We start from the raw sequence: 57,671 nt of genomic DNA, 5'->3' as shown, positions 1-57,671 counted from the left end.
CGCAGCAGTTGGCTTAAAGCAGTTATCGCCGACAGCACCGGCATAGTGCCTAATCATCTCGCGATAACGGACTGGTTTGAGAGCCCCCATCTAGATGTACCCAGCTTCCGAGTGGAGGTCCAAACGCCGAACGGGGACAGGAACGATTATCTGATAAAGCTATACAGCAGCGGCAAGAGGGTATTGGCTGCTCAAGAAGCCGCATTGCTTTCATCAGGGGTCGCGCAGCTTCCAGCGCTCCCGCTGATTGGCACGCAGCGGATTGGCGACGTGGACTGCCACCTTTTCAAGCACCCGCCGTCAAGGCCAATCCAACCGCGGGAATTCGGGGAGAAGTCGACGCAATTTCTGCAGGCGTGCTGGACCGTCGAACCTCCAGCAGAACTCGCCCACCGGTATCGACGTTCACACCAGCTTCTATATCAGCGTCTGTCGCCGGAAATTGGAAAACGCCTGCTGTGTGTTGCTCTAACCCCGGAGAACAGCACCATAGTAAAAAGGTTTATCGACGAAATCGATTCGATCACAGCCCTCCTAGAGGAGACTCCCCATTTCGTGCACAGCAATGTTATCAGTATGGCTACGCTCTTCGCGCTAGAGGATGAGAGGATACTTGGCTCGGATTGGGGGCGCTGGTCGCTTGAGCCAATAGGTGCGGGCTTACCCACAGATAGTGCCACACTGCAATCGGTTGATTCTTGGCTTCAGGAAGCGGTGCAGCAGCGCCCCGCTATGCAAGCGGTTTCCGCTGATCAGGTGCGCATAGGCGCCATTGCCTTCGCATTTGAACGCTCCTACACAGGACAGCGCTACGCTTCTGCTATACGCCTGCTACCACAAATGCTGGCTTGCCTCGATGCTGCTGCTGAAGATGCTAGGGCACGGCTGACTGCGCCAGAGCAACTATTATCGAACACTACAATGACGGGAAGCTGAGCGTGAATCGCATTTCCATGATCGTATGGAACGACTTCCAGAACGATGCGCGTGTGCGGAAGGAAGCTGAAACCCTGCAGGCAGCGGGACATGTCGTCACCGTCTTCGCACTCCACACCCCCGGTTCGACGAGCCGGAAAGAGACGTTGCGCTCCGGAGTCAAAGTCGTTCGGGTTAACCGCAGTCCACTATGGCATCTGCGCCGGAAGCGCTCCGGAAGGGAGTCGTCCACCGCGAATTCCGTTCCTATTCCGAAAAAGCTGGGCCTGTTAGGTCAGGCTGTGCGGTTGGCTACGAGATCCTGGACGCATATAATCCTTCTGGCTCGGATTATCGCTTCGCGGCCCGATGTCGTACATAGCCATGACGTAAATACGCTTCCCACGGCCTGGCTAGCGGCGATCTCCTCTCGTGCCCCTCTCATCTACGATGCTCACGAAATAAGTACGGACCGGGAAGGCTATGCCGGCTTTCGTAGAGCAGTCGCTTTCGTCGAGCGGCACTTAATGCCCCGAGCAGCGGGGTCAATCACGACGACAGAAATGCGTGCCAAATTCTTTGCCCGCGCTTATGGCGTCGCCCGGCCGCTTGTCTTGCAGAACCGTCCTCGCTTCTCCGAAGTCCTCCGTAGTGATCGGATAAGGAGCGATCTTGGGCTAGCACTACCTTGGCCAATCGTGCTCTACCAGGGGGGGCTGCAGCAGGGCCGCGGACTGGAACGGCTCATCGACGCTGCTACAATATGCCCGGAAGCGTATTTCGTTTTCATTGGAGGAGGCCGCCTCGCTGATGCTCTACGCACTCGAGTGAGTACCCTTGGGCTTGAAGGGCGAGTCCACTTCATTCCCACAGTCGGCCTTGAGGATCTGGCGAGCTACACGGCGTCAGCAGACATAGGCGTCCAGCCATTGGAAAACACCTGCCTCAATCACTACACAACCGACTCCAACAAGCTTTTTGAATACATGATGGGCGGACTTGCGGTAGTAGCCTCAGACATGCCGGAGATCCGGCGTATTTTGCAAGCTCGTTCGTTCGGCATCACTTTTCCACCGGGTGACACAGGAGCAATGGCAGACGCCATTTCAACTTTGGTGCAGAATAGGAAGCTGCGTCAGACCTATAGGGAGAATGCCCGTCACGCAGCACTGATCTATAATTGGGAAGAGCAGGAAGATAAGCTCCTTCATTTGTATGACCACATCATCGGGCGTGGCAAAGGCACACCCCATAACTCCGACAGGAGTAACCTGCTGGATGCCCAGCAATGACAACGCCCCTACTATTTGACAAACCTTCAGGGGAGCGCACCGAGGGTAGAGTTCGGCCAAATCACGTCTGGATTATAAATCACTATGCCGAAGAGCCGGGAGGCGCTGGTGGAACGCGGCACTTCTCGCTGGCTAAACATTTGCGATCGTTCGGGTGGAGTGCTTCCATAATTGGTGCCAGCACGGAGCACCTGACCGGACGTCAACGACTTGGCCGCGGAGAAAAGACACGACTCGAGTGCCACGACGGGATCCCATTCTTGTGGCTAAAGGCACCAGCCTACAACGGCAACGGAATAGACCGCATCCGAAATATACTCGTCTTCACTTGGCGCGTTTGGCCTTCGAACAACCTCTCCTTGCTATACCCACCGGACATCGTTGTTGGGTCCAGCGTACACCCTTTCGCAGCATGGGCAGCGTTGCGACTAGCACGCAAACACCGCGTGCCGTTTGTATTCGAAGTGAGGGATCTATGGCCGCAAGCTCTCATTGACATGGGGCGCATCAACGCCAATAGCATTGCGGCGATTGCAATGCGAATGATGGAGAAGCATCTGTATCGCGCTGCATCCAAGATTGTTGTTTGCTGGCCCAACGCAGGTGACTACATCCATGATTTAGGCATACCGCGCGATAAGGTCGTCTGGATATCGAATGGTGTAGATTTAGGCGAATGGCAGGACCGAGCGCCGGCATCCGACGGCAGCTTATTTACTCTAATGTATTTTGGTGCTCATGGCGGCGCGAACGGTTTAGAAAATGTCATCCGCGCTATGAGGCTCGTAGAAGCGCATCCCAAGGGTGAAAACATCTGGTTGAGGCTAATCGGCAACGGCCCTCAGAAACCTGCACTGCGCAGACTGGCAGAAGAGCTTGGGCTGGCGAAAGTAAGCTTCGAAGACCCCGTTCCGAAGCAGGCCATTCCAGCGCTCGCTGCACAGGCAGACGCTTTCATATTCAACCTGATCGATGCGCCCATGTTTAAATATGGAATAAGCCCTCGTAAGCTCTTTGACTTCATGGCGGCGCGCCGTCCCGTGATTTTCTGTTGCAGGGCTGCAAACAATCCGATCGACGAGTGTGCAGGAGGAGTGACTGTAGCGCCAGACGACCCCGAAGCGCTAGCTCATGCAATCCTCGCGATTTCCGCGCTTCCACCTTCTGAACGGGCAGAAATGGGTTTGGCTGCTCGGCAACACGTAGAAGCAAGTTATTCTTATGGTGTGCTGGCGCAGAAGCTTGCTGAAACGTTGAATAAAGCCCTGCACAGACATTCGTCATTAAATTGAAGAAATAGACTCGTCCTATTCCTAGCGTAATAGTTCCGAAATAGTAGCGTGGATCATGTCGAGCATGCGCCTTCGCGGATTAGGAGCATCGATGGTCGAGGGATCAACAAGAAGGAAATCTGTAGCGCGAAACGCTAAGGAGAATCCGCTGGGGGCGGGGGAACAGGCCATGCTGCGCCTGAAGCTGCTCGGCGCACGCGCTGAGCGAATGCGTCTAATGATCCGCTGAAGCCAAAGCCCTGCAGCGCCCGCTCACGGATGCTGACCTCGTGGAAGTCTCCGCTCCAGAAGCGGCTGCATAAGGGTGGCCGTGTCGAAAACAGTGTTTGCGATCAGAACCTCTGTAAAATCGTTACCACTGCAAACGACGTTTAAGGGAGTAACGGGGGGAGAAGGATCTGAAGTACGTGACGTCGTTTGCAGCGGCCCTCGGCTCTACAGCCAGCAGTCGACCACCAATCCAGAAGAGACAACGCTAGACCTTATCATCCTCGCCGTCCGGAGATCCTTCTTCTTCTTCTTCTGCCTTCCACTTCTCTTGCAGAATATGCGTGCGATGCCGCGGCTGCCAGCCCTGCTCATGCCGATCGATGATCTCTTCGATCACCTGCTCCGTCTTCCGCTTGTCGAAGCCCTGAGCCACCAGTTCGCGCGTCACAATGGCCATGGCACGGTCCAATTTCTCGTAAGAGCCGCCTTTCACTGACTCCCTGACGATCACGTGCAGCAGCATCCGGGCGATGTCATCCCGATGGGGAGAGCGCTCACGCCGCTTGCGCTCGCGCAGTGCCTTCTGCCGCAGCCGCTGCTCCTCCAGCCGCTGCTCATAACTCTTGGCCATCAACCCCTCCCCTGCTTGACCGCCCGGCCCCCAATCCACAAACGTTGTTTGCAGGAGTAACGCCTTTTAGGGATTAAGAATCGGTTCTCCGGCACTTGAATCGTGTTCTTCAGAAGCAGAATCCGAACATCTCAATTTTTTCAGATTGCAGGCAACCTGCCTCACTTTGCTCGCATCGTATGGAAGACGCCGGCACACCGCCACCGCAACCGAAGGCAAGTCGTGAGTGAACTGGGTCCTCGTTCACTACGATGATGATGTCAAATCAGCAGCGCTTGGAGAGACCGTCCACTGAAGCAGAGTCTTCTGTGCAAGTGCAAAGGTAAGCGCCACTGGCTCCAGCTCTTTCCGTACGCAGGATGTTCGTACGCCCCCCGGCGCGTCTAGCCGAAGGAACGCCTCCATATCCGGCTCTTTGGCGCCGATTCTCTCACTAAGAATAACGTAAGATAAAGTTTTTTCCATGGCCTCAAATCGCCTCTCTCTCATAGACTTCATAGTATTTTTCTAAGTAATTTCAGTCATTTTTGCGAAAGCCCCCTCTGAACCTCTTTTGCAAATCTTCCTGATCTATGCTAGGATTGGTTTTGTTCTTCCTTGATTGCAACCTACTCTTCGGATGAACAAAATCAACTTGGACGCGCGAGAACCGCGCATGCGCGAAAGGCAAAGTGAATGAAAGCAGACGCAAAGATTGTTCCGGACACGACACTCGCAACCACACCGGACGGCCAGAAAATTGAAGTCGATTTCCGACAGCTGATCGGGCAGCACAGCACATGCATTGCTCAAAGTGGCGGCGGAAAGAGCGTGCTCGTACGTAAGGTGCTCGAACTGGCTCTCGCCTCTGCATTGCCCGTCGTTGTGTTCGACGTGGCAGGCGAGTTCCTGGATCTATCGAAGGCCAGCCCCAATGGAATGTTGATCGTTGGCGGCGAAAAGGGGCATCCGGAAGTGACCTATAAGGCTGCAGTTCGACAACTCGAGCCGATTGCCAAAGGTCGCGCATCTGTCATCTTTGATATCAGCACACTCTCCGACGGCGAGGGCTCAGCCGTGGTGCGCGATGTATTCAATGGCCTTATGCGGTTGCCAGACCAGTACCCGATGCTGATCGTATTGGATGAGGTCCATCGTTTCGCTCCAGAGCGTGGCACATCGCCATCCCGTGATTCTGTAGTCTGGATGGCAAAGGAAGGACGGAAAAAAGGCTACAGCCTGCTGATGGCAACACAGCGACTGCCGGATGTAGCGAAGGCAGTAGTGTCCCAAACTCGCAACAAGTTCTTCGGCCGATCCACGGATAGCAAGGATATCGAGCGCGCTGCCAAAGAGCTCGGCAGGTCGGCGCGTGAACTCGGGTGCCTTGCCTCTCTGGAAGCGGGAGAGTTCGTGATCCAGGGCGCAGCCTTTGGCGGCTATCACCCAAGGGCCCGGATCCTCGTACCTATGACAGGCAGATTGGACAACACCCACGTCACGGAAAAGCTTTCAGTCCCTCCTGTACCGATCGACAGGGTGGTTGAAGATATCCTCGCAAATGGGAGCAACAAACTTCCTCCTGCGCCTGATGAACCGCAACCGAGGGCCTGCGTTATCGCTCCCCATCTCTATGCGGAAGCTTCCACCTCCGACGCTGCCGGATATGAGGATCTCGTTCTTCAACTTCTACAGGCCTCGCCCGGCGGCCTTAATGCCAAGCTTCTGGCGCTGCTCTGCGGTGCAACCCCCAGAGATCGCGCACACGATGCTACGATCTCGCAGTTGATAGAACGGGGGATGATCGCGAAGGACGGCACTGACAGACTGCGGTTCGCAGACGCAGAAGCGTCCTCGTTGCCGGGGGCTCGAAGCACTCTGCTCCTGCAGCATCAGCTTGATCGGCTGATCCGACAGCTGCCAACCGCGGAGCGGAGAGTTATACGGGCGTTCCAAGCCACTGGTGGCGGCAGTCTGAAGCTGCATGAGCTGCGAAATCTGACAAGAATGTCGCGTTTTCGGTCAGCGACGCTTCAGCTTCATCGCCGCGGCTGGCTTGTTAAGCGGAAGGACGTGTATCGCATCCGCCCGGACCTGACCAAACTGCTGGGCTAGTGCCCACTCAATCTGAGCACCAACAGGCCCAACCCCGGGCCTGTTGCGCTGCCGCCTGAACGTTTTCAGGTTCTCGTCCCGGAGGAGAGGAGCGGTCACCCCTTTTCTACGCAGCCAAATCATTCCTTCCAGAAGATGGCGTGGACTGAGATGAAAAGTCTGGCCCACGCGGTCCCAGCAGGAACCGCGCTACTACAGGTGCTCAAGCACCGCTGAAGGATGCGATCACGTCTTCGACATCCTGCACACGGCAGTAGCCGCCAAATGCGCGCAGACCTGTCGCATGGCGATCCTCGGTGTAGGCGGCGCAAGCGTCCTGGGCGCAGACCATGTAGTAGCCGCGATCAGCACCGTCGCGTATCGCCATATCCACACACTGGTCGGTCACGAAGCCAACGACAATGACATTTTCAATGCCCAGATTACGCAGGACGTAATCGATATTGGTGGAGTTGAAAACGCCTGACGAGGTCTTGGGCAGGACGATCTCGTCACCAACCGGGGCGACATCGTCGATGACCGCTGCGAGCTTCGACCCCTTTGGCACGTGGATATTCGAAAGCTTGTGATCCAGCGAACGGTCGCGACCATCCTTGGTGAGCGACTCGATCACCGTGTAGAGGACCTCAACACCCTTCGATCGGCCCGCCTCGATGAGCTTTTTCATTGCAGGCAGAGCACGGGTTTTCAGGGCACTGGCAAACTCGGGGTGAGCCTCCAGAATGGCTGGATCCAGCTCCGCGTTCTGTGCATCCACGACGAGGATGGCCGTCTTCTCAGGCACCAGATCGCGATCGCGCCCCTCATATCGTGCCAATGTGCCGCCGCTGCTGTCATTCATTTCTTGCTTGCTCCCAAACGGCCCTCAAGGCCAGTACCAAAAAGAAGCAGGGCCGAAGCCCTGCTTGCATGTGTTCTCGAACCTTTGGCTCAGTTCATTTCTGGCTTCCAGATCTCTTCGACCTCGAATTTTCCGCCCTGAACGCTGATGATGGAAACAGGCTTCGGCGGCACCATGGTCTCACGCGTATAGCTGATTTCACCCGTGACACCCTTGAACCCGCGGGTTTCGGCCAGCGCATCCTTGATCGCAGCAGGCTCCGCGGAGTCCGCACGGCGAATTGCATCTGCGACAAGCATGATCGCGTCATAGCCAAGAGGCGCAAAGGCGTTCTCAGGCTCGATGCCATACTCGGCCTTGTAGTCTTCGATGAACTTCGTCACTTCCGGCCGATCATCAGCACGGTAGGTGTGCGTGGAGAAATAGACATCGTTGGCCAGCTCCGGTCCGGGAACGGTCGCGACCAGTTCGGTGTCAAAACCATCGCCGGAGACGATCGGCATGGTGATGCCCTGCTCACGGATCTGCTTCACGGAGAGACCAGCTTCAGACGGAATCGCGGAAATGAACACCGCATCCGGCTGAGGGTCCATGGAAGCAAGACGCGCAATCTGTGCGGAGAAGTCGGTGTCGCCCATCATGAAGGAATCGGTACCGATGATCTCGCCACCCTTCTCCTCGAAGCGCTCGATGAAGAACTTGCTCAGTGCCTTGGTGAAGTCCATGGAGTTGTCGGTCCAGACGGCAACCTTGCGCGCGCCGAGATCCTCATAGGCGTAATCAGCAATAGCGTAGGACTGGTCGTCATCCCCGAATGGGGTCATGAACATGTAGTCACCAACCCACTGCGGAAGCTCCGGGTGCGTTGCGCCCGAGGTGACGAATGGCACGCCTTCTTCCTGGAAGAGAGGTGCGCCCGCCATGACAAATGTCGTGTCCGACTGGCCGATACCAGCGACGACACCTTCAGACAGAACGCGCTGCGCCGCCTTGGCGGTTTCCTGCTGATCCGTCTTGCCGTCCGGCGCAATCAGCTCGATCTGCTTGCCAAGCAGGCCACCATCCGCGTTGAGCTGCTTTACAGCCAGCTGTGCGCCTTTCAGCGACGGACCATCAAGTGAGGACATGCCGCCCGTCACGTTATAGAGCGCACCAATCTTGATATTCTCCTGCGCTTGCGCAGCGCCGAGTGTCGTGGCGACAGCCACCGATGCGGCGATCAATCGTAACATCACAGTCTCCGTTTTCTTCTTGTGTTCACCCTCTGGCGCACGAGGCATGCCCCAGTGCTACAAACAGCATGACTCTGGAAATGGGAGGCGTCAATCGAATGATACATTTTTTCTTTATCTTGGACATTTTGTCTGATTTCATACACGCGATTAGGGACGAAAGCCTGAGGGGCATCAGTCGATGAGTGTGCTGGAAAAGCTGCGGAGGATACTGCCCGAGCTGAGCACGCGTGAAGCGCGTGCGGCGCGCCACTTGATGTCGAACTATCCGATGGCGGGACTTACGACGGTCGCGGAATTCGCAAAGCAGAGCGAAGTCAGCACGGCCACTGTCCTGCGCCTCGTGAAGCGCCTCGGTTTCCCCGTCTATTCCGAGTTTCAGAACGCGCTGCGCTCGCATATCGAGGAGACGCTGCAATCACCGCTGATGCGGCTCGGCGAGCGGCAGACCCGTGACAGCCAGACAAGTGACACCTTCTTTGCGCGCACCTGCGCCAGAATGGCGGGGCACTTCCAGACGCTTCCCGAGGTGCTACCCGAAGAGGAGTTCAATCGCGCAGCCAAATTGCTGTCTGACCGCAAGCGTGATGTGCATCTTCTAGGCGGGCGGTACTCCTCCAACATCGCGCACTATATGGGCGACCTGCTGACTGCTGTGCGCGGTCGAGTCCAGGTCATCTCAGGTCAGACGCAAAGCTGGCCGCAGCATATTCTGGACATGGGGCGCAGTAGCATACTCGTCGTCTTCGACGTGCGCCGCTACCAGGAGGACGTTGTAGCCTTCACCCATGCGGCAGCGAAACGCGGCGCAACGGTCATCCTCCTCACCGATATCTGGCAATCTCCCGCTGCACGATCAGCCAGTGTGGTGCTGCCTTTCCAGGTCGATGCACCATCCATTTTCGACGTGCTGACGGTCGGGTTGGGTGTTGCAGAAGGACTGGTGGGTGCGGTTGCCAGCATGGCTGACGAGCACGGCCAAAAGCGCATCGAAGCACTGGAGACGGCGCGAGCACAGCTCACCGAAGGCTACGGGACAAGCCGTGGCGAAGAACAATGACCAATAGGGGAACTTATGGATTCTGAAGAAATCATCATGATCTGCACATCGGATCTGGCAGGTCAGGTTCGAGGCAAAGGCTTCCCGGCAAGCGATCTGGAAAGCCGCCTTGTCAAAGGGATCGGCTGGACCCCGACCAACAGCATGATCACAGCCCATGGTCCGATCGCTCCGTCCCCTTGGGGGCCATTTGGTGACACGGTTCTGAAGCCAGACCCGGACACGCGCGTGCGGGTGGATTTCGGGCCTGACGCTGCGGCCATGCACTACATGATGGCTGATATCGAGAATCTGGACGGCACGGCATGGAATGTCTGCCCGCGCAGCTTCTTGAAGCGCATGCTGGGTCAGCTTGAGGAGCGCCATGGGCTGAAGATCAAGGCGGCGTTCGAGCATGAGTTCATGCTGGAATCCGTCGAAGAGCGCCCCAATGGCAGCTATGCACTGGACGCGTTTCGCAGGCAGGGAAAGTTTGCTGAAACCTATCTGGCTGCACTGAAAGAGGCCGGGCTCGAGCTTGATACCTTCATGCCCGAATTCGGACCAAAGCAGTATGAGGTCACGGTTGGACCCGCTACAGGCGTGACAGCTGCCGACCAGGCCATCGCCGTGCGTGAGATCGCACGCGCGGTTGCGCAGCATTTCGGCTCCCGCGCCTGCTTCACACCGATCTCACGCCCGGATGCGGTGGGAAACGGTGTGCATATGCATTTCAGCCTGATGGATGCGAAAGACGGTTCCCCCGTCAATTACGATGCGGACAACAAGGATGGCCTTTCAGGCACGGCCGCATCCTTCCTGGCGGGCGTGTTGTCACTGATGCCCGCCTTCACCGCACTCACCGCAGCGGGAACCGTGTCCTATCTGCGCCTCACGCCAAACCGCTGGAGTGCGGCCTACAACAATCTGGGCGCACGGGATCGCGAAGCTGGCTTGCGCATCTGCCCGATCTTTCCGGGCGCTGGCGCGGCAGTGGAAAAGCAGTTCCACTTCGAGTACCGGGCAGCGGATGCGACCGCGAGCCCCTATCTCGTTCTTGGCGCGCTGGTGGCTGCGGGACTGTATGGCCTGGACAGCAAGCTGCCCGCCCCTGCCGTCTGCCCCGGCCCGCCGCAGGATCTGCCGGAAGAGGAGCTTGCGAAACTTAAGGTGCGGAAGCTCCCGGGGTCACTCAACGAGGCTCTGGACCTGCTTGAGGGCAACGAGGTCATGCGGGCCAGCATGGGCGCTGAAATGCTCAGCGCTTATGTCGCGCACAAGCGCTTCGAAAACCAGATGATGAGTGAGCTCTCACCTGAGGAACAGTGCGAACGGTACAGACAGGCCTATTGATCGCCGATCAGCAGCCAGAGCCAAGGCAGGCACTGGCTGCTCAATTGACGGCAGAGAAGTGTGGAAGCGTCCCGCTCTATTTGCAGCCTGATAGCGCTTCAACAAGAGCTGCAGTTGTCTCGCTGCGGCAATAACCCTTGAACGCGTTCAGGGCTGCCTCGTGGCGCGCATTCGTGTCCGTTGCGCAAGCGTCCGTCGCGCAGATCATGTGGAAGCCCCGATCAGCGCCGTCCCGGATCGTGTGGTCCACGCATTGATCGGTCAGAAAGCCCGTCACGATGATCGTATCGAGGCCGATATTGCGGACGAGGTATTCGAAATTCGTGGAATTGAAGAGGCTCGAGGAGGTCTTCGGAATGACCATCTCGTCCCTTTGCGGAGTGAGCTCATCAATGACCTTCGCATCCCATGATCCTTTGGGGATGAAGAAGTTTGAAAGCTTGTAGTCCAGGCTCCTGTCACGTCCGTCTTCGGTGAAGTTTTCCATCACCGTGTAGATGACTTCAACGCCAGCCTCGCGCGAGGCATCTGCCAGACGCGCCATGTTCGGGATGGCTGTTGTTCTCGCTGCCTCATAGAATTCAGGTCGGGGCTGGCGGTTTTCCTCATCCATCACCCAGTTCTGCGCATCAATGATCAGCAGCCCTGTGCGCTGAGCCACCAGTGGCTGCGCGCGCGTCTCGAAGATGTCCTGCGGCCGTGGCTTCATGGTCATACCCGCTGTCCAAACAGTTTGCGCAGTGATCTCGGCTCATTGCTGCCAAAGAGGCCCGAGGGCTTGAGATAAAGAACGATGATCAGGCAGAGCGCGACGATGACCTGACTCATGCCGTATAGACCGATGCTTTCCTCAACGGGTCGAAGCGACTCCGACAGGATCGTGATGGCAGTGGCGGCCACGATCGCTCCGAAGATGCTGCCCGAGCCACCAATGACCACCATCACAACGATGTTGAAGGCGAGCAGCACGGAATATGTCTTCGGCGTTACCACGCTGATCAGATGCGACAGCAGCGCCCCTGCCATGGCAGCCATGATCGCACCGATGACGAATGCAAGGATCTTCAGGCGGGAGGCGTTGATGCCACTGCATTCTGCAGCCAGCTCGTTCTCACGCACGGCCATCATTGCGCGGCCCAGGGATGAGAACTTGATCCGCCAAGTAACGAACACCACAGCCACCAGAAAGGCAAAAGCCCACCAGATATCCACATGGCGCGGCAGGCCACTGATGCCCGAGCCACCGCGTGTGATCCCGTCCCAGTTTGTCGCAAGACCCTGCACGACGATGATGAGTCCGAGCGTCGCCACCGCCAGATAATGCCCCTTGAGGCGGAGCACGGCACCACCAACGGCCAGCGCCACCAGGCCGCCAGCGATACCTGCAATGAGCAGCGCGGGAAGCATGGAAAGTTCTGTCGTGGCGAGCCATTCCGGCAATGCGGGCAGCATGGAGCCTTTACGTCTGGCGGAGAAAGTCAGGATTGCCGCCACATAGGCACCGATGGTCATGAAAGCCGGATGGCCTAGCGAAAACAGACCCGTCAGTCCGTTTGTCAGGGTCAGCGACACAGCCAGCGCTGCATTGATGAACAGCAGCGCCAGCAGCGTAATGACGTAGCTGCTGAGCCCCTGCCCCGCGAAAAAAACCATCACAGCGCCAAGCGCGATCACCCCGACAACCGCGATCGGCCCCTGCATATTCATCTTGCCGTCCGTCGAATGAGGCTGCATCTGCTCTGTCTTCACATCACTCATTCAAGCACGCTCCCCTGACTGGCGGACAAACAGACCTGAGGGGCGAACCAGCAGGATGACGATGAGAAGCAGGAAGACGAAAGTATCCCGGTAGCCGGAATATTCCTGGGGCAACAGTCCGACAAAGAGGACTTCGGCAAGGCCGAGAATATAGCCGCCCATCATGGCTCCACCGATCGACCCCACGCCACCGATGACGCAGGCAACAAAGGCCTTGAGGCCCGGCACGAAACCGAGCAGCGGGTCGATCTGACCGAACTTCCCGCCCCAGAAGAGGCCCGAAACTGCGGCAAGTGCACTGCCAATGGCGAAAGCGGCAAGGATCGTGCGGTTGACCGCGACACCCATGAGCCGGGCCGCAGTCAGGTTCTCAGCCGTGGCACGCATCGCTGTGCCGAGGCGCGTGCGATAAACGATGAGGAACAGGCCTGCGATCAGCAGAAGTGTGAGAACGATGATGATGATGTCCGTCAGCGAGGCGCTAACGCCGCCGAGCTCAAGCCGCTGGCGCATATAGGCGGGAAACAGGAAGTTGCGTGGCTGTCCTGTCAGGACCATCAAAGCACTGTTCTGGATGGCGATGGAGACCGCCAGTGTCGCGATGAAGCCCGTCACCTGGCTGGAACCACGCATCGGACGGAAGACGACCGTCTCGATCATCATGCCAGCCATGGCACCCACCGCTAGCACGAACAACAGGATCAACGGCCAGGGTATCCCTGCAGCAACCAGTGCCAGGGTGGAAAAGGAGCCGATCATCACCAGATCGCCATGGGCGAAATTGATCAGGCGGACAATGCCGTAGATCATCGAGAAGCCGATGGCGACCAGCGCATAAAGGCTGCCCAGTGCCAGGCCGTTGATGATCTGCTGGAAGAGATACTGAGTCATGCTGCGCCTCCGAGATAGGATTGACGCACCCGGTCATTGGCGGCCAGTTCCGCGCCACTGCCCGACAGCACGATCCGGCCGTTTTCCAGCACATGGGCCTGATCAGCGATATCGAGCGCCATGGCCGCATTCTGTTCGATGAGCAAAATCGTCACGCCCGTTTCTTTAAGCTGTTCAATTACGTCGAAGATCGTTTCCACGATTTGCGGGGCCAGGCCCAAGGACGGTTCGTCCAGCAGCAGCATCTTTGGCTTGGCGAGCAGCGCGCGGCCGATGGCAAGCATCATCTGCTCTCCGCCGGACATCGAGCCTGCGGGGATGTCCGAACGTTCCGCCAGAATGGGGAAGAGTGTCAGGACACGCTCCATGTCCTTCTTCACCTGCCCCGGATCCTTGCGGGTATAGGCCCCCATCTCGAGATTTTCAGCGACGGTAAGTGACTGGAAAATCTGCCGACCTTCGGGGCAGTGAATGAGGCCGTGGCGTACGATCTTCTCGGATGAGGCGCGGGCGAGGTCGAGTTCACTGCCGTCCGCCGTAAAGCGTATTTCACCCGATTTTGGGCGCAGCAGACCAGACAGGGTGAGCAGCGTCGTCGACTTGCCCGCGCCATTTGCGCCGATCAAAGCCGTCAGCTCTCCCTCACGCACCGTAAGGGAGACGTCCTTCAGCACATGCGTTGCACCGCGGACGACATTGAGGTTCCTGACCTCAAGCATGGGCTTTCCCCTTCCGCCGCGTGCCGAGATAGGCTTCGATCACAGCATCATTCTTCTGGATTTCTTTCGGTGTGCCCTCGGCAATGAGCTGGCCACGGTTGAGCACCTGGACGCGCTCGCAAAGCCCCATCACCAGATGCATGTCATGTTCCACGACCAGGACGGCGATGCCAAATTCCTTGTTGATCTCGCGGATGAAGCTCACCAGCTCCGTCGTCTCGGACGGGTTCAGTCCAGCTGCTGGCTCGTCCAGCAGAAGAGCCTTCGGACCTCCTGCAAGAGCCCGACCAATTTCCACTCGTCGCTGATCACCATAAGAGAGGTCACCTGCTCTTGATGATGCGAATTTTCCAAGGCCAATCCGCTCGAGAATATCCTCGCTGACCTGCCTGAGCTGGTCTTCTGCGCGCCAGAACGAGGGCAACTGCAGAAGGGTCGAGAATGTGGACGCGCTATAGCGCTCATGACCGCCACACATCACGTTCTCAAGCACACTCAAATCATCGAACAGACGGATGTTCTGGAAGGTTCGGGCAATCCCCTTGCGGGCCATCTCATGCGGAGCGGCACCCGTCATGTCACGGCCATTGATGGCGATGGTGCCGGAGCTGCAAGGCAAGACACCCGTCAGCAAATTGAACGCGGTTGTTTTCCCCGCACCATTGGGTCCAATCAGCCCGACAAGATCACCGCTGTTCAGCGTCAGGCTGTAGCCATCCACCGCCAGCAGCCCCCCAAATCTCTTCGAAAGCGACCGCGCTTCTATAACTGCTTTTTCATTCACGTTTTTGCGGCTCCCCTTTGCTGCCAAAGCTAACTGCGGGCGAATGTCCACGTCAACAAAAAGATACATATTGCATGAAGCGTACGATTTTGTATCATTTGGTACAAACGTTGGGAGGGATCGCCTTGACTGATTGGAACCAGACATCTCAGGAGACGAAACGCGTGCTGGCACCCCACGAGCCGCCGCCTCTTGAGGTCGTCAATGCTCAAGGTAATTCCGAGTTTTTCCTCATCTGCGAGCACGCAGGAAACAGGATCCCCGAATCGCTTGGCGACATGGGTCTGTCAGAGGAAGACCGTCACCGCCACATCGCGTGGGACATTGGCGCACGAGCCGTAGCGCTCGAATTGTCAAAGATGCTGGACGCACCGCTCTACATGCAGCGCTATTCGCGGCTGGTTTGCGACTGCAACCGCCGTCCGGATGTGCCGAGTTTCACGCCAGAAAAAAGCGAAGCGACCATCGTCCCGGCCAATCAGAATTTGAGCGCGACTGACCGCGAGGCGCGCGCAAAGGAGATCTTCTGGCCGTTCCACAATGCGGTGACAGAAGCACTTGATGCCCGCGATGCAGCAGGTCGAGCAACCAGGCTGGTAACGGTCCATTCCTTCACGCCTGTCTTCCATGGCGAGAAGCGCCCTTGGGAGATCGGTGTCCTCTTCAATCGTGACCGCGACTTCGCACCGCGCATCTATGAATGGCTCACCACCAACACCGACCGCGTTATCGGCTCAAACGAGCCTTATGCCGTTGGCGATGATTCCGACTACGCGATCCCGGTCCATGGCGAAAAGCGCGGCATCCCGTGTGTGGAGTTCGAAATCCGCAACGATCTGATTGCCGATCCTGCCAATGCCGGACGCTGGGCAGGATATCTGAGGGATGCGGTGACGGGGGTTTAGCCCCACGGCAACAAGCGAAAAATTGCGCCCGGATCCACCTCACGTCGGGCGCGGCAGGTGTGCTGCCCGTCATGAGCATGAGCCTCTCCCTTCGGCTCCTGCTCCGCATGGCAGAGAACTGCCCTGCTGCTCGGCTCATTGTCCTTCGCGAAAACTGGTGTGGAAGCAGCGTCTCTTCGTCACTGGTCATCTGGGGGAGCATTGCCTCCTGCGGATCTCAAAATGATCCGCTCTGGGCCCCTTGACTGCATCACAAATGTGATCCACAAAACTGCTACACAGAGTGCCGATCGGCGCTGCCAACCCCTTGGTCTTCCAAGAGGGCAGTGGGTCACGTGCGTATACTGGCTTAGAATCCAGGTTCTCGACCCAGTGAGCTTTGGTCAATGGGCGGGCCACCTTTATCGGCTCGGGTACAAGTTCTGTAGGGCACCCGCAGTTTTGCCCATCCCACTCCCCTAGTGCATCTGCCTTTCTTCTCCCTTATAAGCGTGCCTCTGATCGACATTCAGCGGGAGGTCGCCGGGTGGGGCGTGAGCGGGTTGAGGGGAATGAGCAGGGTCGCCGCAAGGCGACGCGGGATCCTGAGCGGACGCAAGGGTTGATCCTGGAGGCGGCTACGGCGGAGTTTGCCGAGAAAGGCATTGCGGGTGCGCGGGTCGACACGATTGCCGAACGTGCGGGCACCAACAAGCGCATGCTCTACCATTATTTCGGCGACAAGACAGGGCTTTATGTTGCGGTTCTCGAGGCGGCCTATGCGTCCATCCGCTCGGCCGAACGGGAACTGGATATCGCGCACAAGCCGCCAGTTGCCGCACTCTCAGAACTTACCCGTTTCACCTGGCATTATTTTCTCGAGCATCCGGAATTCATCAGCCTTCTGAACACGGAAAATCTATGCAAGGCCGAGCACCTCAAAGGCTCGCAGCGCATTACGGACATGCATTCGCATTTCGTCAGCGAGCTGGAGGATGTCTTGAAGCGTGGCCGGGAGGAAGGCATTTTCCGACCCGGCATCGACCCGGTTCATGTCTATCTGACCATTGCGGGCCTTGGATATTTCTACCTCTCCAACCGGCATACCTTGTCGGCCATATTCGGTCGGGAACTCTCACGGGAAGGTGAACTGGCCCAGTGGGAAACGCGCATGGTCGAAACGGTGCTTGCCAGTGTCAGGCTCTGATCCGCAGATGGTCCAGTACCATCTCCACCGCATGGTCTTCGCGAAGCTTCACTTCCCGGTCATGAGCCAGATCCTTCTCGAAGATGACGGACAGGGTCGCATTGTTCGAAAAATAGAAATAGCCAAGCGCGGCGATCGAGATATAGAGCTGAACCGGGTCGACATCATCGCGAAACACGCGCGTGCGCGCTCCGCGTTGAACCAGTTTGCGAAGCTGGTCCACCAGGGGTGAATGCAGTCCGTGCATTTCCGGCAGGGTGCGCAGATAACGCGCCTGCAGCAGGTTTTCGTTGGTCAGGATAGCGATGAACCAGGGGCATTGGCGAAAATGGCGTAGGGTGAAACGGACCAGACGTTCCACCGCCTCAACGGGTTCATATTGGTCGAGCTCCAATGCCCGCTCGCCCTCACGGATCTCGCGATAGGCCTCCGAGAGCACCGCGCAGTAGAGCGCGTCCTTGTTGCCGAAGTAATGATAGAGCATGCGCTTGTTGGTCTCGGCACGATCGGCGATCGCGTCAATGCGCGCGCCTTCCAGGCCCTTCTCGGCAAATTCTGCCCGCGCAGCGGCCAGAATGCTGCTTTGGGTGCGCGCGGCGTCGCGTACCCTCGCCCGGGGCTTGCGCCGCCTTTCAGTTAGCGCCGTTCGGGCTGAAGCGCTTGAAGACATTTGCCACTCCCCGGTTGATCGCCGGCATGCTCATCAGAACGGTGATCAGGATCACGGCAAAAAGCACGGCGCTGATGGGGCGGGTGAAGAAGGGCGTGACATCGCCATCGGAAATCAGCAGTCCCCGGCGCAGATTGACGTCCAGCAGATCGCCCAGAATGATGCCCAGAACCAGCGGCGCCATGGGATAGCGCATCTGGCGCAATACAAAGCCGATCAGGCCGAATGCCACCATCACATAGACGTCGAACATGCGTTGGGTGATGGCGAAGGAACCTACGACACACAGCACATAGACCACCGGCATCAGCTTCTCACGAGGCACCAGAAGCACGCGAACGAGCAGCTTCGTCAGCGACAGGCCATAGATGGTGATGGCAATCGTGGACAGAAGCAGAATGCCGACGATCTGGTAGAGAAATTGCGGGTTTTCCTGCATCAGCATCGGGCCCGGCCTGATGCCGTGGATGAACATGGCGGCAATCAGAACCGCAGCGGATGCCGAACCGGGAAGCGCCAATGTGAGGGTCGGGATCATCGCGCCGGGAATGACCGCGGAATTGCCCGTTTCGGCTGCGACAAGTCCCTCCACGGAGCCCTTGCCGAACTGGTCGGCTTCCTTGCTCTTGCGCCGTGCGGCGGCATAGGAAGCCCAGGAGCCAATGTCTTCGCCGACGCCTGGAATGATGCCGGCGATGGTGCCGATGATGCCGGAGCGGATCGTGGTGCGCCAATAGCGCGTAAGGTCGCTCAGGCGCGGAAGCACGCGATCATCGCTGGTGACCAGCTTCGGTGTGATGCGATCCTTCATCACGCCAAGTATCTCGGCAAATCCGAAGGCGCCGACCATGGCCGGGATCAGGTCAACACCGCTGCCAAGACTGGAGATGCCGAAGGTAAAGCGCTGATAGGCGTGCAGGCCCTCCATGCCGATCATGGCGACAAGCAGCCCCAGCAGGCCTGCAACATATCCTTTCAAGGGATCATCAATGGCGGTAAGGCGACCGGAGATCAGCACACCGAACAGGGCCAGCCAGAAGAACTCATAGGAACCGAAGCGCAGGGCAAACTCCGCCAGAAGCGGGGCGATGAGGGACAGGAACGCAATGCCCACCAGCGTGCCGAGTGCGGACGACGTTGTGGCAATACCCATCGCCATGCCGGCCTTGCCCGCACGGGCAAGCGGAAAGCCGTCCAGCGTGGTGGCGGCACTTGCGGGCGTGCCGGGAATGGCCAGGAGTATTGCGGATCGACTGCCGCCATAGATTGCGCCCACATAAAGTGCCATCAGGCACAGGATCGCCTGATCGGGCGGCATCTTGTAGGTAAGCGTGACGAGGAGCGCGACCCCCATGGTCGCTGTGAGGCCCGGAAGCGCGCCGATCACCACGCCAAGCAGACTTGCCCAGGCGAGATTGAACAGTCCCTCGGGCGTCATGAAATGCGCGATACCGGCGCCGAGCAGTGTGAAACCTTCAAACATGTACAATTGCTCCGGCTATGGCAGGCGAACAAGGAAGCCGTCTTCGAAAACGACCGTCACAAGACCGGCCACGATCACGGCCTGCACCAGCGCCCACAATGCAGCACGCGCCAGAGGCTTGGGCGTGGGTGATGCCCAGGTCTCAAAGATGAATATGAAGCTGAAGACGAAGAGTGCCGTTGCCAGCCAGAAGGGAATGAGACCGACAAGGACCAGCGCGTAGATCAGCGCAAGCGTCACCACAATGGCAAATCGCCCTGTCTCGGGCTGATTGAAAAGCGCAAAGAACTCCGTGAAGCGCGCATCCCGCCCTTGTGCCCCTGCGCGCCATGCCAGCACGATACCGCAGCCTGCCAGTGCAGCCCCCAGCAGCCCTGGCACAAGGCCCGGGACAGTCGCTGGATGGATGCCACGCACTTCCAGCCGGGGCATGACCCAAGACCAGTATGCGATGGCCAGACCAAGCACGGTAAACACAATGCCTGTCAGGAGATCGGCGCGGTTCATGCGACGCTCGACCAGTTCTTCTTCCGGTGTAACTTCGCTCATGACGTGTCCCTCCCCGGACACAGAAGCCGACATCTGCTGCGAGATGCCGGCTTCTTTTCGCATGCAGGCTGCAAGCCTTACATTTCGCTCTTGGTCTCGCAATCGATGCCGATGGTCGACGGGTCATTGACCATGGTGCCTCGCTCTTCTGCCGAGCAGGCCTCTTCTATGACCACTGGCATGGCCAGCTTGCGTGCTTCTTCGCCATAGGAGGGTGCAAAGACCGCGCCGTTCTTCTCGGCGTATTCACGCAAAGCGTCGGAATTCATCACCTTTTCTTCCCAGATGCGGTTCATGGTCGTGACCACCTCCTCGGGCACCTCGCGCGGAATGAAGATGCCGAAATAATCTGCCGCGATGGGGAAATCGGGCATGAACTCGGTAATGGGGGGAATGGGATCCGCACCCTCAATCGTCAGCGGCTTGTCGGAAAGTACCGCAAGTGCACGCAGGCGACCGCCGCGGATCAGCTCGGCCTGTTCGACCGCAAGCTGGGTGGTGACCATGGCCTCGCCGGAAGCAGTGGCGATTGCAGCAGGTCCGCCGCCATCATAGGCAACCATGCGATATTCGAAGTCGCCCTCGTGACCCAGGCCGGCAATCGCCATGCCGCCCGAAGATGTCACGCCTGCGGTGCCGACGGTGATCTCCGTGCCGCGCTCCTTGAAGGCCGCCAGCAGCTCGTTAAAGTCCTTGTACTCACTGTCGGCAGGAACGGACACGACGGGCACATTGGCTACCGACAGATAGATGTGCCAGTCGTCGATATTCGTGTCCGGGATGAGGCCGGTCACGGTGTAGGTGGCATTGTTGGCGATGGCATTGGCCGTCCAGGTGTAGCCATCCTTCGGTGCGTTCAGCACTTCCTGCGTGCCAACTGCGCCGGACGCGCCGGGCTGGTTGACGACCACGATCGGCTGGCCGAGCGCCTCGGAAATGATCGGTGCGGTGACGCGGGTCACCTGATCGGTCGAACCACCAGCGCCCCACGGTACTATGATGTTGATCGGACGGTCCGGCTGCCACTCCTGGGCAAGCGCCGGTGCAGCGGAAATTGCATAAGCAGATACAGCCGCAGCAAGCGCGGCTTTGGTCACGAGACCCATGTCTTCCTCCCTGAAGATAACTCTCCCCGAAGCCCCTCCTTCAGGCCCCGGTGATGCATCAACTGTGCGACCAGTCGGCGCGACTGTCAAGTAAGTAACTGGTTAGTTCTTTTTACTCCAATTGTGCCAGAGCATCCAGAACACCCCGCACATAACCGATGGAACGCGCAGCCGATGCGCGCCCGTCGGGGTGGTATTCAAAGGGTTCCATCGCCAACGCACCGCTATAGCCTCCGGCCTTCAAAACCTTCAGAAACGGGGGGATTGCGTCGCGCTTCATGGGATCATTCGACTGGCCCGGCCCCTGCCGGTTGATCGCGTTGAGCTGCACGTGAGCGAGCTTGTCTTGCGCCAGAAGCCGTTCGGCCACCGCGCACAGCCCTTCGGGCTCTTCCTGGGCAGCGTGGCTTACATCGAGCATCAGTTTCAGCGCCGTACTGCCGGCCTCGTCGATGATGGATTGCGCGTCCTCGATCCGATTGATGAAGTTGCATTCCCTGCTGTTAATCGCCTCGACGCAATAGGCGATCCCTGCTTTCTCGGCATGCTCGCCCGCAGCCTGAAAGTGCTGAACGGCCTGCGCGCGCTGCGCTGCGGAATCGCCATCAATGCGGCGCTGTTGGGGTGAGCCGTGGACCATCACTTTCGCCCCGAGTGCCTCAGCCAGATCGACAAGACGCAGCAGCGCGTCGCGCGTGAATGCCACCGTGGGCTGGTCCAGCGCGGTGATGTTGATGCCTGATGGGGCAAGGGTTATGTAGTGCAGACTTGTGACTTCCAGCCCCTCCCCTTCCACGGTTCTGCGGATTTCGCGCAGCTCGTTTGGCGTCAGTGTCAACGGGTTGGCGGCCAGGGTCATTGGCGCGATCTCAAGCCCGTCATATCCCAATGCGCTCGCAAAGGCGCATTGTTCAGCCAGCGGCATCGGCTGCAGCACTTCGTTGCACAGTGAAAGCTTCATCATTTCTCCTCATGTCCGATTTTGCTGCCGCCTCATTCGCGCAATCAAGAAAGATCACCGCTTGACAGGGAGCACAAGCATCAAATAAGTAACTGGTTAGTTACATACTGCCAAGGGAGGAAACATTGGCCACTCGTCGTATAGGCATCATCATGCACGGCATTACCGGGCGGATGGGCTACAACCAGCATCTGGTGCGTTCGGTGCTCGCGATTCGCGATCAGGGCGGTGTCCAGCTCTCCAATGGCGACATGCTTCAGGTCGACCCGATCCTTGTCGGGCGCAATCTGGAAAAGGTGAAGGCAGTAGCCGAAAAGCATGGTGTTGCCCGCTATTCCGACGATCTTGATGCGGCGCTGGCCAACCCCGACGACGAGATCTTCTTCGATGCGGGTGCCACGAAGATCCGCGCTGTCCTGCTTGAGAAGGCCTTGGCTGCGGGCAAGCATGTCTATTGCGAAAAGCCAACTTCCGATGATCTGGAAATCGCTATCGACATTGCCAAGAAAGCGCGCGCTTCCGGTCTCAAGCACGGTGTCGTGCAGGACAAGCTTTATCTGCCGGGCCTTATGAAGCTTAAGATGCTGCGCGACAGCGGGTTCTTCGGCGAAATCCTCTCGGTGCGCGGCGAATTCGGCTACTGGGTCTTCGAAGGAGACTGGCAGAAGGCGCAGCGTCCGTCCTGGAACTACCGCAAGGACGATGGCGGCGGCATCATCATCGATATGCTGTGCCACTGGCGTTATGTGCTCGACCACACTTTCGCACCGGTCAAATCCGTTTCCTGCCTTGGAGCGACGCATATCCCGACGCGCGTTGACGAAAACGGGAAGACCTACAAGGCCGATGCCGACGATGCGGCCTATGCAACCTTCGAGCTCGAAGGCGGCATCATCGCGCAGGTCAATTCAAGCTGGGCAGTGCGGGTGCGCCGTGACGATCTCGTCACCTTCCAGGTGGACGGCACCCATGGCTCCGCCGTTGCCGGTCTGCACAAATGCTGGACCCAGCACCGCGTGAACACGCCAAAGCCGGTCTGGAACCCCGACCAGCCACAGACCATGGACTTCTTCAACGATTGGGAGGAAGTGCCGGACAACTGGCCTGCCGACAACGGCTTCAAGGTTCAGTGGGAGGAGTTCCTGCGCCATGTTGCAGAGGACGCGCCCTGGGAGTTCGGTCTGGAAGCGGGCGCGCGTGGCGTCCAGCTTGCCGAACTCGGTCTCAAATCCTGGGAGGAGCGCCGCTGGCTCGATGTTCCCGAACTGAAATTCTGAGGGAGCGGCGATACATGCTGAACCTTCCCAATCCCGACGGCAGTGTTTCGGCCTACAGGCTGAAAAACACACCGGTTCAACTGGAAAAGCGTGATGCGGCTGGTTTCAGCCGCATCGCCTATGCCGCTGCCCACGTGGTGGCCGACCCACTTGCCGACAACGACCCCTGGGTGAACCCGGCAATCGACTGGGAGCGGACGCTGGCCTTCCGCCACCACCTCTGGGACCTTGGCCTGGGCGTTGCCGAGGCCATGGACACCGCCCAACGGGGCATGGGCCTTGGCTGGCCGGAAGCACGCGAGCTTATTGAGCGAGCACTCAAGGAAGCCAGGTCACGTCCCGGCGCAGTGATCGCCTGCGGTGCGGGCACTGACCATCTCGCACCCGGCCCCGATGTAGCAATCGACCAGATCATCGCCGCCTATGAGGAACAGATCGAGGCGGTGGAAGCCCATGGCGGGCGCATCATCCTCATGGCCAGCCGCGCGCTTGCTGCTGCTGCAAAGGGCCCGGACGATTATGCCCGCGTCTATGACCGCATTCTGTCCCAGGTGAAGGAGCCGGTCATCATCCACTGGCTGGGCGAAATGTTCGATCCGGCCTTGGAAGGTTATTGGGGCAAGGACGACCATATGGCGGCCATGGATGTGGCTCTTGGCGTGATCGCGGTCAATGAGGCGAAGGTGGACGGCATCAAGATTTCGCTTCTTTCCAAGGAGAAGGAAATCACCATGCGCCGCAAGCTGCCCAAATCGGTGCGCATGTATACCGGCGATGACTTCAACTATGCGGAACTGATCGCGGGCGACGCGGAAGGCCATTCCGATGCGCTTCTGGGCATTTTCGATGCGATCGCGCCCGTCGCATCCTCCGCTTTGGAAGCACTTGGAAAGGGCGAGGAGAAGAAATTCTTCGACTTGCTTGACCCGACGGTGCCGCTATCGCGTCACATCTTCAAGGCCCCTACCCGCTTCTACAAGACGGGCGTGGTGTTCCTTGCCTGGCTGAACGGCCTGCAGGACCACTTCACCATGATCGGCGGCCAGGAATCGACGCGGTCCACGCAGCATCTGGCAGAGTTGTTCCGCCTTGCCGATGATGCGCGTGTCCTGCTTCAACCCGACCTTGCGGTCGAACGCATGAAAAGCCTCATGGCTGTACGCGGCGTCGAACAGGCTTAACACCCTGATGCCAAGAAAGCCTCTCTGCAGCTTGCTGCGGAGGGGCAATGCGGGAGGAGATTTCAATGTCGGACGCACCACGGATAAAGCTCGTCGAGGCGCAGGCTTTCGAGCGGGACATTCCGTTTCGCTTCGCCTTCCGCTTTGGCGTGGCCGAGGTGCGCACTGCGCGTCAGGTCTTTTTGCGCGTCCAAATCGCGGATGAGAGCGGGCGCACGGCACGCGGCTGGTCCGCGGAAATGATGATGCCGAAATGGTTCGACAAGAACCCGGACCTCACGCCGCAAGATAACACGAACCAGCTGCGCAGATCGCTTCATCTTGCCATGGATGCGATGGCGAATGCGGGCAGCGGAACGGCATTCGGGCTTCACGCCGCGATCGAAGCGGATCACCACCGCGCCTGCGCCCAGGAGGGCTTGCCCGGCCTGATCGCCTCCTTCGGGCTGGCGCTGGTTGATCGCGCCATGCTCGATGCCTTGGCGCGGCTCTGCAAGCTGCCTGTCGAAAGACTGATCCAGCGCAATCTCGCGGGCATCACCGCGCAGACCGCGCCGGATTTGCAGGGCTTCAACCTCAATACATTTTTGGCGCGCAGGCGCATCGCATCCGACATAGCGGTGCGCCATACGGTAGGCCTGGGGGATGCATTGGTGGAGGAAGATGTCTCTGCGCCACTCGATGACGGTCTTCCGCAGACGCTCGAAGAGGTGATCGCCGCCTATGGGCATCGCTATTTCAAACTGAAGATCGGCGGCGATGTCAGCGCAGATATTGCACGTCTCGAACGCATCACGTCAGTCCTCGAACGCCTGCAGCCCGACTACCGCGCGACGGTGGATGGCAATGAGCAGTATCGGGACGAGGATCATGTTCTGCAGTTTCTGGAGGCGCTGGAGAGCAATCGGAAACTTGCGCCACTGCGAGACAAACTTCTCTTTCTGGAGCAACCAATCGCGCGTGCCGCTGCACTTGAGGCGCCGATGGGACGCATCAGCGAACGAGTGCGGCTTGAAGTGGACGAGTCGGATGCCTCGATGGACGCTTTCGTCCAAGCACGTGACCTTGGCTATTCCGGCATTTCATCCAAATCCTGCAAGGGCTTCTACCGTGCCTTGCTGAACCGCGCACGGATCGAAAACTGGAATACGCAAAATGGGCGCAAACGGTTTTTCATGTCGGCGGAGGATCTGACGACACAGGCGGGCGTGGGGCTGCAACAGGATCTCGTTCAGGCAGGACTGGTCGGTGCTGAACATGTAGAGCGTAACGGCCATCATTTCGTGCGCGGCATGGCTGGTGCTCCTGAAACGGAACTTCGCCAGTGGAGCCAGCTCCACGGTGATCTCTACCGCCCGCTCGACGGCAGTCTTCAGCTTGAAATCCGGGGTGGACGCATATCGCTCAAAAGCGTTGCTGCGGCGACGGGCCTCGGCGTGTCGGTCGAACCCTGCTGGGCGGCCATGGAACCAATGAAACGGGAGGAAACTGCATCATGAGCCTGAAAAGCCGCCTTTCCATCAATCTGGCCACGACGCGCGGAAGCTGGGGCTTCAAGGACGCCGTTGAAGGATGTCTGCGCCATGACATCACCGCGATCGCGCCCTGGCGCGATCAGATCGCGGAGATCGGTCTGTCAGAGGCCGCGCGGATCGTGAAGGAAAATGACCTGCAGGTAACCGGCCTTTGCCGCGGGGGCATGTTTCCCGCCGAGAACAAGGCCGGGCTGCAAGCCAATATCGACGACAACAAGCGCGCAATTGATGAAGCGGTGGCGCTCAATGCCGACTGCCTCGTTCTCGTCGTTGGCGGTCTGCCCGGCTTCTCGAAGGACATTGTCGAGGCGCGCAAGATGGTAACGGACGGCATTGCAGCCATTCTGCCCCATGCGCGCGAAAACAACATGCCGCTCGCCATCGAACCGCTGCACCCGATGTATGCTGCCGATCGCGCCTGCGTGAATACGCTGGGTCAGGCGCTGGACATCTGCGTTGAGCTGGGGTCAGGCGTAGGCGTGGCCATCGATGTCTATCACGTCTGGTGGGACCCGCAGCTTGAGGAGCAGATTGCGCGTGCAGGCCAGATGGACGCGATCCTCGCCCATCACATCTGCGACTGGCTGGTGCCGACGCAGGACATGCTTCTCGACCGTGGCATGATGGGGGACGGGGTCATCGACCTGCCGGCCATTCGCCAGATGATCGAAAGAGCTGGCTTCCAGGGCCCGCAGGAGGTGGAAATCTTTTCCCGCGACAATTGGTGGAAGAAGCCCGGCGACGAGGTTCTTCAGACCTGCGTGGAACGGTTCGAAACCGTTTGCTAGCCAAAGACGGTGTGTCGCTTCCTCAGGCGACGCGCCTTGTCCATGTGCGGTTGCCAAAGAGCCGCAACATTTCCATTTCCGGAACCGGCTTGCTGAAGAAGTAGCCTTGCGCCTCATCACAGCCGCTCTCTCCAACGAGCTTGAGCTGGTCGGCCGTCTCGACACCTTCCGTCACCGAAACAACTCCAAGCGCATCCGTCAGACTGATGATCGCGTCGATGATGGCGCGGTGGGCGGCGTTGGTTTCCATGTCTGCCAGGAAGGACCGGTCGATCTTGATCTTGTCGAAGGTGAACTTGCGCAGATAGGCGAGCGATGAATAGCCTGTGCCGAAATCGTCGAGCGAGATGCGGATGCCAAGCGCCCTCAGCTTGCGCAGGGCGCGGTGGACATCGGAATTCTCCTCAAGAAGCAGAGTCTCGGTGACTTCCAATTCGAGCCGACTTGGCTCAAGCCCCGTTTCATGGAGAACGGTTGTGACCGTCTCGACAATGTCGGATCGTTGAAACTGAACTGCCGAGACATTGACGGCAATGTTTACCGTGCTTGGCAGAAGCGTTGCAGTCGAACACGCCTTTCTCAGAAGCCACGCACCAAGCGGGACGATGACACCGCTTTGCTCGGCCAAAGGAATGAATTCGTCCGGCGGAACATTGCCCAGGGGCGTGTTGGGCCAGCGCAGCAGCACTTCCATGGTCGTTATCTTGCCGGAGCGCAGATTGACAATCGGCTGGTAGTGCAGCGCGAAATCTTCCTCGTAATCTGCCGTGCGCAGGGCGAGTTCGAGCAGGCGCTTGCGCTGCAGGCGCACATCCATCTCCGGCTCGAAGAAGCGGAAGCTTCCGCGTCCGGCGGCCTTTGCACTGTAGAGAGCGGAGTCCGCGCTGCTTAGAAGAGCATCCCAGTCGACCTCATTGCCATGGGTCTGGGCAATGCCGACGCTGACGCCGATGACGACATCATGCTCATCAATCTGGTAGGGCTGACTGATGGAATCGATCAGGTTCTGCGCCAGCTCGGAGGATTGATCGACATTCATATCCTTGATCACGACTATGAATTCGTCACCGCCAAGGCGTGCAATGATGCCTCTATCGGCGACCGCCGCCTTAATGCGCGCAGCCACTTCCTGCAGAAGCGCGTCGCCGACCGGATGGCCGAGCGTATCGTTGACATGTTTGAAGTCGTCGAGGTCGAGACAAAGAACCGTTGTGTCCTCTACAACGCGCTTGCCATTGATCACACCGTCTTCCAGAAATTCGCGCAGCAGCCTGCGGTTTGGCAGCCCGGTCAGAAGATCGTGGCGGGCCATATGGGCAAGGTCGGTCGCCGCGCGCTTCAGATCCCTGTTGGCGTTCTTCAGTCGCGACTGGGTGCGGGCAAGGGTTCGGTTTTGCACTGCAAGAAGCCCCGCCAGCGCCAGTCCGCACAGGATGAAGCCCAATGCGGTCGCCATGAAGGTGCGGTGAACACCCAGCAGATCCTGCTCGTATTCTGTTATTTTAACACTGGTGAAGTAGGCAGCCTCCGACGACATCCTAACAAGGTCTGCCTCCAACGGCTGCATGATGTCGAAAATGGCTTCTGCGCTTCCCGGCTCCTCGATATTCGCAACATAAGGCTCCATCTGCTTTACGGCTGCAGAAGCACGCGCGATCACCTGCTGGCGAAAACTCTCCTGTGCTGCAAATTCAGCAAAAAAGCCGCGGCCGAAGACTTGTGTACGTCCCTTGAGGATCTCGTAGCGAAGCTTCAATTCGTCACGCGCTTCAGGCGTGGGATTGCTTCTATAGGCAGTCACACGCTGGAACAGGCGGATGAACTCGTTGAACCCCTGACTAGCGCTCCATGCCACATCATAGCGAGAGACGTGGCTGAGCGGTTTCTGCTGCTCGAAGATGATCAGCGAGAGGTAGCCCGCAGCAATCGCAAAGGCCAGCGTGGTCGCGATGAGCACGGCCTTGAGATAGCGGAACACCGCGGAGATGCGGCTATGGGAGAGGCTGGGGCTCCTCATCAAAGGTGCCTTCAGCGAACGACCAGACGCGCGACTTGCCAGGCTGAACGGGCGTAATAAAGCTGACTGTGCAGGTTCTCGCCATCATAGGGATAGATGATGAACAGCGGTCCTTTGTCGCTGATCGGCATATATTCGCCGTCGCGCTTCAGCGCGAGGATGACGCCATGCTCATAGAAATCGGTGATGGGAATGACGGTGCTGTAGTCATTCAGAGCCATGGCCACGACTTCCTTACCTTCTGCACCCAGAAGCTCCAGAAGGTCTTCGACCGGGACGCCTTCAAATGCCACGGTGCCGTCATGCCAGGGCGTGGTGGTCTTGACCGTCTCCGTTCCCAACGCCTCGAGCATTGCGCGGTCGAACACCGCGGCATCCTCGGCATTGGTAACGTTGATTTTGCCCTCTACGCGCAGGATCACATCGCCTTCAGGGCTGTCCAACTGCGTATCCTGAGCAGAAGCTCCAAAGCTCAACACAGATGAAACGGCCAAGGCGGCCATGACTGGAGTAAATCGGCCCTTCAGCCAAGACATCTTCATCTTCAACGCTCCCGCAACGCGTTCTGTGCAGCGTGAAAATCGCTGCATCCCCGCTCAGCGTCGCACGGGAGGGTTCACATAATGTTACCGGCAGACGGTTGAGGCTTTTAATTCGGCTTTCATGGTCGATTGCCGTTCGAATATGCCCGCCAACAGGTCAGAAATGCTGTATTCTGTCGGAATCAGCAGCCTGAGATTGTACATTGCGTAGGGGGAAGTCGGGGGTGACGCTCACAGTTCATGGCGTAAAGGTTCCGATCGAAGCGACAGAAGTATCTCCGGTGGTCTGGGAGGCACTGGCTTCAGGAACATATGAGGCCAAGGAAGCCCGATGGATCACCAAATGCGTGCGCCCCGGAGACCGGGTGCTAGAGCTTGGCAGCGGGATTGGCGTCGTTACCACTCTGATTGCAGCTATTCCCGACGTGCGGGTTTGGGCCTATGAGGCCAATCCGCTCACCGTCGCGCTAGCGCGCCGCGTTCTGGAGGCGAATGCGATTGCCAATGTCACGCTCAGGCAAGGAGTCCTCACCGCAGGCGCTTCGAAAGATCTGCCCTTCTATATCCGTGCGGATCTGTGGATGTCCTCCATGGACGAGAAGCAGGGCCCGTATCTGAAGGTCGTGCAACTTGCCTCATCAGATATCGACGCCTTTGTCTCGCGCAACGAGATTGATGTACTGGTCATGGATATCGAAGGTGCCGAGCGTGACCTTCTGCAAAATGCGGAATTGCCGGGCGTGGACAGGATCTTTCTGGAGCTCCATGACCATCTCTACGGCCTTGCCGGCATTCGCGACATCACTCAGGCGCTGGCTGAAAAAGGCTTTGGTTACGACCCACGCGGGTCCAGCGGCCCCTGTGTCCTGTTTTCTCGCGATGATGCACCACGGGCATATCAGGAAGAAGCGGAGTGGGCCTGACGCTCCGCTTCTAACGCAGAATTTCAGCCGTCAGCATCAGGCTGCTGCTTCTCCTTCCAGCGCCTTCAGCACTGCATCACGCATTGGCATCGGTGCCACCGCACCGAAGCCCTGCGTGGAGAGGGCTGCAGCGGCATTGGCATATCGTGCGGCCTTGAACGGGTCCTGCGTGCGGAGATATTCGGCGAGGAAGTTGCCGTCGAACGTGTCGCCCGCCCCCGTTGCATCCACGGCATTGACGCGGATACCGGGCACCTTGCGGCGCTCATCCTGTGTCGCGATCAGGCAGCCTTCGGCTCCAAGCGTAAGCGCAACCACCTTTGCGCCGTCCTTCAGGTAGTGGTCGGCAATCGCGTCAGGATCGCTCAGCCCTGTCAGCTGTTCGGCATCTTCAAGGCCCGGCAATGCGATGTCGGTCATTGCCATGGCGGCACCGATCATCGCCCGCGCACGCTCCAGCGGCCATAGCTTCAGACGCAGATTGGTGTCGAACGAAACCAGCGTGTCGTTTTCGCGTGCAACGGAAATGGCTTCCAGAACCGCGTCTGCGGCGCTTGAACTGATAGCCATGGAGATGCCGGACATATGCAGGATGTCGGCCTTGGCGATGTAATCGCGCGGCAGGTCTGCGGGCGTAACCCGGCTCGCAGCCGATCCTTCGCGCAAATAGGAGAACACGTGTCCCTTCTCGCCGTGGCTCACGAAATAGACACCCGTATGGGCTTCGGCCTTGCGCAACACACGTGATGCATCGACGTTGTTCTCCGCCCAGAGCCTGGCAATGCTGTCGCCGAACTCATCTTCACCGAGCGCGGTGAAATAGCCGACCTCGGCACCTGCACGTGCAGCCGCAATCGCGCAGTTGGAGGTATCGCCGCCATGGCCGAAGAGATAGCGCCCGGAATCGTCAACCTGGTTGAACTCGATGAGCGGCTCGCCCATGCACACGATACGCGGACTTGTCATTCCCTTCTCCCTCACGGCCTGGCGGAACTTTACCGCCCATGAAATCCGGCCTCTTTGAAGTCGATTTCACGGTGAACGGCAAGCGCTTGCGGCCCTCAAACCGTCATTTGCGTACGAAAAGCTGTGGCTGCAGGGGTGTTCAGCCCGACTTCTAGATGAACATCGTGCCCATGCCGACACCTGTGCCCGGCGGCGGGCTTGCAAGATCGAAGAGTTCCGACAGCCTGCTGCCGGGATAGAATGCGGCGTGATAGGATGCGCGGCGGCGCACCCGACGGAACCAGTCGCGTGCGGCTTCAAGGCCGGTATCATCCAGCAAATCAAGCCCCAGATCTTCGGCCCGATCCAGAACGGGGGCGACGAAGAGGTCTGCCAGAGTGATCTGGCCACCCATGATCCAGTCGCGGCCATCTTCAAGCGCAAGATTGAGCTGGGCTGCCGCTTCGCGCAACTCTGCTATCGCCACATTCAGCTCTTCCTCCCGCACATGGCGGCCACGCATGCGCGCCATATAGGTGGCACGGGTGGGTTGCAGCCTGCCACGCAAGGTTGCCGATGCGTCCGGCGCGGCTGCCGGCGCGTTAAAGACGCGTTGTGCAGATGGATATTGAACCGCCGGCATGACCATGTTTTCTACAAAGCGCAACCAGCTGCGCATTTCCGCGCGCGCATCGGGGCGCCAAGGCACCAGCGGCGGCTCGGGAAAGACCTCATCCAGATATTCGGCGATGGAGGAAGAACCGATTATCTGGTTCGAGCCGTGCAGCAAAGTGGGGACCATGCGAGGAACCGGCGGCGTGGTATGCCGCGGCTGTGGAAGCGTCACGCGGTCGTTCCCGATCTGCACATCACGGAAGTCGAGGCCTTTTTCCGCCAGAACAAGACGCACCTTCTGGCTGCAGGTAGAGTGGGCACTGTTATAAAGAACGAGTTCCATTTTCTCTTCTCCTGGCACACCTGTTCCAAGGGTTGCCGATCTGGCTTCATCTTCAACAGGGACAGGCCCTGCCGAGATGATCTGGTTCCTATCCTTTCCTTGGCGCCGCGGCTTCGCGGAAACCGCCCAGCAGGAAGGCCTTCAATTGCTGCATCATGTGATCAACATTGTCGGGCGAAACATGCTCACGCGTCACATACTGGATGCGACCGACGCCGCCGGAATCCGACACCCCGAGCAGGACAGCACCGATCATGAAAAAGTAGCGCCAGGCCAGATCCGCCTCTGTGAGATGCGGGACCACGGTTTTCAGGACCTGGACAACACGTGCGGCGAAGGGGTTGAAGTGCTTCGACAGCAACTGGTTCGTCACTTCATTGGGTGCGGTGCGGCTGTTGAGGATCAGCTTGAGCAACAGGCGACCATAATTGCGCGTGCCGGGAAAGGCATAGGGCTCGATGAAGATGTCAATGACCTCTTCGAGTGTGATCTGAGCACCGCCGCCCGCAGCGCGCTCTTCGGCCTGGTCCAGCAATTTATGACGGCGGTCATTGATGCGCTCCGCCATCCGGTCGAGTACTGCAAAGACGAGTTGCTCCTTGGAGCCATAATAGTAGTTCACCGCAGCGACATTAACGCCAGCCAATGTCGTGATCTGACGCAGCGAGGCCTGCTCGATGCCCTGATCGGCGAATACGCGCTCTGCCGCGTCAAGAATGCGGTCGCGCGGGGTGGGTTGGTCGGCGCCTTCGGCGCTATCAGAAACAAAACTCATGATTGAAACAGTCGTTTCAAATTCCCGTATTGTCAAGGGCAGGAGAAGGGTCGATGTGTATGCATATAGTATTTTATGGGGGAGCGTACCGCAAACCCGATCAGTGATTTGCGCAATGACCTCGCTTCTGCAAAAAGCGCGTCACCAAGTCGTCATTTTCCAAAGCTGTAGCAATCATGAAGAACTTCGACATCACCCTTTCGTGCGAAGACCGCCCCGGCATCGTGGCCGCAGTAACGGCGCGGCTGGCGGGTCTGGGTGCGAATATCGCGGAGTCGAACCAGTTCTGGGACCGGCAGACCAACCGGTTCTTCATGCGCATCTCGTTCACGGCGCCTGCAGAAAGCACCAGTGGCGAAATCGAACAGGCTCTGGCGTCGGTGGTAGCCGAGTTCGGCATGGAAACAGCGCTGATCGACCGGAGCCGCAAGCCGAAAATCATCGCGATGGTTTCCCGCTTTGACCACGCGCTCTTGCATCTGCTCTACCAGATCCGGGTCGGCTGGCTTGATGCGGAGGTCGTGGCCATCGTTTCAAACCATGAAGATTCTCGGCGCACGGCCGAGATTGAAGGCATCCCCTATCACTACTGGCCGGTGACGAAGGCGAACAAGGCGGAGCAAGAAGCCAAGCTTCTTGATCTGGTGGAAGAAACCGGTGCCGATCTCGTCGTGCTCGCACGCTACATGCAGGTGCTCTCCGACAATCTCTCAAACAGGCTGTTCGGGCGCGTCATCAACATCCACCACTCCTTCCTGCCAAGCTTCAAGGGCGCGCGTCCCTATCAGCAGGCATTCGAACGTGGTGTGAAAGTGATTGGCGCAACCGCGCATTACGTGACGGCCGATCTCGACGAAGGCCCGATCATCGAGCAGGAGACCGAGCGCGTGACCCATGCGATGAGCGTGGAAGACCTCGTTCACACGGGCCGCGACATCGAATCACGCGTGCTGGCCCGTGCGGTGAAACTGCATCTGGAAAGCCGCGTCATGCTCAATGGCCGCAAGACGGTGGTCTTTGCCAAGGGCTGAGCGTGCTCCTCAAGCGATCTCGATCTCGCACCAGTGGCGATAGGGCGCGTCCGGGGTCACGATCGTGTTCGGGAAATGCGGATTGTTCACCGCATCAGGGAATTTCTGATCCTCGAGGCAAAGCCCGGCGTGACGCCCGTATCGCACGCCATTCAGGCCCGGCACCGGCACGTCGAGCTTCGATCCGTTATAAAGCTGCAGGCCCGGCTGATCGGTGAACAGCTTCAGGGTGAGGCTGTCGTCCGGAGCGACGAGGATGACCGCGGGATCTTCTGCCGTGCGGCCGGTATCAAGCACGAGATTGTGGTCGAATTCCTGCGGTATTCCAGCCGCGTCACGCATCACGCGCGAATTGCGGAAATCGAACTGGGTCCCGGATACGGGAATGATCTCGCCCGTAGGAATGAGCGTCTCATCCACCGGCGTATAGGCGTTCGCGCGCAGGAAGAGGCGATGGTCGAGCACGTCGCCCTCGCCCATCAGATTGAAATAGTTGTGCTGCACGAGATTGACCGGGGTCGCTTCGCTCGCCATCGCCTCGAATTCGATCCGCAACCGGTTCCCGTCGAGCCGATATTCCACGGCGATATCAAGACTGCCGGGATAGCCCATCTCGCCATCGAGGCTCGTATAGTTGAGGCGAACGCCGTTTTCGGCCAGCGGCTCCATAAGCCAGATCTGCTTGCCGATACCGGCACTCCCGCCATGCAGATGATTATCGCCCTGGTTCTGATCGAGCTGGTATTCGCGTCCATTGAGCGTGAAACGGCCACCGGCGATGCGGTTGGCGACACGCCCGGCGATGGCACCGAAATAGCGGCTATGGGCAGGGTAATGCTCGAATTCTTCAAAGCCGAGAACGACAGAGCGCAGTCCACCTGCAACGCGCACCTGCCAGTCGCGGATGAGTGCGCCATAGCTGAGGACGCAGATGCGCGTGCCACTTTCGCTCTCGATGACGGCCTGAAGCACGTCCTTGCCTTCATGTTCCGCGAAGCGTGAAATCTCGACTGCCACTGCCATCCCCTCTAAATGTGGAAAGGAGATGTGCGGCAGAGCGGCGGCGGCGTCAAGCGCCGCCGCCCGTCATACCAGACCTCAAAGACTGTTCAGTCGCGTCCAGGCGGCGTCAGCCTGTGAAGACTTCACGCATGCCTCAACGAAGCGCAGCCCGTCCACGCCGTCGGATACATCCGGCAGATGCAGCCCTTCCGGCCTGCTGCCGCCACCGCGCATCGCACGAATAGCGCCTGCGGCTTCCGTGTAGAGCGTGGCAAATGCTTCGAGATAACCTTCTGGATGGCCCGGCGGGATGCGGGTCACGCTTGCAGCAGCCTCTCCGGTTCCCGGTCCGCCGCGCGTGAGGATGCGCGTTGGCTCGCCAAATGGTGTGTAGCGGAGATAGTTCGGGTTCTCCTGCTCCCATTCGAGCCCGCCCTTCGTGCCATAGATGCGCAGCTTCAGCCCGTTTTCATTGCCTGGCGCGACCTGACTGACCCAGATCATGCCCTTGGCGCGACGGCCATTCCTTTCCCCGTAACGCAGCATGACATGGGCGTTATCGTCGAGCTTGCGACCGTCCACAAAGTGATCGAGGTCGGCGGCCACGCTTTCGGCCTTGAGGCCGGAGACAAAAGAGCCCAGCTGATAGGCATGGGTGCCGATATCACCAATGGCACCGCCTGCGCCCGACTGCTTGGGGTCGGTGCGCCAGGAGGCCTGCTTCTGTCCTTCCGCCTCAATCGGTTCGGTCAGCCAGTCCTGCGGATATTCCGCCTGTATCAGCGTGATCTCGCCGAGCACGCCATCCACCACCATCTGGCGCGCCTGCCGGATCAGCGGATAGCCGGAATAGTTGTGCGTGAGCACGAACAGGCGCCCGCTCTTTTCCGCGATCTCGGCCAGCTTCTTCGCATCATCCAGATTGGAAGTCATCGGCTTGTCGCAGATGACATGGATGCCTGCTTCAAGAAAGGTTTTGGCTGCGGGAAAATGCATGTGGTTTGGCGTGACGATGGAAACCGCCTCGATACCATCTTCCCGCGCGCTTTCCGCCTCAGCCATTTCCTCGAAACTGCCATAGGAGCGGTCGGGTGAAAGGCCGAGTTCAGCGGCGGAAGCCCTGGCCCTCTCCGGATTGGAAGAGAGCGCGCCGGCGACCAGTTGGTAATGCCCGTCCAGCCTTGAGGCCATGCGGTGCACGCCGCCGATGAAGGCACCCTGCCCGCCACCGACCATGCCAAGCCGGATGGGTGCGTTCCTGTCGTCCTGTTTTCCTGCAGAGACCATGTCAGCCCTCCCCGATGCCAAGCATGGCGCGCAGCTTTGCCCGGTCGGTGGACCCACCGGCGAAGTCGTCGAATGCCTTCTCAGTCACGCGGATGATGTGGTTTTCGATGAAGGGCGCGCCTTCTGCCGCACCATCTTCGGGGTGCTTCAGGCAGCACTCCCATTCGAGCACGGCCCAGCCGTCATAGTCATACTGCGCGAGCTTGGAGAAGATGCCGGTGAAATCCACCTGACCGTCGCCGAGAGAGCGGAAGCGGCCGGCCCGGTTCATCCAGCCCTGATAGCCGGAATAGACCCCCTGACGACCATCGGGATTGAACTCCGCATCCTTCACATGGAAGGCCTTGATGCGCTCGTGATAGATGTCGATGAACGCCAGATAATCGAGCTGTTGCAGCAGGAAATGCGAGGGGTCGTAGTTGATCGTGCAGCGCTTGTGGCCATCAAGCTTTTCGAGAAACATCTCGAATGTGGCGCCATCGAAAACGTCTTCACCCGGATGCAGCTCATAGGCGACATCAACGCCTTCATTCTCATAAGCGTCGAGAATGGGCTTCCAGCGTTTTGCAAGTTCGGTGAAGGCCTCGTCAATCAAGCCTTCGGGGCGCTGTGGCCATGGGTAGAGATAGGGGAAAGCAAGCGCGCCGGTGAAAGACACGGACACGTCCAGCCCCATGTTTCGTGAGGCCTTGGCGGCGTGCAGCATCTGCTGAACCGCCCATTCCTGCCGGGCCTTCGGATTGTTGTGCACCTTCTCCGGTGCAAAACCATCAAATGGCACATCATAGGCCGGGTGAACGGCAACAAGCTGGCCAAGCAGATGTGTCGAAAGCTCCGTCACTTCCACACCTGCCTCGGCGCAAATGCCCTTCACCTCGTCGCAGTAATCCTTGGAACTGGCCGCCTTTTCCAGATCAAACAACCGCCCGTCCCAGGCCGGGATCTGGATGCCGCCATAGCCGTGGCCTGCGGCCCATTTGGCAATGGATGGCAATGTATTGAACGGCGCTTCATCGCCCGCAAACTGGGCCAGGAAGATGCCTGCCCCCTTCATGGTGCTAGCCATGATCTCCTCCTTGTTTCAATCATGTCCGCGCGTAGCGGACATAGGCGATACTTCCCGAATCAGGTGACCAGCACGGCACATTGATCGTGCCCTGCCCGCCAAAAAGAGAGATGAGTGTGCGCGGCGCGCCTCCTTCAGCCGGCATCAGCCGCAGCTCGACCTCCCGGTCTGCGGGATGGCCTTCGGTGCCTTCCTCATAGGCAAGGTAGAGAACATGCTTCCCATCCGGCGAGGGATGGGGAAACCAGTTCACGCGCTCATCATCGGTCATTTTTTGCAGGTCCGAGCCATCGGGGCGCACGCGCCAAAGCTGCATGCCGCCCTCGCGGTCGGAGTTGAACCATATCCATTTGCCGTCGGGCGTATAATCAGGCCCGTCATAGTGCCCGCCCCCGCCGACCACCTGTATTTCGTCTCCGCCATCGACCGCACATGTGCAGATCATGAAGGTGCCGTCACGGACCGCCGTATAGGCATGGTTCATTCCATCCGGCGACCAGCCATGCCACCAGGATGGCACTTCTTCGGTTACCCGCTGCGGCGTTCCGCCCTCAATTGGCAGCGTGTAGATGCAGGATTTGCCCGTCTCGGTCTTGTCGGAGATGACGAGTAGCGATCCGTCCGGCGAGATGCCGTGATCATTGTTACAACCCGTGGCGAATCCGGTGTCGATACACTGCGGCTGCGCGCCCTCGGACAAATCGAGCCGGTAGATCAGGCCTGAGCCATTGAATACCAGAAAGCTGCCATCGGGCGCCCAGTTGGGCGCTTCCACATGATCCGGTGTCTGCCAGACCATGCGGCTTGCCTGCGTTCCGAAGTCGTAGATCTCGAGGAAACTCTTCATGCCCCCTCTCCGGGTGCATAGGAGAAATGGATGAAATCGGCGGGAATGGCGCTGCCGCTCGTATCGAAGGCAGCCATGCCGATGAAGGCGCCGGTGAAGGACGCATGCTCGCCCCGCCCGCCTTCGTCGGAAATCACGCTGGCATCAAGGGCGGGGCCAATTGCCTGCCAGTCCTCATCGCCGCTGCGGAAGTAAAACTGAAGCTCGGCCTCATTGACTTCAGCGGCCAGTTCAACCGGACCATCGGGCAGTTGCACCGGCTCTGCCAGCGGAAATGACAGGCGCCCGTCCGGCCATTCGCCGGGGCAGCTCAGGATCGTCAGAACACGGCCCTTTTTTGCATCGTGAGTCACGCCGAGAAAATGAAATTTGTGGCGGTTATAGTAGTGCGTGATGCCGGCCATCTGCTGGTAATTGACCGGCTCGAATTCCAGCCGCGTTTCGGCACGGAAGGAGAAATGCTCCTGCCTGCGCGCCACCAGTGCCTGTTCGAACCAGCTGCCGATGGATTCGCGTGCATGGAGGCGAAGCGCGCTGCCGGTCAGCGTGAAGATGCGGCCGGGTTCTGGCGTACGCAGCCACTGGAAATCGCGCGGTAGCGTGGTGTCGGTGAAGTCGTAGCGAATGGGCTCGGGCCGTTGAGGCTCCGCCGCACCTTCCGGTGCTGGCACTTCGACCGAGGGCACGACCCCGCCTTGCTCCAGGTAAAGCCAGCCATCATCCTTCCAGACGCATTTCTGGATCGCCGTCTCCCGCCCCAGAGGCGAGCGGCGGGTGCCCGGCAGCGGGCGCGAGCACAAATGCGTGTGATAGACCTCGCCCGAAGGCGTTTCCACGATCTGGCCGTGGCCTGCGCGCTGCAATGGTGCTCCGGGATCATCCTTCGAGGAGATCAGATGCGTGTCGGGATGAAGCTCATATGGCCCGTCGATCTGGCGCGAGCGCGCCATGGTAACCGCATGGTCGTAACCGGTGCCGCCTTCCGCAACGGTCAGATAATACCAGCCATCGCGCTTGAAGAGGTGCGGACCTTCGGTCAGACCGTGCGCGCTGCCTGCGAAGATGTTCTTCACCTCTCCCACCAGCTTTCCGGCCTTGGCATCATACTCTTGCAGCAGGATACCGCCAAAGGCCGGGTGTTTCGGATTGCCGCCAACGGAATCCGTCAGATGGTTCCAGACCAGATTGACGAACCATTTGCGCCCGTCATCATCATGAAAAAGCGACGGGTCAAAGCCGGAAGAATTCACATAGACCGGATCGGACCACGGGCCTTCGATCGTTGGCGAGGTAACGATGTAATTGTGCGCATCCTTGAAGTTGCCGTCGATGCGCTTCACATCCGTGTAGACTAACCAGAACAACCCGTCTGCATAAGACAGGCACGGCGCCCAGATGCCACCGGAATCGGGATTGCCGCGCATGTCGAGTTGCGACTTGCGCGCCAGCGGACGCTTGACCAGCCGCCAGTTTACAAGATCCTTCGAGTGGTGGATCTGGACGCCCGGATACCACTCGAAGGTTGATGTCGCGATATAGTAGTCGTCCCCCACCCTGCAGATGGACGGATCAGGATTGAAGCCGGGCAGGATGGGGTTGACGATCATTTGCGTTTTGGACCCTTTCGTTCGGCCGATGCGGCCCACAGATTGATGTCGGCATCGCGGGCAAAGGTGTCGATTTCCGCCAGCTCCGCATCTGTGAATTCGAGATTGCCGAGTGCACCGACGCAGTCTTCCACCTGTGAAGGCTTGGATGCACCGATAAGCGCCGTGGTCACGCGGCCACCGCGAAGAACCCAGGCCAGCGCCATCTGCGCCAGCGTCTGACCGCGCTTCTTCGCGATCTCGTTCAGGCCGCGGATATTGTTGATGTTGCGCTCGTTCAGGAACTCGTTGCGAAGCGACTTGCCCTGTGCTGCACGGCTCTCTTCGGGAATGCCATTCAGATATTTGTCGGTCAGCATGCCCTGCGCCAGCGGCGAAAAGACGATGGAGCCGATGCCAAGATCATCAAGCGCATCGAGAAGCCCGTCATCCTCGACCCAGCGATTGATCATGGAATAGCTCGGCTGATGGATCAGGCACGGCGTGCCAAGCTCCTTCAGGATGGCCGCTGCCTCGCGCGTGCGCTGGGCATTGTAGGACGAGATGCCGACATAGAGCGCGCGGCCGGAACGCACGATATGGTCGAGCGCCATCATCGTCTCTTCAAGCGGCGTTTCCGGATCGAAGCGGTGGGAGTAGAAGATGTCGACATAGTCGAGGCCCATGCGCTTCAGGCTCTGGTCGCAGCTTGCGATCAGATATTTGCGGCTGCCCCACTCGCCGTAAGGCCCCGGCCACATGTCGTAGCCGGCCTTTGACGAGATGATGAGCTGGTCGCGATAACCTGCAAAGTCAGTCCGCAGGATCTCGCCGAAAGCCACCTCCGCGGAACCGGGAGGCGGGCCGTAATTGTTCGCCAGATCGAAATGGGTGATGCCCAGATCGAATGCCTTGCGGCAGATGGCGCGCTTGTTGGCGTGGGTCGCGTCTTCTCCGAAATTGTGCCACAGGCCCAGCGAAATCGCCGGCAGCTTGAGGCCCGAACGGCCACAGCGGCGATAGACCATGTTGTCGTAGCGGTTTTCGGCGGGTTGCCAGGTCATGCAAGTTCCTTTTCTGCGAGCAGGTCTCCAGCCGCATCCACGCCGAGCGCCGCGGGGCGTTCGCATGTGGTCTGCAGCGTGACGAAGCTGCCCGTTTCACCTGATTTGAGGATGGACGTCATCACGTCGATGGCGTGAAGCGACATTTCCAGTGAACAGCGATGTGGCCGGCCTTCCATAATGGCTTGCGCCATGTCGGCCAAACCGGCAGCGCGATAATTGGCCAGCGGACGCCCTTCTTCAAGCCCTTGATTGGGCACTGCGAAGGGGTGCGGCCAATCCGGCAGTTCATCCAGAACATTTCCTTCCTCGGTCACGGCGAGATCGCCGCCGAAGAAATTCGGGTCGGGCACATGCAGCGAGCCCTTCTCGCCATAAAGCTCCATGTTGGAGTGCTTGTGGTGCCAGACATCCCAGCTCGCGCCGAGCGTGATGATCGCGCCGCTTTCGAACTCCATGACCGCATGAATGGTCGTGGGTGTCTCGACCGGGATCTTTTCGCCCTTGCGTGGCTCGGAAAGAATGGTGCGCTCCTTCGCCGGGATCGAAGACAGCGCTCCCACCCGCTTCACCGGACCGATGAGCTGGATGAGGTTGGTGACGTAATAGGGCCCGACATCCAGCACGGGACCGGCGCCGGGAAGGAAGAAGAAGTCCGGATTTGGATGCCAGTGCTCCATGCCGTGGCTCATCACATGGCAGGTGCCGCTGACGATCTTGCCAATCTGGCCGCTGTCGACGATGTGGCGGGCAAGCTGGTGCGCGCCGCCAAGGAACGTGTCGGGTGCCGAACCAACGCGAACGCCCTTCTCCTCGGCAGCCTTTGCAAGCGCCTGCCCCTCCTCCACCGAAAGCACGAAGGGCTTTTCGGAGTAGACATGCTTGCCCGCTTCGATAGCGCGGCGCGAAATCTCGTAATGTGCGGAGGGGATGGTGAGATTGACGATGATATCGATATCATCGGATGCCAAAAGCCCGTCCACCGTCTCCTGACGCAGCTTGAACTCTTCTGCGCGCACCTTGGCAGCTTCCGGGTTCACGTCTGCGCAGGCGCGCACTTCGATACCGCGAAAAAGCGGCGAGAGCTTCATATAGGCCGCCGAAATATTGCCGCATCCGATGATTCCGACGCCGAGTGTCTTCGTCATGATCGGCTCCTCAATATTGCTTGGCGTTTTCGATCGAGCGGCGCGCAAAGCGCTCGTGATCATTCGGCTTGTCATGCTCCATGACGAAGAAGCGGGTGTTGGTGCGCGTGCGCACGGCATCCATGATGGCTTTCCAGTCCATAGTGCCGGTGCCGACATCGGCCCAGCCGTCTTCATCCTCGCACTCACCTTCAGGCGCTATATCCTTCACGTGAATGGCGATGATGCGATCACCGTGCTTCTCGATCCACTCGAGCGGATCGCCACCGCCGCGCACGATCCAGGCAATATCGGCTTCCCAGGGCAGATCCGGCCCGCCGCGGAAAATCTCTTCCTGTGGGATGGAGCCATCGGGCAGCGCGCGAAACTCGAAATCGTGATTGTGCCAGCCAAAGGAGAGACCGCCTTCCTTCAGCCTTTCGCCTGCCTTTTGCAGCCGCTCACCAAAGCGGGCATAGCCTGCGGCGTCTTCCGGGCGCTGATCGGGCACCAGGAACGGGCAGAAGACGGCTTCCATGCCAACGGTATTGGCAATCTCCAGCACCTTTTCCGGCTCCCCCTCGATCATGTCGAGTCCGAAATGGCCGGTGGACATTTTCAGACCCGTCTCGTCAAGCGCGGCCTTGAGCGCGGGGAGATCGGAATAGACGCCGCCATAGCCCTCAACCTGACCATAGCCCAGCGATTTCAGCAGCTTCAGCGTGTCTGCAAGCGGCGGGAACTCACGGGAAGAGTAAAGCTGGTAGGAAAAATCAATCATTGTCCACTCCGCACAGAGGCGGCCTCTGAGGGCACGCCAGTTGGTTCAACAGGATTGTCTGGAAGGCGCTAGAGCCGCGCCTCCGTATTTGCGTCAAAGAGCGAGGCGCGTGCAGGATCGAAACCGATCGGCACCACCTCGCCCTTGGAGAGGGAGGTCTGGCCGTCCACCCGGAAGCGCAATTCGTGGCCGTGAAGCCGTGACCAGACGAGCGTATCCGCGCCCATGGGCTCAATCACCTCGACGGTGGTTTCCGCTTGATAGGGTAGACCTTCGGCTGCGCGGCCCATGAAGACATGTTCGGGGCGGATACCGAAGCTTGCCCTGCCGCCCTCGGGGCCATTTCCGGCAAACTCGTAGCGTTCCAGCGGCACTTCGAAGCCACCGGCCTTGAAATAGGGCACGCCGTTGGGATGCACTTCGCCCTCGACGAAATTGATGCTGGGCGAGCCGATGAAACCGGCGACATATTTGTTCACCGGCTTGTTGTAGATGGTCGCGGGATCACCCAGCTGCTGAATGGCGCCGCCACGCATGATGGCGATGCGATCGGCCAGCGTCATGGCTTCGATCTGGTCGTGGGTGACATAGATCATGGTCGTGTTCTCAAGCTGCTGATGGAGCCGCTTGATTTCCACGCGCAGTTCCGCACGCAGCTTGGCATCCAGATTGGACAGCGGTTCGTCGAAGAGGAAGACATCCACATCACGCACCAATGCCCGCCCGATGGCCACACGCTGGCGCTGGCCGCCGGAAAGCTGGGCGGGCTTGCGCTTCAACAGCGGCTCGATATGCAGGATTTCGGCCGCGCGTGCGATGCGCTTGGCAATCTCGTCCTTGGGCAGGCCCGCATTCTTCAGGCCGAAGGCGAGGTTTCCCTCCACCGTCATCTGCGGATAGAGCGCATAGGACTGGAACACCATGCCAATGCCGCGATCCTTGGGCTGCTCCCAGGTGACGTTGCGGCCATTGATGAAGATCTGCCCGTCGGTGATGTCGAGCAATCCGGCAATGCAATTGAGCAAGGTGGACTTGCCGCAGCCGGACGAACCGAGAAGCACCAGGAACTCGCCCTTGCCGATTTCCAGATCGAGGTTCTGGAGAACATTGACCTCGCCGAAGGAGAGAGACAGATCGTTGATGAGTACGCTGGACATGCCCTACCCTTTCACCGCGCCTGCGGCGATACCGCGGACGAAGAGTTTTCCGGATGCGAAATAGACGATCAGCGGCACGAGCCCCGTGATGATGGTGGCCGCCATGTTGACGTTGTATTCCTTCACGCCCTGGACCGAATTGACGATATTGTTGAGCTGAACCGTCATCGGATAGAGGTCGGGCTTGGTGTAGACGACACCGAAAAGGAAGTCGTTCCAGATGCCGGTGATCTGGATGATCATGGCGACCACGAAGATCGGCAGGCTCATGGGCAGCATGATCTTGAAATAGATGCCCCAGAAACCGGCGCCATCAACGCGGGCGGCCTTGAACAGCTCCTCCGGCACGGAAGTGAAATAGTTGCGGAAGAGCAGCGTCAGGATCGGCATGCCGAAGACCGAATGCACGAGGACGAGGCCGGTCAGGCTGCCATAAAGGCCCATTTCACGCAGGATGATCACCAGCGGGTAGAGCATTACCTGATAGGGGATGAAGGCGCCCACGATCAGGATCGTGAAGAACAGGTTCGCGCCCTTGAAGCGCCAATTGGCGAGTGCGTAGCCATTGATCGAGGCAATGGCTATGGACAGGAAGACCGAAGGCACGGTGATGCGCACCGAGTTCCAGAAGCCCCGCGACAGGCCTTCGCAGTTTAGCCCCGTGCAGGCGGTTGCCCAGGCTTTGACCCATGGTTCGAAGGTGATCTCCATGGGCGGGGCAAAGATGTTGCCCATACGGATTTCCGGCATGCCCTTAAGCGACGTCACCATCATCACGTAAAGCGGCAGCAGGTAGTAGAGCGAGACGACCGCCAGCGTGCCGTAGATCATGATGTTGCGACCTGAGAGCGCGCGTTTCGGGCGTGCTCCGCGGGGACCTGCCAGATCCTGTGCGGCAGCATCAGCGCCGGCGGCCGCGATGTTCAGTGCGCCGGTATTAGACATGACGCTTCCTCCCGCCGAATTCGAGATAGGCCCAGGGCACGATGACGATGATCACGGCCAGAAGCATCATGGTGGAGCCGGCGAAGCCCTGCCCGAGATTCTGCGACAGGAACATCGCGTCATAGACGTATTTCGCGGGAACTTCTGACGAGATGCCCGGTCCGCCTGAGGTCTGGGCGACCACCAGGTCATAGACCCGCACAATGCCCGAAGCGATGATGACAAGCGTGGTGATGAAGACAGGCCGCATCATCGGGATGACGATGAAGAGATAGGTCTTCCACATCGGGATGCCGTCGATGCGAGCGGCTTTCCAGATGTCTTCGTCGATGCCGCGAAGGCCAGCCAGCATCAGGCACATGATGAGACCCGTGGACTGCCAGAGGCCAGCGATGAGGATGCCGTAAATCACGATGTCGGGGTTGTAGAGCGGATCGAATGAAAAGCTTTCAAAGCCCAGCGAACGCACTACGGCCTGGATGCCGAATTGCGGGTTGAGGATCCACTGCCACACCAGTCCCGTCACGATGAAGGACAGCGCGAAGGGATAGAGCAGGATCGTGCGGAACGTGTTTTCGAAGCGGATTTTCTGGTCAAGCAGGGCGGCGAGCACGAACCCGATGACCAGCGAAAGGACCAGCGAGCAGATGCCGTAGATGAACAGGTTCTCGATAGAGATCAGCCATTTGTTGCTCGACCAAAGCCGCTCATACTGATCCAGCCCGACAAATTTCTCGCGCGGCAGCAGGCGCGAATTGGTGAAGGAATAGACCACCGTCCAGGCAGTCCCGCCCACGAAAACGACGAGGGCCGTCAGGATCATCGGTATCGCAGCGATCTTTGCGTTCAGGTTTCTGAACAGCGTCGGCGGCCTTCGCGTCGCAGCCATGCCCGCACCTCAAATGCTCGGATATTGAAGAAGAAGAAGCCGGCCGGCGCGTGAGTCACGCCGGCCAAACCCGACGATCAGTCCGCGTTGGCGATCAGATCGGCGAAACGCTTCTGTGCATCTTCTGCGCTCATGTCAGGTGAATTGAAGAACTCGACGAACAGGTCGTTGACCTGGGTGAGCGAGTCCGCGGACATGAGCTGGTCGGGCGCCTGGATGATGTTGCCCTTGGCGAGAATGTCGAGGCCCTTGCGCATGCAGTCATTGGCTGCCTCAAGGTCGACGTCGCCACGCACCGGCAGAGATCCCTTCTTGAGGTTGAACGCAACCTGCGTGTCGGGCGACAACATCACAGAAGCAAGTTCAAGCTGTGCTGCAGACACTTCCTCATCGTCTACGACGGGGAAGTAGAAAGCATCGCCGCCGGTCTGGATAACCTCATTCACACCAAGGCCCGGCAGACAGGTATAGTCCTCACCGGCGGTCTGGCCGGCCACCTGGAACTCGCCCTGCGCCCAGTCACCCATGATCTGGCCACCGGCTTCGCCATTGATGACCATGCTGGTTGCCTGGTTCCATTCCTGGATATTCGACTTGGCCGACATTTCACGCGCCTTTGCGGCGGCCTCGAAGACCTTGGCGAGTTCTTCTCCACCGGCGAATTCGGCGTCCTTGTCGCCAAAGACACGGGTATAGGCTTCAGGCCCGGCCAGCGCCGTCAGGAGAACCTGGAAGGCAAGCGTGGTCTGCCAGGGCTGCTGGCCCATGGCGAGAGGTATCTTTCCAGCCTTCTCAAGCGCGGGAGCGGCTGCGACGAATTCATCCCAGTTTGTTGGCACGTCCACACCCGCATCCTCGAACGCCTTGTGGGAGAGCCACAGCCATTGCTGGGAGTGGATGTTGACCGGAACGCAATAGATCTTGCCGTCGAGGGTGCAGCTATCGAGCAGGCTGGACGGTTTCACAACATCCTTCCAGCCTTCCTTTTCGGCAAGCTCGGTGAGATCGCGCATCAGTCCGGCTTCCACCAGTTCCTCGGCCTGGCGGCCGTGGTTGAACTGCGTGGCACCCATGGGGTCACCGCCGGTGATGCGGCTGATCATGATCGGGCGCGCCGTACCGCCGGAACCGGCGATGGCACCATCCACCCAGGTATGATCGGTCTTTTCCTCGAACGCCTTGGCGAATTCGGCCACGGCAGCAGCCTCGCCACCCGAAGTCCACCAATGGGTGACCTCAAGCTCGGCGGCATTGACGGCGGTTGCGGCTGCCAACATCGTGGATGCAGCCAGAAGCGACTTTACAGATTTCATTCCATCCTCCCAGAAGGGTTTAAAACCCGAAAACACCGGCCTCCTACCGATGTAATCGATTAAAACGCTCGTTTACGCGCTTTGCAATCGATTACATGGAAGCTTGATTTGTTGACAGGAAAGTGTCAAGCACTTTCGAGAAACAAGCGTCGAAGCCAATTGGGCGGCGCTGCAGAACAGGCAATCACTTGGACCGAAAAACCGTAACCATTCAGGATGTTGCGCTTGCCGCAGGGGTTTCCACAGCCACGGTCAGCCGGGCGATCAGCAGCCCCGAGAAAGTGTCCGAGGCGACGCGTAGCACGGTTATGGAAGCCATACGGACGACCGGTTACCAGGTGAATGTGACGGCAAGCAATCTGCGCCGCCAGCGCACAGGTGCCATAATGGTGCTGGTTCCTGATCTGGGAAATCCGTTCTTCTCGCGTATTCTCGCGGGCATCGAAAACGCCACGGCCACGCGCGGCTATTCCGTCCTTTTCGTGGACACGAAGCAGCCGGGTATGGAGCCGGAGCGCATCGTGATGCATCTGAACGGCACGCGTGCAGACGGGTTCATTTCGCTTGACGGGGCGCTTGCGGGCGATTTCCTGTCACGCCACCGCCCCGGCGGAGGGCAACCGCCCCTGGTTTTCGCCTGTGAGTGGGCCGAGGGAACCGATCTGCCCCATGTCGCCATCAACAACCAGTCAGGCGCTTCCCTCGCCGTGCAGCATCTGGTCGAGCTGGGGCACCGCAGAATCGGGCATGTGACGGGGCCGGATGGAAATGTGCTTACCACCACGCGGCTTGAAGGGACGCGTGAGAGCCTGAAAGCGCATGCGCTGCCCATTCGTGACGACTGGTTCTTCCATGGCGACTTTTCACTTCAGTCGGGCGCTGAAGCTGCGGAGAAATGGCTGAAGCTCAAGGATCGGCCAAGTGCCGTTTTCTGCGCCAGCGACCAGATGGCCTGCGGCTTCATCTCGAAGCTTAGCCTTCACGGCCTGAGCGTGCCGCAGGATGTATCCGTCGTCGGCTTCGACGATATCGACATTGCGCGCCACTATATTCCACCCCTCACGACCATTCACCAGCCGCGCCACAAGCTTGGCACAAAGGCTGCAGAATTGCTGCTTTCACAGATCGAGAGTGCAAGTCCAGCGGTAAGGGACGAAATTCTCGAGGTTGAACTCATCGTCAGAAAAAGCACGGCCGCGCCAGCAGGAAACTGACGCGGCCGCTTGATCGGAGTATGGCCGGTTCTGGCCTACCGCACGACCAGAACCGAGATCTGCGCGTGACGCACGACGCGGGCGGCGTTGGGTCCCAGAAGATAGTCTTCCGGGCCCGGCCTCTTTGCCGAAAGCACGATCAGGTCGGCATTGATCTTCTCGCTGTATTTCAGAATTTCGCGATAGATCGAGCCGTGTCCGACAATATGGCGATGCTTCACCTCGGCCGGTACGTGTTTCTTCGTGAACTCGTGCAGAGCCGCATTCGTGGAGTCGATCGCCTTCTGCTCATGCTCCTTGGGAAAGAATCCACCCACGATCGACATTCCGTAATCCGGCACCACCGTCATGATGTGCAGGCGGCTTCCGAAGCTGCGCGCATATTCGACCGCGGTCTCCAATGCGCGCATCTCGGTGTCGGCATTTCCAAGATCGATCGATACCAGGATGTCCTTGTACATCAGGGCTCTCCTCAAGCAGTGGCCGGACGGGGATTGCCGGCAAGGGTGCCCCCACGACGGCGTTGCAGGAAGACCACGAGGCCAAGCAGCAGAAGCGCCGGGATATAGAATATCTCGCGCGGCATGCGTTCCGCACTCACTTCCACCGCAGTGATCTGCACCGGCTCATCCATGTAGAAGTCCATGTTCGACAGGGTCTTGCCTGCAAGGCTGTTCATGTCCATGGGCTCATCCAGGATGACGAGGCCGTTTTCGATGCGCACCGGCAGACCAATCGCCTGTTCGAAGCGCGTCTGGCCGTCTGCACCTGCCTCACCAAGGCCGAATGCCATGGTGCGATTTATCATCTGGTCGGGATTTTCGAAACTTGGCCCCTGGATAACGAGACGGATCTCGCCATTGTCGGGCTCCGCTTCGACTGCCTCGAAGATCTGCTGCGGCTCGACCTGATTGTAAGGGTCCTGCACCAGGTCGAGGAAGAAGCCCGGACGCAGAAGCATGAAGGTGACGAGCAGCAGCGCCGCAGATTCCCAAAGACGGCTCTTCACCATGAAGAAACCTTGGGTTGCGGCTGCAAATATCAGCATGGCCACGGTCGCCAGGCAGAATATCCAGATCGCGCCCAGCCAGCTCACATCGATCAACAACAGGTCCGTGTTGAAGACGAAGATGAAGGGCAGAAGCACCGTACGTAGCGAGTAGAAGAAGGCGGTAAAGCCCGTCTTCAGCGGATCACCACCCGACACTGCTGCTGCCGCAAAGGAGGCAAGCCCCACGGGTGGCGTCACATCGGCCATGATGCCGAAGTAGAAGACGAACATGTGAGCCGCGATGAGCGGGATCAGCACGCCATTCGCCGCTCCGAGCTGCACGATGACAGGTGCCATCAGCGAGGAGACGACGATGTAGTTCGCCGTGGTCGGCAGGCCCATGCCCAGCACCAGCGAGATGAGTGCCGTGAAGACCAGGATCAGGAAGATGTTGCCGCCTGAGAGGAACTCCACGAACTCGGCCATGACCTGCCCGATGCCCGTCAGCGTGACGGTACCGACAATGATACCGGCAGCCGCCGTTGCACAGGCAATGCCGATCATGTTGCGCGCACCGGTGATGAGACCTGCAATGAGGTCTTCAAAGCCTTCGCGGAACGCGGCGACCTGTTGCGATGACTGCAAACCGCGGAACAGCGCTTTCAGCGGCTTCTGGGTCAGGATGATCACGATCAAGAGCAGCACGGCATAGAAGGCTGAAAGCCCCGGCGATGAACGCTCGATCATCAGGAACCAGACCAGCACGACCAGCGGCAGCAGGTAGTGCAGACCGGTCCGCAGGACCTCCGTGGCGACCGGCAGTTCGACCACCGGCGCATTCGGATCATCCAGTTCCAGATCCGGCGTCTGCGCCGCGTACCAAACCAGCGCAACATAGATCCCGAGCAGCGCGAGGATGAGGACCGGAGCGGAGATGCCCGGCATAACGTAGCGCACGGCCGCAATTGCATAGTAGATCGCGCCAGCAAGGATGACGATGGACGCGATGGTTATGCCCGCACGCAGCAACGCGACAGTTGCCGGATGCGTCTGGCGCTTTTCCAGCATCGGCATGTCGTTCTTCACGGCTTCCAGATGCACGAGATAGAGCAGCGCAATGTAGGAAATCACGGCTGGCAGGAAGGCGTGCTTGATGACCTGCAGATAGGAAATGCCCACATATTCCACCATCAGGAATGCCGCAGCACCCATGACTGGAGGCATGATCTGGCCATTGACCGAACTTGCCACCTCAACCGAACCCGCACGCTCGGGCTTGAAGCCGACGCGTTTCATGAGCGGGATGGTGAAGGTGCCGGTGGTCACCACATTTGCGATTGAGGAACCGGAGATCAGGCCGGTCATCATCGACGCCAGAACCGCAGCTTTCGCAGGTCCGCCACGCAAGTGGCCGAGAAGCGCGAAAGCCAGCTTGATGAAGAAGTTGCCCGCCCCTGCCCTGTCTAGCATCGATCCGAACAGGACGAAGAGGAAGACGAAGGCCGAGGACACGCCGAGCGCGACGCCGAATACACCGTTGGGCGACAGCCACATCTGGTCCATGGCGCGGCTGAAGGAGGCTCCACCCCAACGGATGATATCGGGCACAAGGGTCGAGGAGCCGAAGAAGACGTAGGCCAGGAAGACCACCGCAACGATCACCAAGGGGGGACCGAGTGCGCGGCGGGTGGCTTCGAGCAGAAGAAGCATGCCCATGCCGGCAACGATCAGGTCCTGCGTGATGGGCAGGCCCGGGCGCTGGGCAAGGTCGCGATAGAAGACGAAGACATAGAGGGCGCTGCAAGCTGCCAATATGGCAAGCACCCAGTCCTGCACGGGGATGCGATCGCGTGGGCTGGAGGAAAGCGCAGGAAATGCCATATAGGCCAGGAACAGGCCGAATGCGAGGTGGATCGCGCGCGTTTGCGCGTCGTTGAGGACGAGCGACATGCCCGTCAGGCTCGACAGCATGAAGGGCAGCGGCGAGGCGATATAGAGCTGGAAGAGCGACCAGCAAAGCGCAACGCCTGCGATGATGTAGCCGGCACTTCCCGCCGGGCTGCGCGCGCCTGTGTCGCTGGACGCGACAAGGTCCTGCAGCTCATCATTGGAGAGCGGTCCGCCTGTGCCTTCAACATTTTTCTGATTATCGGCCATCTGATGTCCCCGTCAGAAGTGTTGTTGTGGTTGCGCCCGCTTCACCCCCTGAAGCCGGAGCGAAAAAGGGCGCCCCGAAAGGGCGCCCTGATACCGGCTCTTAGAGCCAGCCTTTTTCCTTGTAGTACTTTTCTGCACCGGGGTGGACCGGAGCGGAGTTACCCTGGCCAACCATCTGTTCTGGCGTCAGATTTGCCAGCGCCGGATGCAGGCTCTTGAAGGAATCGAAGTTCTCGAAGACGGACTTCACGAAGGTGTAGACAACATCTTCGGGAACATCTGCGGAGGTCACGAGGGTCGCGCCGACACCGAAGGTGTTCACGTCGGAATCGGTACCCTTGTACATGCCGCCGGGAATGGTGGCCTTGAAGTAGTAGGGGTTGTCTTCGACGAGCTTGTCGACGACTTCACCTTCAACCGACACGATCACGCTGTCGCAGGTCGTCGTGGCTTCCTCGATGGCGCCGGCCGGGTGACCGACCGTGTAGGCAAAGGCGTCGATATTGTTGTCGCAGAGCGCGGAAGCCTGCTCGGCAGGAGCAAGTTCGGCTGCCAGCGAGAAGTCACCGCTCGTCCAACCCTTGGCTTCGATGAGAAGGTCCATGAGTGCGCGCTGGCCGGAACCCGGATTGCCGATATTGACGCGCTTGCCCTTGAGTTCGTCGAACTCGGAAACGCCTGCGTCCTTGCGTGCAACAACCGTCAGCGGCTCTGCGTGAAGCGAGAAGACCGAACGGAGGTTTTCGTGTGCGCCACCGTCAGCGAAGGCAGCTTCGCCGTTGAACGCGTTGTACTGCACGTCGGACTGCACGACACCGAACTCAAGATCACCGCCCTTGATGGCGTTGACGTTGAAGACCGAACCACCCGTGGATTCCACCGAGCAGCGGATGCCGTGCTCGCGGCGGTTCTGGTTCATCAGGCGGCAGATCGCGCCGCCGACCGGGTAGTAGACGCCGGTCACACCACCGGTGCCAACCGAAACGAAGCGCTGGTCCTGTGCCGATGCGACACCTGCGGAGAGCGTGCCGAACAGTGCCGCGGCTACGCCGAGACCAAGAAACCGGTTAGCTTTCATATTCTGTCTCCCTATCTGACTTGCACGTCGAAGTTGGGGTCGCTCCTTGAGGAGCATTTGCCGGCCGTGATCAGAAACCCGCGTGCAGGGATATCTGGCCGACAGCGGCACCCTGAACATGGAAGGGTGTCCCGCCGAACGATTTTAGTCAACGTTGCACCTTCCAGCAGTCAATTTGCCGCAATTACACGAACGCCATATGACCGATGTGGAGCCGATCTAAGCCGTTGATGATGCTGCACTTACCGCAGCGCACAATGCGCCGTCCAGTCGCTCGACGATCTGATCGGCGATTTCCCTGTTGATGATGAAGGGCGGTGCCAGGAGAATGTGATCTCCGTTCTTTCCATCAATCGTCCCGCCGCCGGGATAGATCATCAAGCCGCGCGCCATGGCCTCGCGCTTTACGGCAGAATGCAACTTCAAGGCCGGGTCGAAGGGCTGTTTTGTCTCCCGATCCGCCACCAGCTCGATACCGATAAAAAGGCCGCGGCCGCGGATATCGCCCACAGCCGGATTTTGCCCGAAGCGCTCATCAAGCGCCTGGCGCAGATAGGCGCCCATTTCCCGAACATTCTGCAAGAGTTCGTCGCGCTCGATCACTTTCTGCACGGCCAGCGCGGCAGCGCATGCGGTGGGGTGCCCGATATAGGTGTGTCCGTGCTGGAAGAGGCCGGAGCCCTGCGCGAAGGTGTCGAAGATTTTCTGCGACAGGAGCGCAGCACCTATCGGCTGGTAGCCGCCACCCAGTCCCTTGGCTATGGTCACGATGTCAGGCGCCACTCCGTCCTGCTCGCAGGCAAACAATGTGCCGGTGCGGCCCATCCCGCACATGACTTCGTCCAGGATCAGCAGAACGCCGTATTTGTCGCAAATCTCGCGGATACGCTTGAGATACCCTGTTGCCGCGGGTACCGCACCTGCGGTCGCACCGACGACGGGTTCCGCCATGAAAGCCATGACGCTGTCCGCGCCAAGCTCCAGTATTTTCGCCTCCAGTTCGTTGGCTGCGCGTAAACCGTATTCCTCTTCACTCTCGCCCTGCTCCTGGTGCCGATAGGCGTAGCAAGGGCTGATGTGGTGGGTTTCGATCAGAAGCGGAGAGAACTGCGCGCGCCGCCACTTGTTTCCGCCGGCGGCCAGCACTCCCAAAGTGTTGCCGTGATAGCTTTGACGGCGGGCAATGATGTTGCGCCGCTGTGGCTCGCCCTTCTCCACGAAATATTGCCGCGCCATCTTTAGCGCCGCTTCGTTTGCCTCCGAGCCGCCGGACACGAAATAGACGTGGGACAAGCCGTCAGGCGCATTTGCGATGAGGTTTTCGGCCAGTTCCTCGGCGGGTTCATTGGTGAAGAAGCCCGTATGCGCATAGGCCATGCGCTCGGCCTGCTCCTTTACGGCGGCGATGACGTCGGGATGACCATGGCCAAGACAGGATACCGCGGCACCCCCGCAGGCATCGATATAGCGGCGCCCCTCGTGATCGATGATTTCAACGCCTTGCCCATCCACGGCCGTGGGCAGGTTCGCGCCGATCTGGCGATGAAGTATGCGCGTCATGACCGTCTCCATGGCTCTCCTGAGCCTCTGCTTTGCGTCCCGCTTGCAATGCATTGCACTGTCGGGCAAGCGCGAATAGACGAGTGTATCAGATGATGCAACGCGGCATCTGCGTGTTTTCCTGATACGGGAGGAGACAAGTCCTTGAGCCTGAACGAAACACGACAGGTCGCCATCGCTGTCGCGCCCAATGGGGGACGCCTTACCACCGCCGACCATGCCTGCGTGCCGGTGACGCCTGACGCACTTGCGACCTGCGCTTCCGCCTGCCTTGAGGCGGGTGCGGCAATGTTCCACATTCATGTGCGTGATCGGGACCAGAACCATCTGCTGGATGCGCAGGCCTATGTCGAAGCCATCAGCGCGATACGCGCAGCTGTGGGTGACAGGCTCGTCCTGCAGATCACGACCGAGGCATTGGGCCGATACCAGCCGGATTTCCAGGCCGAGATCGTGCGAAAGGTCCGGCCCGAGGCTGCCTCCCTTGCGCTGCGCGAGCTCGTTCCGGATGCCGGGCACGAAAGGAGTTTTGCCGAGCTTCTCGCATTCATGGCGCGCGAGGGGATCATGCCTCAAATCATCCTGTACAGTCCGGATGAAGCGGTCCGCCTCAACGACCTCATCAAGCGCGGTCTGGTTCCATTCGAGGACCTGCCCGTGCTCTACGTTCTGGGGCGCTATACAGCCGGCCAGCGCTCCGCCCCCGCCGACCTCCTACCCTTTCTTGCGGCAAGTCAGCCGAAATTCTCGCACTTCATGGTTTGCGCCTTCGGACCACAGGAAGCCGCCTGCGTGACATCAGCTGCCTTGTTGGGTGGCCATGTGCGGGTGGGTTTTGAGAACAACACCGCCTTGCCAGATGGCAGCGTGGCTGAAAGCAATGCGCAGACTGTGAAGGTGGTAGCAGATACGCTCGCAAGCCTTGCTATCTCAACCCGTTCCGCAGAGGCCCTTCGCAGTGATTGGCAAAAGCTTCTGCAGCGTTGCTGAGCGACTGTGAACACAAACAGGACATGCGACCTCTAGCGAGACCGCATGTCCTTTCATCTTCTCTTCGGCCGAAGGCGGTCAGCTGATCAAGGTCTGCTGCTCCACCCACAGCGTTGCCGCTCCCGATGTGTAGACATCATAGGTGCTGTCTCCAACCACCTGATCCGCCCCCGTATCGGTGAAGCCTGCGGCATGAACCTGATCGCCGGTATTGCCGTCGATCCGCAACAGCCCGTTGTCGGACATGTCCAGCACATCCTGCTCGGTAATCGTCAGCTCATTGTTGCCCGATCCCGTGAGATCCACGACATCGATACCCTGAACGGCAAGCGCGTCGAGCGCAGTCATGTCGATGTGTATGCCACCGCCCGACACAACAAGTGTGTCTTCGCCTTCGCCACCGTCGATCCGCGTGAAATTCGTGTCCGTAATGGTCACGAAGTCATCTCCACCATAGGCCAGGATCGTGTCTGCACCGCCACCGCCATTGATCTTGTCTGATGACGAGCCGCCAGTGATCCAGTCGTCGGCATTCGTGCCGCTTAACACCATCCACTGGGAAGTGCGACTAGTTCCGTAAATGATGTGAGCGGTTCCGCTTGTGCCCGAAGGACCGGTGGCGCCGACGATGAGGTCATCAAACCCGTCGCCATTGATGTCTCCAGCGCCGGAAACGGAAGTGCCGGACCCAGCTCCGGTTGAAGCCGTTTCACTGCCAGCTATGCGACCTTCAATCTTGAACCCGTCCTGCGTGGTAAGGCTTGAGACGTTGATATTTCCCAGGCCTCCTGTTTTCCCATAAATGACATAAGCCGAGCCCGTGGTTGAACCTTTCTCGGCCGATCCGGGGACACCAACGATAATATCGTCGATACCGTCACCATCTACGTCGCCTGCAGATGAGACCGATTGGCCAAAGCGCCCGTTCGCGGTGACGCCGTTGATCTGAGAGCCTTGTGCCGCCGTCAGCGTGGCAAGATCGACATTGGCAATATCCGTTCCTCCGTAGATCACATAGGCGATACCTTCAGGGGCACCATTATGTGCACCTACGAGGAGATCATTGATGCCATCGCCGTTGAAGTCACCTACCTCGCTGGCTGAAAATCCAAGTGTATCACCTGCGGCAGCGCCGAGAAGAGCGAAGCCATCAGCAGCTGCAAGACTGGAGAGATCAATGTTTGCCCATCCCGACGTCTTGCCGAAAATGACATAGGCTGCCCCACTGTTTGTCCCGTTTCCGTCCTGAGCTTGAGCTGTAACGAGGAAGTCTTCAATACCGTCGCCACTGACGTCACCAAGTCCTGCGACAGCCCGCCCAAGGCTGTCCCCAGCCATGTCGCCAGTAAGTTTGATGCCTTGAGCAGGTGTAAGCGCAGCAAGGTTAACCGAGGCGGGAGTACCAGCCTGACCGAAAACCAGATAGGCCGCCCCAGCACCGCTGCCACCGGCAGAATCCGTGGTCGCGCCGACCAGCATGTCATCGATGCCGTCGTTGTTCACGTCGCCGGCGGAAGCAACGGAGAAACCCGTTGCATGCACACCGGAGTTGGTAATCTCATAACCGTCGGCCGTCGGCAAACTTGTTATGTCCATATTGGTATGTCCGGCCTTTCCGTAAATCACATATGCCCGGCCAGCCAGCCCCCCCTGCTCAAAGCGGGGCGCACCGATGATCACATCCATCAAACCATCGCCATTCACATCCCCCGCGCCCGAAACACTAAGACCAAACTGATCTCCTGCCTCCTGACCGATAATCCTGAAACCGCGCTCGGCCGTGAGTGAACTGACGTTCAGGTTGTCCAGTCGACCCTCCGAACTTCCGTACATAATGTATGCAGCACCGGCGTTACTGGTGCCGCCGAGATCATTCTGGTAGGCACCCACGATGAAATCATCGATGCCGTCGCCATTGAAGTCACCGATATTACTCACTGATTTGCCGAAATCATCGTCAGCCGCCTGACCAACTAAAGTCACGTCGTGGGCGAGCGCCAGATCGTCGATGCGATCGACAAGCGAGATCGTTCGGGCTTCTTCGGAAAAGAGGCCGTTGACGCCGGTGACCCGCGCTACAAGTTCAGCGGTTGCACCGCCTGCGAGGCCTGAAAGGTCAATAGAGCCGCTCTCCCAGATGCCGTTCGCATCTGCAACGACCGACGGAAGAGGCACGCCATCCATGGTCAGCTCCACAACAGCACCAGGGTCGGCACGACCTGAAAGCTGTGTGCTGTCCGTATGGGTGGTGTAATCGTCCGCCACCTCATAGTCGTTGGACATCGCTTCGAATGTCAGGAACGGTGTCGTTGTGTCGATCGTCACCTCAAAGGGTGCCGATTCTGCTGACACGTTCCCCGCTATGTCGGTTTGGCTGGCCGTGACCTCCCAGCGCCCATCAGACATGTTGATGAAGTTATCATACGCCCATGTCGCTCCGGTCGTCACCGCAAGATCGGAGAAGGACTCCACCGGGTTGTTGGCGTTGTCATAGCGCGTGAAGGTCAGCGTGACAGAGGCTCCGTCTTCGCATGTACCAGCGAAGCTTGGCGTATCGTCGCTCGTTATCCCGTCACCCTGAACGCCAGTATCATCGCTGAAGCTATCGATAGTGGGCGGAATGATGGTCGTGTCCACCGTCACCGGGAGACTGTTCGACGGACCGGATACATTGCCCGCAATGTCGGTCTGGATGGCCGTCGCTGTCCATGTGCCGTCAGCCAGATCGGCAGGC

Annotated in this window: 51 protein-coding genes (1 of these 51 running past the window's edge); 16 read left to right on the top strand and 35 right to left on the bottom strand. The window is 59.2% G+C overall.

Annotated elements, in window-relative coordinates:
- The 3 genes in view from WA367_RS06795 to WA367_RS06785 are tightly spaced (at most 2 nt apart) and all read left to right on the top strand, a layout consistent with a single transcriptional unit that may run on beyond the window.
- Nucleotides 1–936, top strand: the 3' portion of a protein-coding gene (locus tag WA367_RS06795) for a hypothetical protein (protein ID WP_336056016.1). It extends 858 nt beyond the left edge of the window; 936 of the gene's 1,794 nt are visible here — the last part of the coding sequence; the start codon falls outside the window, past its left edge; the stop codon is at nucleotides 934–936.
- 2 nt (nucleotides 937–938) lie between these two features.
- Nucleotides 939–2,207 (top strand): glycosyltransferase family 4 protein, encoded by a 1,269-nt coding sequence (locus WA367_RS06790; protein ID WP_336056015.1) that lies wholly within the window; start codon nucleotides 939–941, stop codon nucleotides 2,205–2,207.
- A complete protein-coding gene (locus WA367_RS06785; protein ID WP_336056014.1) occupies nucleotides 2,204–3,499 on the top strand; it encodes a glycosyltransferase family 4 protein in 1,296 nt (431 codons plus the stop codon). Before WA367_RS06790 ends, WA367_RS06785 begins: the two co-directional genes overlap by 4 nt.
- Nucleotides 3,500–3,974: 475 nt before the next feature.
- Here the strand turns inward: WA367_RS06785 and WA367_RS06780 are convergent, their stop codons facing one another.
- Complete coding sequence (locus WA367_RS06780) at nucleotides 3,975–4,343, bottom strand: hypothetical protein (RefSeq protein WP_336056013.1); 369 nt, start codon at nucleotides 4,341–4,343, stop codon at nucleotides 3,975–3,977.
- Between the two features lie 672 nt (nucleotides 4,344–5,015).
- Between WA367_RS06780 and WA367_RS06775 the strand changes: the two genes are divergently transcribed.
- Entirely contained in the window at nucleotides 5,016–6,434 is a 1,419-nt protein-coding gene (locus WA367_RS06775) for an ATP-binding protein (RefSeq protein ID WP_336056012.1), read from the top strand.
- A 202-nt stretch (nucleotides 6,435–6,636) separates the two neighbouring features.
- Here WA367_RS06775 and WA367_RS06770 read toward each other — a convergent pair whose 3' ends face one another.
- Together WA367_RS06770 and WA367_RS06765 are read right to left on the bottom strand one after the other, a co-directional pair.
- The gene (locus WA367_RS06770; protein ID WP_336056011.1) at nucleotides 6,637–7,275 is read right to left on the bottom strand and encodes an isochorismatase family cysteine hydrolase; all 639 of its coding nucleotides are present in this window, start codon (nucleotides 7,273–7,275) and stop codon (nucleotides 6,637–6,639) included.
- Nucleotides 7,276–7,364: 89 nt separating this feature from the next.
- Nucleotides 7,365–8,507, bottom strand: a complete 1,143-nt coding sequence (locus WA367_RS06765) for an ABC transporter substrate-binding protein (protein WP_336056010.1) — start codon at nucleotides 8,505–8,507, stop codon at nucleotides 7,365–7,367.
- Nucleotides 8,508–8,688: 181 nt separating this feature from the next.
- Here WA367_RS06765 and WA367_RS06760 point away from each other — a divergent pair, with 181 nt between their 5' ends.
- Both WA367_RS06760 and WA367_RS06755 read left to right on the top strand, forming a co-directional pair.
- Nucleotides 8,689–9,567 (top strand): MurR/RpiR family transcriptional regulator, encoded by an 879-nt coding sequence (locus WA367_RS06760; protein ID WP_336056009.1) that lies wholly within the window; start codon nucleotides 8,689–8,691, stop codon nucleotides 9,565–9,567.
- Between the two features lie 15 nt (nucleotides 9,568–9,582).
- Nucleotides 9,583–10,899 carry a glutamine synthetase family protein gene (locus tag WA367_RS06755; protein ID WP_336056008.1) on the top strand — a complete coding sequence of 439 codons (1,317 nt, stop codon included), beginning with the start codon at nucleotides 9,583–9,585 and terminating at the stop codon, nucleotides 10,897–10,899.
- Between the two features lie 76 nt (nucleotides 10,900–10,975).
- Here WA367_RS06755 and WA367_RS06750 read toward each other — a convergent pair whose 3' ends face one another.
- The 5 genes from WA367_RS06750 to WA367_RS06730 are packed head-to-tail and all read right to left on the bottom strand — an operon-like array spanning nucleotide 10,976 to nucleotide 15,198.
- On the bottom strand, nucleotides 10,976–11,614 hold the full coding sequence (locus WA367_RS06750) for a cysteine hydrolase family protein (RefSeq protein WP_336056007.1): 639 nt from the start codon (nucleotides 11,612–11,614) through the stop codon (nucleotides 10,976–10,978).
- Nucleotides 11,611–12,657, bottom strand: coding sequence for a branched-chain amino acid ABC transporter permease (locus tag WA367_RS06745; protein ID WP_336056006.1), 1,047 nt, complete (start codon nucleotides 12,655–12,657; stop codon nucleotides 11,611–11,613). The genes WA367_RS06750 and WA367_RS06745 overlap by 4 nt, the downstream gene beginning before the upstream one ends.
- On the bottom strand, nucleotides 12,658–13,548 hold the full coding sequence (locus WA367_RS06740) for a branched-chain amino acid ABC transporter permease (protein ID WP_036482150.1): 891 nt from the start codon (nucleotides 13,546–13,548) through the stop codon (nucleotides 12,658–12,660).
- A complete protein-coding gene (locus WA367_RS06735; RefSeq protein WP_336056005.1) occupies nucleotides 13,545–14,267 on the bottom strand; it encodes an ABC transporter ATP-binding protein in 723 nt (240 codons plus the stop codon). The genes WA367_RS06740 and WA367_RS06735 overlap by 4 nt, the downstream gene beginning before the upstream one ends.
- On the bottom strand, nucleotides 14,260–15,198 hold the full coding sequence (locus WA367_RS06730; RefSeq protein ID WP_336056004.1) for an ABC transporter ATP-binding protein: 939 nt from the start codon (nucleotides 15,196–15,198) through the stop codon (nucleotides 14,260–14,262). The genes WA367_RS06735 and WA367_RS06730 overlap by 8 nt, the downstream gene beginning before the upstream one ends.
- Between WA367_RS06730 and WA367_RS06725 the strand changes: the two genes are divergently transcribed.
- Nucleotides 15,177–15,956, top strand: a complete 780-nt coding sequence (locus WA367_RS06725) for an N-formylglutamate amidohydrolase (protein WP_336056003.1) — start codon at nucleotides 15,177–15,179, stop codon at nucleotides 15,954–15,956. The two genes, WA367_RS06730 and WA367_RS06725, sit on opposite strands and share 22 nt — an antisense overlap.
- A gap of 526 nt (nucleotides 15,957–16,482) precedes the next feature.
- A complete protein-coding gene (locus tag WA367_RS06720; RefSeq protein ID WP_336056002.1) occupies nucleotides 16,483–17,142 on the top strand; it encodes a TetR/AcrR family transcriptional regulator in 660 nt (219 codons plus the stop codon).
- On the opposite strand, the gene WA367_RS06715 is transcribed toward WA367_RS06720, so the two are convergent.
- The 5 genes from WA367_RS06715 to WA367_RS06695 all read right to left on the bottom strand — a co-directional run bounded on the left by WA367_RS06715 (nucleotide 17,132) and on the right by WA367_RS06695 (nucleotide 21,914).
- Nucleotides 17,132–17,812: a TetR/AcrR family transcriptional regulator gene (locus WA367_RS06715; RefSeq protein ID WP_336056001.1), complete on the bottom strand. Its 681-nt coding sequence runs from the start codon at nucleotides 17,810–17,812 to the stop codon at nucleotides 17,132–17,134. The genes WA367_RS06720 and WA367_RS06715 overlap by 11 nt on opposite strands.
- A complete protein-coding gene (locus WA367_RS06710; protein WP_336056000.1) occupies nucleotides 17,775–19,295 on the bottom strand; it encodes a tripartite tricarboxylate transporter permease in 1,521 nt (506 codons plus the stop codon). The genes WA367_RS06715 and WA367_RS06710 overlap by 38 nt, the downstream gene beginning before the upstream one ends.
- A gap of 15 nt (nucleotides 19,296–19,310) precedes the next feature.
- Complete coding sequence (locus WA367_RS06705) at nucleotides 19,311–19,844, bottom strand: tripartite tricarboxylate transporter TctB family protein (RefSeq protein ID WP_336055999.1); 534 nt, start codon at nucleotides 19,842–19,844, stop codon at nucleotides 19,311–19,313.
- Nucleotides 19,845–19,921: 77 nt separating this feature from the next.
- Nucleotides 19,922–20,950, bottom strand: a complete 1,029-nt coding sequence (locus WA367_RS06700; RefSeq protein ID WP_336055998.1) for a Bug family tripartite tricarboxylate transporter substrate binding protein — start codon at nucleotides 20,948–20,950, stop codon at nucleotides 19,922–19,924.
- A 112-nt stretch (nucleotides 20,951–21,062) separates the two neighbouring features.
- Nucleotides 21,063–21,914 (bottom strand): sugar phosphate isomerase/epimerase family protein, encoded by an 852-nt coding sequence (locus tag WA367_RS06695; protein WP_336055997.1) that lies wholly within the window; start codon nucleotides 21,912–21,914, stop codon nucleotides 21,063–21,065.
- Nucleotides 21,915–22,063: 149 nt separating this feature from the next.
- Here WA367_RS06695 and WA367_RS06690 point away from each other — a divergent pair, with 149 nt between their 5' ends.
- The 4 genes from WA367_RS06690 (at nucleotide 22,064) to WA367_RS06675 (ending at nucleotide 26,692) form a co-directional block, all read left to right on the top strand.
- Nucleotides 22,064–23,188: a Gfo/Idh/MocA family protein gene (locus WA367_RS06690; RefSeq protein WP_336056059.1), complete on the top strand. Its 1,125-nt coding sequence runs from the start codon at nucleotides 22,064–22,066 to the stop codon at nucleotides 23,186–23,188.
- 14 nt (nucleotides 23,189–23,202) lie between these two features.
- Nucleotides 23,203–24,369, top strand: coding sequence for a dihydrodipicolinate synthase family protein (locus tag WA367_RS06685; protein ID WP_336055996.1), 1,167 nt, complete (start codon nucleotides 23,203–23,205; stop codon nucleotides 24,367–24,369).
- 65 nt (nucleotides 24,370–24,434) lie between these two features.
- Nucleotides 24,435–25,868, top strand: coding sequence for an enolase C-terminal domain-like protein (locus WA367_RS06680; RefSeq protein WP_336055995.1), 1,434 nt, complete (start codon nucleotides 24,435–24,437; stop codon nucleotides 25,866–25,868).
- Nucleotides 25,865–26,692, top strand: coding sequence for a sugar phosphate isomerase/epimerase family protein (locus tag WA367_RS06675; protein ID WP_336055994.1), 828 nt, complete (start codon nucleotides 25,865–25,867; stop codon nucleotides 26,690–26,692). The genes WA367_RS06680 and WA367_RS06675 overlap by 4 nt, the downstream gene beginning before the upstream one ends.
- Nucleotides 26,693–26,714: 22 nt before the next feature.
- Here the strand turns inward: WA367_RS06675 and WA367_RS06670 are convergent, their stop codons facing one another.
- On the bottom strand, nucleotides 26,715–28,709 hold the full coding sequence (locus tag WA367_RS06670; RefSeq protein WP_336055993.1) for a putative bifunctional diguanylate cyclase/phosphodiesterase: 1,995 nt from the start codon (nucleotides 28,707–28,709) through the stop codon (nucleotides 26,715–26,717).
- A gap of 11 nt (nucleotides 28,710–28,720) precedes the next feature.
- Entirely contained in the window at nucleotides 28,721–29,245 is a 525-nt protein-coding gene (locus WA367_RS06665) for a molybdopterin-dependent oxidoreductase (protein WP_336056058.1), read from the bottom strand.
- A gap of 230 nt (nucleotides 29,246–29,475) precedes the next feature.
- Between WA367_RS06665 and WA367_RS06660 the strand changes: the two genes are divergently transcribed.
- Nucleotides 29,476–30,174: an FkbM family methyltransferase gene (locus WA367_RS06660; RefSeq protein ID WP_336055992.1), complete on the top strand. Its 699-nt coding sequence runs from the start codon at nucleotides 29,476–29,478 to the stop codon at nucleotides 30,172–30,174.
- Nucleotides 30,175–30,210: 36 nt separating this feature from the next.
- On the opposite strand, the gene WA367_RS06655 is transcribed toward WA367_RS06660, so the two are convergent.
- From WA367_RS06655 to WA367_RS06645, 3 genes are all read right to left on the bottom strand, one after another.
- Nucleotides 30,211–31,140 carry a sugar kinase gene (locus tag WA367_RS06655; RefSeq protein WP_336055991.1) on the bottom strand — a complete coding sequence of 310 codons (930 nt, stop codon included), beginning with the start codon at nucleotides 31,138–31,140 and terminating at the stop codon, nucleotides 30,211–30,213.
- Nucleotides 31,141–31,291: 151 nt separating this feature from the next.
- Nucleotides 31,292–32,077 (bottom strand): glutathione S-transferase family protein, encoded by a 786-nt coding sequence (locus WA367_RS06650; RefSeq protein ID WP_336055990.1) that lies wholly within the window; start codon nucleotides 32,075–32,077, stop codon nucleotides 31,292–31,294.
- Between the two features lie 88 nt (nucleotides 32,078–32,165).
- Nucleotides 32,166–32,852 (bottom strand): TetR/AcrR family transcriptional regulator, encoded by a 687-nt coding sequence (locus WA367_RS06645; protein WP_336055989.1) that lies wholly within the window; start codon nucleotides 32,850–32,852, stop codon nucleotides 32,166–32,168.
- A 176-nt stretch (nucleotides 32,853–33,028) separates the two neighbouring features.
- On the opposite strand from WA367_RS06645, the gene purU reads away from it, so the two are divergent.
- Nucleotides 33,029–33,883 carry a formyltetrahydrofolate deformylase gene (purU, locus tag WA367_RS06640; protein ID WP_336055988.1) on the top strand — a complete coding sequence of 285 codons (855 nt, stop codon included), beginning with the start codon at nucleotides 33,029–33,031 and terminating at the stop codon, nucleotides 33,881–33,883.
- A gap of 9 nt (nucleotides 33,884–33,892) precedes the next feature.
- On the opposite strand, the gene WA367_RS06635 is transcribed toward purU, so the two are convergent.
- The 12 genes from WA367_RS06635 to WA367_RS06580 all read right to left on the bottom strand — a co-directional run bounded on the left by WA367_RS06635 (nucleotide 33,893) and on the right by WA367_RS06580 (nucleotide 46,947).
- Nucleotides 33,893–34,900 carry an aldose epimerase family protein gene (locus WA367_RS06635; protein WP_336055987.1) on the bottom strand — a complete coding sequence of 336 codons (1,008 nt, stop codon included), beginning with the start codon at nucleotides 34,898–34,900 and terminating at the stop codon, nucleotides 33,893–33,895.
- An 81-nt stretch (nucleotides 34,901–34,981) separates the two neighbouring features.
- Nucleotides 34,982–36,172 (bottom strand): Gfo/Idh/MocA family protein, encoded by a 1,191-nt coding sequence (locus WA367_RS06630; RefSeq protein ID WP_336055986.1) that lies wholly within the window; start codon nucleotides 36,170–36,172, stop codon nucleotides 34,982–34,984.
- A gap of 1 nt (nucleotide 36,173) precedes the next feature.
- Nucleotides 36,174–37,238 (bottom strand): sugar phosphate isomerase/epimerase family protein, encoded by a 1,065-nt coding sequence (locus WA367_RS06625; RefSeq protein ID WP_336055985.1) that lies wholly within the window; start codon nucleotides 37,236–37,238, stop codon nucleotides 36,174–36,176.
- Between the two features lie 19 nt (nucleotides 37,239–37,257).
- Nucleotides 37,258–38,085 (bottom strand): TolB family protein, encoded by an 828-nt coding sequence (locus WA367_RS06620; protein WP_336055984.1) that lies wholly within the window; start codon nucleotides 38,083–38,085, stop codon nucleotides 37,258–37,260.
- Nucleotides 38,082–39,692 (bottom strand): glycoside hydrolase family 43 protein, encoded by a 1,611-nt coding sequence (locus WA367_RS06615; RefSeq protein WP_336055983.1) that lies wholly within the window; start codon nucleotides 39,690–39,692, stop codon nucleotides 38,082–38,084. Before WA367_RS06615 ends, WA367_RS06620 begins: the two co-directional genes overlap by 4 nt.
- On the bottom strand, nucleotides 39,689–40,735 hold the full coding sequence (gene mgrA / locus WA367_RS06610) for an L-glyceraldehyde 3-phosphate reductase (protein ID WP_336055982.1): 1,047 nt from the start codon (nucleotides 40,733–40,735) through the stop codon (nucleotides 39,689–39,691). The genes WA367_RS06615 and mgrA overlap by 4 nt, the downstream gene beginning before the upstream one ends.
- Nucleotides 40,732–41,883, bottom strand: coding sequence for a Gfo/Idh/MocA family protein (locus WA367_RS06605; protein WP_336055981.1), 1,152 nt, complete (start codon nucleotides 41,881–41,883; stop codon nucleotides 40,732–40,734). The genes mgrA and WA367_RS06605 overlap by 4 nt, the downstream gene beginning before the upstream one ends.
- Nucleotides 41,884–41,893: 10 nt before the next feature.
- Complete coding sequence (locus tag WA367_RS06600) at nucleotides 41,894–42,643, bottom strand: sugar phosphate isomerase/epimerase family protein (RefSeq protein ID WP_336055980.1); 750 nt, start codon at nucleotides 42,641–42,643, stop codon at nucleotides 41,894–41,896.
- Nucleotides 42,644–42,711: 68 nt separating this feature from the next.
- Entirely contained in the window at nucleotides 42,712–43,800 is a 1,089-nt protein-coding gene (locus WA367_RS06595) for an ABC transporter ATP-binding protein (RefSeq protein WP_336055979.1), read from the bottom strand.
- 3 nt (nucleotides 43,801–43,803) lie between these two features.
- On the bottom strand, nucleotides 43,804–44,745 hold the full coding sequence (locus WA367_RS06590) for a carbohydrate ABC transporter permease (RefSeq protein WP_336055978.1): 942 nt from the start codon (nucleotides 44,743–44,745) through the stop codon (nucleotides 43,804–43,806).
- Nucleotides 44,738–45,634 carry a carbohydrate ABC transporter permease gene (locus tag WA367_RS06585; protein ID WP_336055977.1) on the bottom strand — a complete coding sequence of 299 codons (897 nt, stop codon included), beginning with the start codon at nucleotides 45,632–45,634 and terminating at the stop codon, nucleotides 44,738–44,740. The genes WA367_RS06590 and WA367_RS06585 overlap by 8 nt, the downstream gene beginning before the upstream one ends.
- Nucleotides 45,635–45,711: 77 nt before the next feature.
- Nucleotides 45,712–46,947, bottom strand: coding sequence for an ABC transporter substrate-binding protein (locus tag WA367_RS06580; protein ID WP_336055976.1), 1,236 nt, complete (start codon nucleotides 46,945–46,947; stop codon nucleotides 45,712–45,714).
- Between the two features lie 188 nt (nucleotides 46,948–47,135).
- On the opposite strand from WA367_RS06580, the gene WA367_RS06575 reads away from it, so the two are divergent.
- Complete coding sequence (locus tag WA367_RS06575) at nucleotides 47,136–48,161, top strand: LacI family DNA-binding transcriptional regulator (RefSeq protein WP_336055975.1); 1,026 nt, start codon at nucleotides 47,136–47,138, stop codon at nucleotides 48,159–48,161.
- Between the two features lie 35 nt (nucleotides 48,162–48,196).
- On the opposite strand, the gene WA367_RS06570 is transcribed toward WA367_RS06575, so the two are convergent.
- From WA367_RS06570 to WA367_RS06555, 4 genes are all read right to left on the bottom strand, one after another.
- Complete coding sequence (locus WA367_RS06570; RefSeq protein WP_336055974.1) at nucleotides 48,197–48,622, bottom strand: universal stress protein; 426 nt, start codon at nucleotides 48,620–48,622, stop codon at nucleotides 48,197–48,199.
- Between the two features lie 11 nt (nucleotides 48,623–48,633).
- Entirely contained in the window at nucleotides 48,634–51,309 is a 2,676-nt protein-coding gene (locus tag WA367_RS06565) for a TRAP transporter permease (protein WP_336055973.1), read from the bottom strand.
- Nucleotides 51,310–51,409: 100 nt separating this feature from the next.
- Complete coding sequence (locus WA367_RS06560) at nucleotides 51,410–52,387, bottom strand: TAXI family TRAP transporter solute-binding subunit (RefSeq protein ID WP_336055972.1); 978 nt, start codon at nucleotides 52,385–52,387, stop codon at nucleotides 51,410–51,412.
- Nucleotides 52,388–52,606: 219 nt separating this feature from the next.
- A complete protein-coding gene (locus WA367_RS06555) occupies nucleotides 52,607–53,947 on the bottom strand; it encodes an aspartate aminotransferase family protein (protein WP_336055971.1) in 1,341 nt (446 codons plus the stop codon).
- Between the two features lie 144 nt (nucleotides 53,948–54,091).
- On the opposite strand from WA367_RS06555, the gene WA367_RS06550 reads away from it, so the two are divergent.
- Nucleotides 54,092–54,937, top strand: a complete 846-nt coding sequence (locus WA367_RS06550) for a 3-keto-5-aminohexanoate cleavage protein (RefSeq protein ID WP_336055970.1) — start codon at nucleotides 54,092–54,094, stop codon at nucleotides 54,935–54,937.
- 78 nt (nucleotides 54,938–55,015) lie between these two features.
- On the opposite strand, the gene WA367_RS06545 is transcribed toward WA367_RS06550, so the two are convergent.
- A partial coding sequence (locus WA367_RS06545) for an Ig-like domain-containing protein (protein ID WP_336055969.1) occupies nucleotides 55,016–57,671 on the bottom strand: 2,656 nt, incomplete at its 5' end.

The organism is Nitratireductor sp. CH_MIT9313-5 (assembly GCF_037029545.1).
Taxonomy (GTDB): Bacteria; Pseudomonadota; Alphaproteobacteria; order Rhizobiales; family Rhizobiaceae; genus Chelativorans.
This window is presented reverse-complemented; position numbering and strand designations above follow the sequence as displayed.

Bases quoted from the DNA above. Each gene is read 5' to 3' on its own strand.
- WA367_RS06785 (WP_336056014.1), top strand. From the start codon at position 2,204: ATGACAACGCCCCTACTATTTGACAAACCTTCAGGGGAGCGCACCGAG.
- WA367_RS06775 (WP_336056012.1), top strand. From the start codon at position 5,016: ATGAAAGCAGACGCAAAGATTGTTCCGGACACGACACTCGCAACCACA.
- WA367_RS06770 (WP_336056011.1), bottom strand. From the start codon at position 7,275: ATGAATGACAGCAGCGGCGGCACATTGGCACGATATGAGGGGCGCGAT.
- WA367_RS06765 (WP_336056010.1), bottom strand. From the start codon at position 8,507: ATGTTACGATTGATCGCCGCATCGGTGGCTGTCGCCACGACACTCGGC.
- WA367_RS06760 (WP_336056009.1), top strand. From the start codon at position 8,689: ATGAGTGTGCTGGAAAAGCTGCGGAGGATACTGCCCGAGCTGAGCACG.
- WA367_RS06755 (WP_336056008.1), top strand. From the start codon at position 9,583: ATGGATTCTGAAGAAATCATCATGATCTGCACATCGGATCTGGCAGGT.
- WA367_RS06750 (WP_336056007.1), bottom strand. From the start codon at position 11,614: ATGACCATGAAGCCACGGCCGCAGGACATCTTCGAGACGCGCGCGCAG.
- WA367_RS06745 (WP_336056006.1), bottom strand. From the start codon at position 12,657: ATGAGTGATGTGAAGACAGAGCAGATGCAGCCTCATTCGACGGACGGC.
- WA367_RS06740 (WP_036482150.1), bottom strand. From the start codon at position 13,548: ATGACTCAGTATCTCTTCCAGCAGATCATCAACGGCCTGGCACTGGGC.
- WA367_RS06735 (WP_336056005.1), bottom strand. From the start codon at position 14,267: ATGCTTGAGGTCAGGAACCTCAATGTCGTCCGCGGTGCAACGCATGTG.
- WA367_RS06730 (WP_336056004.1), bottom strand. From the start codon at position 15,198: ATGTCTGGTTCCAATCAGTCAAGGCGATCCCTCCCAACGTTTGTACCA.
- WA367_RS06715 (WP_336056001.1), bottom strand. From the start codon at position 17,812: ATGTCTTCAAGCGCTTCAGCCCGAACGGCGCTAACTGAAAGGCGGCGC.
- WA367_RS06710 (WP_336056000.1), bottom strand. From the start codon at position 19,295: ATGTTTGAAGGTTTCACACTGCTCGGCGCCGGTATCGCGCATTTCATG.
- WA367_RS06705 (WP_336055999.1), bottom strand. From the start codon at position 19,844: ATGAGCGAAGTTACACCGGAAGAAGAACTGGTCGAGCGTCGCATGAAC.
- WA367_RS06700 (WP_336055998.1), bottom strand. From the start codon at position 20,950: ATGGGTCTCGTGACCAAAGCCGCGCTTGCTGCGGCTGTATCTGCTTAT.
- WA367_RS06695 (WP_336055997.1), bottom strand. From the start codon at position 21,914: ATGATGAAGCTTTCACTGTGCAACGAAGTGCTGCAGCCGATGCCGCTG.
- WA367_RS06690 (WP_336056059.1), top strand. From the start codon at position 22,064: ATGCACGGCATTACCGGGCGGATGGGCTACAACCAGCATCTGGTGCGT.
- WA367_RS06685 (WP_336055996.1), top strand. From the start codon at position 23,203: ATGCTGAACCTTCCCAATCCCGACGGCAGTGTTTCGGCCTACAGGCTG.
- WA367_RS06680 (WP_336055995.1), top strand. From the start codon at position 24,435: ATGTCGGACGCACCACGGATAAAGCTCGTCGAGGCGCAGGCTTTCGAG.
- WA367_RS06675 (WP_336055994.1), top strand. From the start codon at position 25,865: ATGAGCCTGAAAAGCCGCCTTTCCATCAATCTGGCCACGACGCGCGGA.
- WA367_RS06670 (WP_336055993.1), bottom strand. From the start codon at position 28,709: ATGAGGAGCCCCAGCCTCTCCCATAGCCGCATCTCCGCGGTGTTCCGC.
- WA367_RS06665 (WP_336056058.1), bottom strand. From the start codon at position 29,245: ATGTCTTGGCTGAAGGGCCGATTTACTCCAGTCATGGCCGCCTTGGCC.
- WA367_RS06655 (WP_336055991.1), bottom strand. From the start codon at position 31,140: ATGACAAGTCCGCGTATCGTGTGCATGGGCGAGCCGCTCATCGAGTTC.
- WA367_RS06650 (WP_336055990.1), bottom strand. From the start codon at position 32,077: ATGGAACTCGTTCTTTATAACAGTGCCCACTCTACCTGCAGCCAGAAG.
- WA367_RS06645 (WP_336055989.1), bottom strand. From the start codon at position 32,852: ATGAGTTTTGTTTCTGATAGCGCCGAAGGCGCCGACCAACCCACCCCG.
- purU (WP_336055988.1), top strand. From the start codon at position 33,029: ATGAAGAACTTCGACATCACCCTTTCGTGCGAAGACCGCCCCGGCATC.
- WA367_RS06630 (WP_336055986.1), bottom strand. From the start codon at position 36,172: ATGGTCTCTGCAGGAAAACAGGACGACAGGAACGCACCCATCCGGCTT.
- WA367_RS06625 (WP_336055985.1), bottom strand. From the start codon at position 37,238: ATGGCTAGCACCATGAAGGGGGCAGGCATCTTCCTGGCCCAGTTTGCG.
- WA367_RS06620 (WP_336055984.1), bottom strand. From the start codon at position 38,085: ATGAAGAGTTTCCTCGAGATCTACGACTTCGGAACGCAGGCAAGCCGC.
- WA367_RS06615 (WP_336055983.1), bottom strand. From the start codon at position 39,692: ATGATCGTCAACCCCATCCTGCCCGGCTTCAATCCTGATCCGTCCATC.
- mgrA (WP_336055982.1), bottom strand. From the start codon at position 40,735: ATGACCTGGCAACCCGCCGAAAACCGCTACGACAACATGGTCTATCGC.
- WA367_RS06605 (WP_336055981.1), bottom strand. From the start codon at position 41,883: ATGACGAAGACACTCGGCGTCGGAATCATCGGATGCGGCAATATTTCG.
- WA367_RS06600 (WP_336055980.1), bottom strand. From the start codon at position 42,643: ATGATTGATTTTTCCTACCAGCTTTACTCTTCCCGTGAGTTCCCGCCG.
- WA367_RS06595 (WP_336055979.1), bottom strand. From the start codon at position 43,800: ATGTCCAGCGTACTCATCAACGATCTGTCTCTCTCCTTCGGCGAGGTC.
- WA367_RS06590 (WP_336055978.1), bottom strand. From the start codon at position 44,745: ATGTCTAATACCGGCGCACTGAACATCGCGGCCGCCGGCGCTGATGCT.
- WA367_RS06585 (WP_336055977.1), bottom strand. From the start codon at position 45,634: ATGGCTGCGACGCGAAGGCCGCCGACGCTGTTCAGAAACCTGAACGCA.
- WA367_RS06580 (WP_336055976.1), bottom strand. From the start codon at position 46,947: ATGAAATCTGTAAAGTCGCTTCTGGCTGCATCCACGATGTTGGCAGCC.
- WA367_RS06570 (WP_336055974.1), bottom strand. From the start codon at position 48,622: ATGTACAAGGACATCCTGGTATCGATCGATCTTGGAAATGCCGACACC.
- WA367_RS06565 (WP_336055973.1), bottom strand. From the start codon at position 51,309: ATGGCCGATAATCAGAAAAATGTTGAAGGCACAGGCGGACCGCTCTCC.
- WA367_RS06560 (WP_336055972.1), bottom strand. From the start codon at position 52,387: ATGAAAGCTAACCGGTTTCTTGGTCTCGGCGTAGCCGCGGCACTGTTC.
- WA367_RS06555 (WP_336055971.1), bottom strand. From the start codon at position 53,947: ATGACGCGCATACTTCATCGCCAGATCGGCGCGAACCTGCCCACGGCC.